50 protein-coding genes (2 of these 50 only partly in view) are annotated in these 57,671 nt (G+C 62.5%); 49 read left to right on the top strand and 1 reads right to left on the bottom strand.

Features of this window, described 5'->3' with window-relative positions; translation table 11 throughout:
• The 9 genes from H8S23_RS00780 to H8S23_RS00740 form a co-directional block, all read left to right on the top strand.
• On the top strand, positions 1-258 hold the 3' end of the coding sequence (locus tag H8S23_RS00780) for a BMP family ABC transporter substrate-binding protein (RefSeq protein ID WP_186886414.1). 819 nt of this gene lie to the left of the window's left edge; only the last 258 of its 1,077 coding nucleotides appear in the window; the start codon falls outside the window, past its left edge; its stop codon occupies positions 256-258.
• Between the two features lie 166 nt (positions 259-424).
• Positions 425-1,954 carry an ABC transporter ATP-binding protein gene (locus tag H8S23_RS00775; RefSeq protein WP_186886413.1) on the top strand — a complete coding sequence of 510 codons (1,530 nt, stop codon included), beginning with the start codon at positions 425-427 and terminating at the stop codon, positions 1,952-1,954.
• Positions 1,951-3,054 carry an ABC transporter permease gene (locus tag H8S23_RS00770; protein ID WP_186886412.1) on the top strand — a complete coding sequence of 368 codons (1,104 nt, stop codon included), beginning with the start codon at positions 1,951-1,953 and terminating at the stop codon, positions 3,052-3,054. Before H8S23_RS00775 ends, H8S23_RS00770 begins: the two co-directional genes overlap by 4 nt.
• 121 nt (positions 3,055-3,175) lie before the next feature.
• Positions 3,176-4,096: an ABC transporter permease gene (locus H8S23_RS00765; protein WP_186886411.1), complete on the top strand. Its 921-nt coding sequence runs from the start codon at positions 3,176-3,178 to the stop codon at positions 4,094-4,096.
• A gap of 187 nt (positions 4,097-4,283) precedes the next feature.
• Positions 4,284-5,306: an ADP-ribosylglycohydrolase family protein gene (locus H8S23_RS00760; protein ID WP_186886410.1), complete on the top strand. Its 1,023-nt coding sequence runs from the start codon at positions 4,284-4,286 to the stop codon at positions 5,304-5,306.
• Between the two features lie 14 nt (positions 5,307-5,320).
• The gene (locus H8S23_RS00755) at positions 5,321-6,346 is read left to right on the top strand and encodes an ADP-ribosylglycohydrolase family protein (protein WP_186886409.1); all 1,026 of its coding nucleotides are present in this window, start codon (positions 5,321-5,323) and stop codon (positions 6,344-6,346) included.
• 34 nt (positions 6,347-6,380) lie between these two features.
• The gene (locus tag H8S23_RS00750; RefSeq protein WP_186886408.1) at positions 6,381-7,346 is read left to right on the top strand and encodes a carbohydrate kinase family protein; all 966 of its coding nucleotides are present in this window, start codon (positions 6,381-6,383) and stop codon (positions 7,344-7,346) included.
• Between the two features lie 6 nt (positions 7,347-7,352).
• On the top strand, positions 7,353-8,375 hold the full coding sequence (locus tag H8S23_RS00745; protein ID WP_186886407.1) for an ADP-ribosylglycohydrolase family protein: 1,023 nt from the start codon (positions 7,353-7,355) through the stop codon (positions 8,373-8,375).
• Between the two features lie 63 nt (positions 8,376-8,438).
• Positions 8,439-8,840, top strand: a complete 402-nt coding sequence (locus tag H8S23_RS00740) for a GyrI-like domain-containing protein (protein ID WP_186886406.1) — start codon at positions 8,439-8,441, stop codon at positions 8,838-8,840.
• A 140-nt stretch (positions 8,841-8,980) separates the two neighbouring features.
• On the opposite strand, the gene H8S23_RS00735 is transcribed toward H8S23_RS00740, so the two are convergent.
• Positions 8,981-9,967, bottom strand: a complete 987-nt coding sequence (locus H8S23_RS00735) for a pseudouridine synthase (protein ID WP_186886405.1) — start codon at positions 9,965-9,967, stop codon at positions 8,981-8,983.
• Positions 9,968-10,141: 174 nt separating this feature from the next.
• On the opposite strand from H8S23_RS00735, the gene H8S23_RS00730 reads away from it, so the two are divergent.
• The 40 genes from H8S23_RS00730 to H8S23_RS00535 form a co-directional block, all read left to right on the top strand.
• Positions 10,142-10,822, top strand: coding sequence for a JAB domain-containing protein (locus H8S23_RS00730; protein ID WP_341479894.1), 681 nt, complete (start codon positions 10,142-10,144; stop codon positions 10,820-10,822).
• 428 nt (positions 10,823-11,250) lie between these two features.
• On the top strand, positions 11,251-12,060 hold the full coding sequence (locus H8S23_RS00725; protein ID WP_186886403.1) for a class I SAM-dependent methyltransferase: 810 nt from the start codon (positions 11,251-11,253) through the stop codon (positions 12,058-12,060).
• Positions 12,057-12,560: a flavodoxin family protein gene (locus H8S23_RS00720; RefSeq protein ID WP_186886402.1), complete on the top strand. Its 504-nt coding sequence runs from the start codon at positions 12,057-12,059 to the stop codon at positions 12,558-12,560. Before H8S23_RS00725 ends, H8S23_RS00720 begins: the two co-directional genes overlap by 4 nt.
• Before the next feature lie 8 nt (positions 12,561-12,568).
• Complete coding sequence (locus H8S23_RS00715; RefSeq protein ID WP_186886401.1) at positions 12,569-13,678, top strand: FecCD family ABC transporter permease; 1,110 nt, start codon at positions 12,569-12,571, stop codon at positions 13,676-13,678.
• Positions 13,675-14,427, top strand: coding sequence for an ABC transporter ATP-binding protein (locus H8S23_RS00710; RefSeq protein WP_186886400.1), 753 nt, complete (start codon positions 13,675-13,677; stop codon positions 14,425-14,427). Before H8S23_RS00715 ends, H8S23_RS00710 begins: the two co-directional genes overlap by 4 nt.
• A gap of 184 nt (positions 14,428-14,611) precedes the next feature.
• Entirely contained in the window at positions 14,612-15,751 is a 1,140-nt protein-coding gene (locus tag H8S23_RS00705) for an iron ABC transporter substrate-binding protein (protein ID WP_186886399.1), read from the top strand.
• Positions 15,752-15,818: 67 nt separating this feature from the next.
• Positions 15,819-16,349: an FmdE family protein gene (locus tag H8S23_RS00700; RefSeq protein WP_186886398.1), complete on the top strand. Its 531-nt coding sequence runs from the start codon at positions 15,819-15,821 to the stop codon at positions 16,347-16,349.
• Between the two features lie 528 nt (positions 16,350-16,877).
• Complete coding sequence (uvrB, locus tag H8S23_RS00695) at positions 16,878-18,848, top strand: excinuclease ABC subunit UvrB (RefSeq protein WP_186886397.1); 1,971 nt, start codon at positions 16,878-16,880, stop codon at positions 18,846-18,848.
• Between the two features lie 2 nt (positions 18,849-18,850).
• The gene (gene uvrA / locus H8S23_RS00690; protein ID WP_186886396.1) at positions 18,851-21,679 is read left to right on the top strand and encodes an excinuclease ABC subunit UvrA; all 2,829 of its coding nucleotides are present in this window, start codon (positions 18,851-18,853) and stop codon (positions 21,677-21,679) included.
• An 82-nt stretch (positions 21,680-21,761) separates the two neighbouring features.
• The gene (miaB, locus tag H8S23_RS00685) at positions 21,762-23,147 is read left to right on the top strand and encodes a tRNA (N6-isopentenyl adenosine(37)-C2)-methylthiotransferase MiaB (RefSeq protein WP_186886395.1); all 1,386 of its coding nucleotides are present in this window, start codon (positions 21,762-21,764) and stop codon (positions 23,145-23,147) included.
• A 244-nt stretch (positions 23,148-23,391) separates the two neighbouring features.
• A complete protein-coding gene (locus H8S23_RS00680) occupies positions 23,392-23,796 on the top strand; it encodes a YlbF/YmcA family competence regulator (RefSeq protein ID WP_186886394.1) in 405 nt (134 codons plus the stop codon).
• Positions 23,797-24,026: 230 nt separating this feature from the next.
• Positions 24,027-26,627: a DNA mismatch repair protein MutS gene (mutS, locus tag H8S23_RS00675; protein WP_186886393.1), complete on the top strand. Its 2,601-nt coding sequence runs from the start codon at positions 24,027-24,029 to the stop codon at positions 26,625-26,627.
• Between the two features lie 218 nt (positions 26,628-26,845).
• Entirely contained in the window at positions 26,846-28,843 is a 1,998-nt protein-coding gene (mutL, locus tag H8S23_RS00670) for a DNA mismatch repair endonuclease MutL (protein ID WP_186886392.1), read from the top strand.
• Positions 28,827-29,783: a tRNA (adenosine(37)-N6)-dimethylallyltransferase MiaA gene (gene miaA / locus H8S23_RS00665; protein WP_243165795.1), complete on the top strand. Its 957-nt coding sequence runs from the start codon at positions 28,827-28,829 to the stop codon at positions 29,781-29,783. Before mutL ends, miaA begins: the two co-directional genes overlap by 17 nt.
• Positions 29,784-29,840: 57 nt before the next feature.
• Complete coding sequence (gene hfq, locus H8S23_RS00660) at positions 29,841-30,077, top strand: RNA chaperone Hfq (RefSeq protein WP_186886391.1); 237 nt, start codon at positions 29,841-29,843, stop codon at positions 30,075-30,077.
• On the top strand, positions 30,070-31,329 hold the full coding sequence (locus H8S23_RS00655; RefSeq protein WP_186886390.1) for a biotin/lipoyl attachment domain-containing protein: 1,260 nt from the start codon (positions 30,070-30,072) through the stop codon (positions 31,327-31,329). Before hfq ends, H8S23_RS00655 begins: the two co-directional genes overlap by 8 nt.
• 202 nt (positions 31,330-31,531) lie before the next feature.
• The gene (locus H8S23_RS00650; protein WP_186886389.1) at positions 31,532-32,005 is read left to right on the top strand and encodes a cell division protein SepF; all 474 of its coding nucleotides are present in this window, start codon (positions 31,532-31,534) and stop codon (positions 32,003-32,005) included.
• Positions 32,006-32,767, top strand: coding sequence for a YlmH/Sll1252 family protein (locus H8S23_RS00645; protein ID WP_186886388.1), 762 nt, complete (start codon positions 32,006-32,008; stop codon positions 32,765-32,767). It abuts the gene before it with no gap.
• Between the two features lie 17 nt (positions 32,768-32,784).
• Complete coding sequence (locus tag H8S23_RS00640; RefSeq protein WP_186886387.1) at positions 32,785-33,405, top strand: DivIVA domain-containing protein; 621 nt, start codon at positions 32,785-32,787, stop codon at positions 33,403-33,405.
• Positions 33,406-33,457: 52 nt separating this feature from the next.
• Positions 33,458-36,247, top strand: coding sequence for an isoleucine--tRNA ligase (gene ileS / locus H8S23_RS00635; RefSeq protein WP_186886386.1), 2,790 nt, complete (start codon positions 33,458-33,460; stop codon positions 36,245-36,247).
• Between the two features lie 128 nt (positions 36,248-36,375).
• Positions 36,376-36,894 carry a signal peptidase II gene (gene lspA, locus H8S23_RS00630; RefSeq protein ID WP_186886385.1) on the top strand — a complete coding sequence of 173 codons (519 nt, stop codon included), beginning with the start codon at positions 36,376-36,378 and terminating at the stop codon, positions 36,892-36,894.
• Positions 36,884-37,816: an RluA family pseudouridine synthase gene (locus H8S23_RS00625; protein ID WP_186886384.1), complete on the top strand. Its 933-nt coding sequence runs from the start codon at positions 36,884-36,886 to the stop codon at positions 37,814-37,816. The genes lspA and H8S23_RS00625 overlap by 11 nt, the downstream gene beginning before the upstream one ends.
• Entirely contained in the window at positions 37,813-38,634 is an 822-nt protein-coding gene (locus H8S23_RS00620) for an HAD-IIB family hydrolase (RefSeq protein WP_186886383.1), read from the top strand. The genes H8S23_RS00625 and H8S23_RS00620 overlap by 4 nt, the downstream gene beginning before the upstream one ends.
• Positions 38,624-38,974: a ComEA family DNA-binding protein gene (locus tag H8S23_RS00615; protein WP_186886382.1), complete on the top strand. Its 351-nt coding sequence runs from the start codon at positions 38,624-38,626 to the stop codon at positions 38,972-38,974. The genes H8S23_RS00620 and H8S23_RS00615 overlap by 11 nt, the downstream gene beginning before the upstream one ends.
• Before the next feature lie 20 nt (positions 38,975-38,994).
• Positions 38,995-41,217: a polyphosphate kinase 1 gene (ppk1, locus tag H8S23_RS00610; RefSeq protein ID WP_186886381.1), complete on the top strand. Its 2,223-nt coding sequence runs from the start codon at positions 38,995-38,997 to the stop codon at positions 41,215-41,217.
• A 286-nt stretch (positions 41,218-41,503) separates the two neighbouring features.
• Entirely contained in the window at positions 41,504-42,655 is a 1,152-nt protein-coding gene (locus tag H8S23_RS00605) for a M20 metallopeptidase family protein (protein ID WP_186886380.1), read from the top strand.
• 403 nt (positions 42,656-43,058) lie between these two features.
• Positions 43,059-43,895 (top strand): sulfide/dihydroorotate dehydrogenase-like FAD/NAD-binding protein, encoded by an 837-nt coding sequence (locus H8S23_RS00600; RefSeq protein WP_186886379.1) that lies wholly within the window; start codon positions 43,059-43,061, stop codon positions 43,893-43,895.
• On the top strand, positions 43,896-45,281 hold the full coding sequence (gene gltA, locus H8S23_RS00595) for an NADPH-dependent glutamate synthase (RefSeq protein WP_186886378.1): 1,386 nt from the start codon (positions 43,896-43,898) through the stop codon (positions 45,279-45,281). It begins immediately after the preceding gene.
• A gap of 166 nt (positions 45,282-45,447) precedes the next feature.
• Complete coding sequence (locus tag H8S23_RS14070; RefSeq protein ID WP_186886377.1) at positions 45,448-46,278, top strand: M23 family metallopeptidase; 831 nt, start codon at positions 45,448-45,450, stop codon at positions 46,276-46,278.
• Positions 46,275-46,856, top strand: coding sequence for a site-2 protease family protein (locus H8S23_RS00585; protein ID WP_186886376.1), 582 nt, complete (start codon positions 46,275-46,277; stop codon positions 46,854-46,856). The genes H8S23_RS14070 and H8S23_RS00585 overlap by 4 nt, the downstream gene beginning before the upstream one ends.
• Before the next feature lie 473 nt (positions 46,857-47,329).
• Positions 47,330-49,531 carry a DUF3160 domain-containing protein gene (locus H8S23_RS00580; RefSeq protein WP_186886375.1) on the top strand — a complete coding sequence of 734 codons (2,202 nt, stop codon included), beginning with the start codon at positions 47,330-47,332 and terminating at the stop codon, positions 49,529-49,531.
• Entirely contained in the window at positions 49,525-50,094 is a 570-nt protein-coding gene (locus H8S23_RS00575) for a hypothetical protein (RefSeq protein ID WP_186886374.1), read from the top strand. Before H8S23_RS00580 ends, H8S23_RS00575 begins: the two co-directional genes overlap by 7 nt.
• 998 nt (positions 50,095-51,092) lie before the next feature.
• Entirely contained in the window at positions 51,093-51,947 is an 855-nt protein-coding gene (locus H8S23_RS00570; RefSeq protein ID WP_186886373.1) for a tyrosine-type recombinase/integrase, read from the top strand.
• 556 nt (positions 51,948-52,503) lie between these two features.
• The gene (locus H8S23_RS00565; protein ID WP_186886372.1) at positions 52,504-53,127 is read left to right on the top strand and encodes a signal peptidase I; all 624 of its coding nucleotides are present in this window, start codon (positions 52,504-52,506) and stop codon (positions 53,125-53,127) included.
• A 286-nt stretch (positions 53,128-53,413) separates the two neighbouring features.
• Positions 53,414-54,028: a hypothetical protein gene (locus H8S23_RS00560; RefSeq protein ID WP_186886371.1), complete on the top strand. Its 615-nt coding sequence runs from the start codon at positions 53,414-53,416 to the stop codon at positions 54,026-54,028.
• 126 nt (positions 54,029-54,154) lie between these two features.
• Positions 54,155-55,729, top strand: coding sequence for a carboxypeptidase-like regulatory domain-containing protein (locus tag H8S23_RS00555; protein ID WP_186886370.1), 1,575 nt, complete (start codon positions 54,155-54,157; stop codon positions 55,727-55,729).
• Between the two features lie 28 nt (positions 55,730-55,757).
• A complete protein-coding gene (locus tag H8S23_RS00550; RefSeq protein WP_186886369.1) occupies positions 55,758-56,264 on the top strand; it encodes a signal peptidase I in 507 nt (168 codons plus the stop codon).
• On the top strand, positions 56,261-56,791 hold the full coding sequence (locus H8S23_RS00545; RefSeq protein WP_186886368.1) for a hypothetical protein: 531 nt from the start codon (positions 56,261-56,263) through the stop codon (positions 56,789-56,791). Before H8S23_RS00550 ends, H8S23_RS00545 begins: the two co-directional genes overlap by 4 nt.
• 32 nt (positions 56,792-56,823) lie before the next feature.
• Positions 56,824-57,567, top strand: a complete 744-nt coding sequence (locus H8S23_RS00540; RefSeq protein ID WP_186886367.1) for a hypothetical protein — start codon at positions 56,824-56,826, stop codon at positions 57,565-57,567.
• Positions 57,568-57,593: 26 nt separating this feature from the next.
• Positions 57,594-57,671: the 5' end (the start) of a hypothetical protein gene (locus tag H8S23_RS00535; RefSeq protein WP_186886366.1), read on the top strand. Its footprint extends 6,807 nt past the window's final position; 78 of the gene's 6,885 nt are visible here — the first part of the coding sequence; the start codon lies at positions 57,594-57,596; the stop codon falls past the right edge of the window.

Raw genomic sequence — 57,671 nt, 5'->3', positions numbered from 1 at the left:
CAGGAGACCGTGTTCTGGAGCGCGCTGAAGCCCATCAACGACGCCATCAACGAGTGCGTGCGCGCCGCGCAGGCCGGCGAGTGGGAGGGCAATATGTTCTATTACGATCTTGCCCACGGCGCCAAGGTTTATGACCAGCGCGACTTCGACCTGCTCGATAAGGATCTGCAGCAGAAAGTGCTTGACCTGACCGAAGAGATCGCGGCGGGGAACGTCGACGTCTATGAGGGCTACGACGACTATCGCTATCAGGCGTAAGGGCGCAGGGGGCGAAGCCGGATTCTGTGCAAATGGGGCGAAAGTATAAATTTCGCCCCATTTTTAAAGAGAAAACGGCGTCCCGGCCCGCTGCCGCCTGGGCGGCCGCAGGCCGGGACACGCTGAGCCCCCGGTTTTGCTTCGCAGGGAAAGGACGGAGCTGTGAATGGAGAATGAAAGACAGGACTATGTGCTCGAGACCCGCAATATCTGCAAGAATTACGCGCTTCTGAAAGCGAACGACCACATTTCGCTGAAAGTGCGCCGCAACACCATCCACGCCATCGTGGGTGAAAACGGCGCGGGAAAGAGCACGCTGATGGGGATCCTGACCAACGTCGTGAAGCCCGATATGGGGGACATCATCCTGGACGGGGAGAAGATGAACTTCAAAAACCCTATGGATGCGGCCCATCACGGCATCGGCATGATCTATCAGGAATTTATGCTGGCGCCTCGTTTCACGGTGTTTGAAAACATCATCGTGGGTTTTGAGGAGAAAAAGGGCGTCTTTGTGGACCGCAAAAAATGCCGCGAAAGGGTGGAAGCCATCTGCGAGCGCTACCACTTTGCGCTGCCGCTGGACGAACTGATCGACGAGCTGCCGGTGTCGGTGCTGCAGCAGATCGAGATCGTCAAGGTGCTTTACCGGGGCGCGGATCTGATCATCATGGATGAGCCCACCTCCACGCTGACCCCGCAGGGGATCGAGGGGCTGTTTGACGCCATGCGGGTGCTGAAAGAATCGGGCAAGACCATTCTTTTTATCACGCACAAGCTGGGAGAAGTCTTTCGGGTCAGCGACGAGATCTCGGTGCTGCGGGACGGCAAGCTGGTGGGCACCTATCAGCCGCAGGAAGTGGACCAGCAGAAGCTGGCAAACCTGATGGTGGGCCGCGAGGTGATCCTGCAGGCCCACAAGCTGCCCGTCAGCGCGGGCCAGCCGGTGCTGGAGGTAAAAGATCTGCGGGTGCGCGACGCGGATGGGATCGAGCGGGTGAAGGACGCGAATTTTGAGATCCGGGCAGGGGAGATCGTCGGCATCGCCGGCGTGGCCGGCTCGGGCCAGCAGCATCTGGTGGAGGCCCTGTTCGGCCTGGCAAAGCCGGAGGCGGGCAGCGTGATCCGCTATCTCGGCGATGAGGTGACCGGAAAATCGCCCCGCGCCCACCGGGCGGACCGGGTGGGCTATGTACCCCAGGACCGCATCGGCATGGGCTGCAACGTGGCGGCCAGCATCTGGGAAAACGCCATTATGGGCTATCACCGGGCCACCGGCTTTCACCCCAAATGGCTGATCCCGCGCAGGCAGGCGCAGGAATTCACCAGCCGGGTGGTGCGGGACTTTGACGTGAAAGTCCAAAACCTGGAAAACCATATCGGTTCGCTCTCGGGCGGAAACATCCAAAAGCTGATCGTGGGCCGCGAGTTTTCTCAAAACAACCGGCTCCTGCTCATCGAAGACCCCACCCGCGGCATCGATGTGGGGGCGATCGAGTACATCTGGGAAAAGCTGATCCGGTTTGCATCCGAGGGCGCCGCGGTGCTGCTGGTAAGCCATGACCTGAACGAGGTGATGCAGCTGTCCGACCGGATACTGGTCATGTACGACGGGCGGCTGCGGGACGGCGGCGGGCACGGGGAGCTCACCGAAGAACAGATCGGACTGCTGATGATGGGCGGTGAAGTGGGATGAAAAAACTGAGGTTTACACTGAGTGAGGACGGCAAGATCAGCCTGATGAAATACGGCCTGTCGCTGGTCGCGACGCTGGCGGTGGGGGCTGTTATGATCCTGCTGCAGGGCGAAAACCCCGCCGCCGCGTTTGTGGAGATCTTCCGCGGCGCGTTCGGCTCCCGGGCGGCGATCGGCAACACCCTGCACTGGGCGGTGCCCTGCATGCTGGTGGGGTCGGCGGCGCTGGTGGCTTTCAAATCCGGCGTCATGAACCTGGGGCTGGAGGGCCAGCTGTATCTGGGCGGCTTTGTGGCCGGTTGCGCGGGCTATATGGTCTCGCTGCCTCCGGTGCTGCACCCGCTGTTCTGCCTGCTGGCCGGCGGCCTGGCCGGCATGCTCTGGGCCATGCTGCCCGCTTTTCTCAAACTGCTGTTCAAGGTGGACGAGGTCATCACCACGCTGCTGCTGAACTATGTCGCGATCTTTTTCACCGAGCTGCTCACTTTGCTGGTGATCTCGGGCGCAAAGGCGCTGGGCACCAACAGCATCATGACCCCGCTCATCCACGACAGCGCCAAGCTCACCCCGCTCATCCCGGGCACGTCGGCCACCACGGGCATCTTTGTGGCCGTGGCGGTGGTGCTGTGCGTCTATCTGCTCTACAGGTACACGCTGACCGGCTACGAGCTCAAGCAGGTGGGCGAAAACCTGAAGTTTGCCCGGGTGGGCGGCGTCAACGCCAACAAGATGTTCATCATTATCTTCCTGGTGTCCGGCTTTATCGCGGGCCTGTGCGGCTCCGCCGAGACCATCGGGGTCAACAACCGCTTTATCTCCCGCTTCAGCTCCAACCTGGGCTGGGACGGCGTCATGATCACCCGCGTGGCCTCCAACAGCCCTCTGGGCGTGCTGGTGGTCTCCCTGATCTGGGCGGCCTTTAAGGCGGGCGCGCTGCACATGGAGCGCACCACCACGCTCAACCGCTATATCATCAATCTGCTGCAGGCGCTGTTCGTGCTGTTTATCTCGATCGATTACGGCATGCTCTACCGCAAATATCTTGGCTGGCGGGCGCGTAAAAAAATGGTGGAAGAGGAGGCGCGGAAGCTTGAAAACTGATTTTCATCTCTTTGAAACACGCACAGGACGGCGCTGCGTCCCCAGCCCGGGCGGCCGGGCGGGCAGGCGGGGGCCGCTTGCCCGCGGGGCCCGGGTCCCTGCGAAAGGAGGAGTATAAAAAATGGAATACATTCAGGCCATGTACTCCACCATCACCCTCAGCGCGACTTTCCGCCTGAGCGCCCCCCTGCTGCTGGGGCTGGCCGGTTACTGCTTTTCCAACAAGGCGGGCATCATGAACATCGCGCTGGAAAGCTTTATGATGATCTCGGCTTTCTTCGCCCTGCTGGGCAGTTATCTGTTCCACAGCGCTTTTATCGGCGCGCTGTTCGGGGTGGTCGCAGGCACGGTGCTGTCGTTTCTGTACGGGGTGCTGGTATTTCACGCCGGGGCGAACGGTCTGATCACCGGCGTGGGCTTCAACCTGAGCGGCTGGGGCCTGACCACCATGCTGCTGGTGGCGATCTTCCACACCCGCGGCGCGACCAATGTGGGCGCGGTCAGCTTTTCTCCCATCGACGTGCCCATCCTGCGGGACATCCCGTATCTTGGCAAAATTTTCAATCAGCAGACCATCCTGGTCTATCTGGGGCCGCTGCTGATGCTCATCGCCTGGGTCGTGATGTACAAGACCCCCTTTGGCGTGCGCATCCGCGCGGTGGGGCTCAACCGGCGGGCCGCCGAGACGGCGGGGGTGAGCGTGATGAAATATTCCTGGATCGCCATGCTGCTCTCCGGGGCCTGCATGGGCCTGTCCGGCACCTTTATCTCGCTCAATTCGCTGGCCATGTTCTCAGAAAACATGACGGGCGGGCGCGGCTTTATGGTGCTGGCCTCGGCGATGGTGGCGGGGGGCAATCCGCTCAAGGCGATGCTCTGCGGCTTTATCTTTGCTTACTGCGACGCGCTGACCCTGACCTGGTCCGGCTTCGATGTCTACAGCCAGGTCATCAGCATGCTGCCCTATCTGGCCGTGCTGCTGGTCCTGTTCCTCACCCACCTGAAGAACATCAAAAGCTTTGGGCGTTTTGAGGCGTCGTGAGCGGGGCCCCGCGGGGCTTGAAAAAACGGCAGCCCGGCGCTGCGGGGACGGAGTTTTCCGCGCGCCGGATGCAGGGCGGTATTTTGCCGCAAAAGCGGCAAGGGCGCGGCGTTTCCGGGAGGAGGGCCCGCGCCTGCGCTGCGGCGGGGCAAAAATATCAATATGTCACTATTTAGGAGGTTAAGGCATGACTGTACGGCAATCTAAAATCCTCGGCGGGCTGCTTGCGGCCGCCGTGGGGGACGCGATGGGCGCGGCGACCGAGATCCGCACCACGGGCATGATCAAAGAGCGGTTCGGCGGTTACGTCACCGACATTGTGCAGCCGCCGGAGGACACCTGGGCCCACTGGGCCAAAGCGGGCATGGTGACCGACGATTTTTCCGTCTCGTATTTTTCCGCCGAGGACATTCTAAAAAACGGCGGCGTGGTGACCGAAGAGGTCGCGGCGCAGGCGGTGATCCGGTGGAGCGAACACCCGCTGTATTCCCAGTGCGCGGGCCCGACCACCCGCGCCGCCATCGCCAAGATCAGGGGGATCCCGCTGCCGCCCGACAAGCACGACCGGCTGCTGTGCCACAACAGCCGCGCCTCCAACGGCGCGCCGATGAAGGTGGGCTGCGTGGGCCTGTTCGACGCCGGCGACGTGGACAAAGCCGTCGACGACGCTTTGGTGATGTGCCGGGTGACCCACGACAACACCATCGCCCTGTCGGGCGCCGCCGCCATCGCCGCCGCCACGGCGCGGGCGATGGACAGCCGCGTGAGCTATTTTGAGGTCATCCAGGCCGGCCTTTACGGCGCAGCCGAGGGGTTTAAGCGGGCTGAAAAGTTTGCCCGCCCGGTCGCCGGGGCCAGCGTGGAAAAACGCATCTGCCGCGCGGTGGAGATCGGCCTGCGGTATCAGGGCGATTTTGAAAAAGCCATGACGGTGATCTCAGAGGAGATCGGCGGCGGGCTGCCGGCCAACGAGGCCGTGCCGGCGGCGTTCGGCTACATCGCCGCCACCGCGGGCGACGTCATGCAGACGATCCACATGGCGGTCAACGCCGGGGACGACACCGACACCGTGGCCTGTATGGCGGGTTATATCGTGGGCGCGCTGTGCGGGGTGGAACGCATCCCCGCCCGGTACCTGCAGATGATCGAAAAGATGAATGATTTTGAGCTGCAGAAACTCGCGCTCGGCATCGACGCGCTGCTGAAGTAGGGAGGAATGAGAAGATGACGACAAAGTATGACCGGATCATGGGCGCCTTCCTGGGCTGTGCGATCGGGGATGCCATGGGCGCCCCCACCGAGACGCGGCCCATCGCGCTGATCAAGGAGCATGTGGGGGGCGGGGACTATGTGCGGGATTATTGCCTGCCGCTGCCCGACACCCTCAGCGCGGGCCAGCCCAAAGGCCAGTTTACCGACGATTTTTCAGTCAGCTATCTCAGCGCCCGCGCCTTTGCCCGTGCCGGGGGGATCACCCGCCAGGCGGCCACCGACGCGCTCATTGAGTGGTCGTCCTACGACCGCTATTACATCAACCATTCCGGCCCCACCAGCAAGCGCGCCATTGCCCTGTGCAAGGGGGAGCCGGTGGACGATGCACAGGATTATGCCTGCTGCCGCAACGCCTGGGCCACCAACGGGGCGGGCATGAAAGCATGGGTCGCAGGCGTTTTCAACAGCGGCAATCTCGACAAGGCCATCGACGACGCTATCCTCATGTGTCAGGTCTCCCACGACAACCCGGTGGCGCTGTCCGCGGCCTGCGCGGTGGCGGCCGGCGTGGCGGCCGGCATGGCGCAGAATTCCACTGTGGCGGATGTGGTGAAAGCGGGCCTGTACGGAGCGCGGGAGGGCTATGCCCGCTCCTGGCGGTTCGCGCGCTCCTCTGCGGGCGCCAGCGTCGAGCAGCGCATCCGCATGGCCGTGACCATCGGCACCTGCTATGCGCACGACTTTGACCGGCTGCTGCAGGAGATGACCGACATTGTGGGCACAGGCCTCAACGCCAACGAGGCCATCCCCGCCGCGTTCGGCTTCTTTGTGGCGGCGCAGGGCAGGGTGATGGACGGCGTCTATATGGGCGTGAACTGCGGCAACGACACCGACACGGTGGCCGCCATCACCGGCGCGCTCTGCGGGGCTTTTTCCGGGGCGGGCGAGATCCCGCCGCAGCACCTGCCGTTTCTGAGCGAGGTCAATGATATGGATATCCGTCAGGCGGTGGAAGAGGTCGACCGGGTCACCGGCTGAACCCGAGCAAACTTCGAAAAGAGGAACGAACGTCATGGAGCAACGCGAAGATTACGTCGTGTTCATCGGAGGGCCCTGCATCGACGAGTATTACACCGTGGAGCATTGGCCGCGCGAGGGGGACAAATTTGTCGGCCGGTTTGCGGGCAATGTGCCTGGCGGTATGATCGCCAACGCCGCCTGCGTGTTTGCGGGCTACGGGCCAAAGACCTATTGCTTTTACGGGATGGGCAGGGGCGGGACCACCGATTTCCTGCTGGACGATCTGAAAGCCCACGGGGTGGACGTCTCCCGCATGATCCTGCTGGAAGACCATCACGACGGCAAGTGCGTGATCTTTCAAAGCCGCGCCGACCGCACCATCCTTGTGGTGGAGGGGGAAGAGCGGCGCCTGCGGCTGGAGGATGAGCAGCGGCGTTTTTTAAACGGGGCGGGGTTCGTCTACACCACGCTGCAGTGCATGGAGCGCTTTGAAGATGCGCCGGGGCTGTTCTGCGAGATGAAAGCCCACGGCGTGAAGATCGTGCTGGACAACGAGCCCTCCACCTATGTGGAGGGGTGGGAAAAGTACATGAGGCACGTCCACACCGCGTTTTTCAACGAACACAGCCTGGCGCTGTTCCAGGCGGGCGGCAGCGAAGATGAACTGCTGCGGCGGCTGTTCGGCATGGGGGTGCAGATCGTGGTGGAGACCCTGGGCAAGGAGGGCTGTGCCGTCGTCACGCGGCAGGGGCGGTTTGCAGTGCCCGCCTACGACGTGCCGGTCGTGGACACGACCGGCGCCGGGGACACCTTCAACAGCAGCTTTGTCTTTGGCCTCAGCCAGGGATGGGGGCTGCGGGAGAGCGCCGGCTTTGCCACTGCGGCGGCCAACATGGCTGTAATGGCCCAGGGGCCGCGCAGCGGCATCACCAGTGAAGAGAACGTGCGGGATTTTATGAGGCAGAACGCCGACCTGCTGGGCAGGGAAGCGCTGTGTACCGATCAACAAAGGAGGTAGATCACAATGATCGCATATGACAAAATACTGGGCTGCCTGGTAGGGGCGGCCGCCGGGGACGCCATGGGGGCTGCCACCGAGATCCGCACCCGGGCGCAGATCCACGAGCTGTTCGGCGGGGACGTGAGGACGTTTGAAAAGCCCCCCAAGGACACTTTTGCGCGCGGGAGCGAGCCGGGACAGGTGACCGATGATTTTTCCGTGGCGTATGTGACCGCCCGCGCCATTGCCGACAACGGCGGCGCGGTGACCGGGGAGGTCGCAAAGCAGGCCCTGTTGGAGTGGTCCGGCGTGGAAAAATGGTTCGCCCGCTTTGCCGGCCCCACCACCCGCGCCCATGTGGCCGCGCTGAAAGGGGAGGCCGTGCCCGCTGCCGACGGCTTTGTGCCAGTGAATGAGAACGGCCAGTCCACCAACGGCGCGGCCATGAAATCCGCCCCCATCGCCCTGTTCAGCGGCGGGGATTTGGACAAAGCCATCGCGGACGCACTCACGGTGTGCCGGCTCACCCATTCCAACCAGATCGCGCTGTCGGGCGCAGCGGCCGTGGCCGCCGCCACCGCCGCCGCCCTGCGGGAGGGAGCAACCCTTTTCGACGTCGTGCAGGCCGGCCTCTACGGCGCGCGGGAGGGAGAGCGCCTGGGCGGCGCTGTGCACACCAACGCCGGGGCCAGCGTGGAAAAACGGATGAAGATGGCGATCGCCATCGGGCTGTTCGCCCATGACATGGACGAGGCGATCGACCAGATCGGCGCTTATATCGGCTCCGGGCTGATGGCCGCGGAAGCCGTACCGGCCGTGTTCGGCCTGATGGTCGCCGCCAAGGGGGATACGCTGGAAGCGATCTGCGGCGGCGTGAACATCGGCGACGATACCGACACAGTGGCTACCATGATCGGCGGCATTCTGGGCGCGCTGAACGGCGCGGGTTCCATGCCCGCGGAGTATCTGCCGTATCTGGAGCGCCAAAACGGCATCGAGCTGGAACAGCTGGCCCGGGACGTCAAGGCGCTGGCGGACCGCGGGTAAAGCGCGGGCCGCGGCAGGCCGGCGCGGGCAGCGCACATATCGGCAAGCGGGGAGGTCGTCGGATTGGAATACGAGATCGTGTGCAGGGACGCCTTTGCCGTGGCGGGCGTCCGCGGGGTCACGCCCGAAGCCGGAGGCGTCTGGCCGCAGCTCAAAGCAGACGGCGGCCTAAAAGCGCTCCGGCACCTGGCTGGGCCGGACAGCCCGCTGCTTGGGCTCTGCTTTGGCTTTGACGCGAAGGGAAAGAACGACAATATGGTGGGCTTTCCCCTGCGGAGCGCCGCGCCGGACGGCTGCGAGGTCTTTCGCTATCCGGCCTGCCGCTGCTTTTTGCTGAGAGGAAGAGCTCCTGGACCGGCCTGGGGGAACGGCCGGCGACAGGTTCTGGCCGCCAAGATCGGGCCGGGCGGCGCCTGTGTCCGGCGGGGAAAAGTTTTTGAGAAGGCCCGGGACGTCGTGCGCTGAAAGCGCCCCGCCGCCCTCACAAGCCACGCCGTCGTCCTCATAGACCGTCCCGCCGCCCCGCAGGCCACCCCGCCGCCCTCATAGACCGCCCCGCCGCCCCGCAGGCCACCCCGCCGCCCCCGCAGGCTGCCGCGCGGCGGCTAGGGCTGTCCGCCGGTAAGGGCGGCCCCTGTTTTCAGCTGCCGGAAAAGCTGCAGAACGCGGCAGTCCTCCAGCTCAAAGCGCTTGCCCGCCAGCCCGTGCAGCGTATTTTCCGCCGGGATGGTTTCGGCAAAGCCGAGCCGGAAAGCGCAGAGCGCCTGATCCTGCAGGGAGGGAAAACCGGCGTTCAGCTGTGGATCGCCGTATTTTTTATCGCCCAGCAGCGGGCAGCCGAGAAAGGCCAGATGCGCCCGGATCTGATGGGTTCGCCCGGTGAACAGGGTGATCTCGCACAGCGAAAGGCCCTGGCTTTCTTCCAGCACCTTTACGCCCGTGACGATCTCCTTGCGGCCCTCGGCCAGGCGGCGAAAGACGCGCACCCGGTTTTTGGCCTCGTCTTTTACCAGATAAGCGGTGTGCGTCCCCTCCGGCGGACGGCCGGAGGCGATGCAAAGATATTGCTTGTGCAGCAGCCCCTCCCGCACCAGCGCGGTGCCGTCCCGCAGGGCCGCATAGGTCTTGGCGGCCAGCACCAGACCCTCGGTGCCCCGGTCCAGGCGGTTGCAGAGCGCCGGACGGAACGGGCTGCCCCCGGCGGGCGCATAGTCCCCTTTTTCTTTGAGATACTCCACAAACCGGTCCACCAGATTGGCGTCGCCGGTGCGGTCCGGGTGGCAGAGAAGATGCACGGGCTTGTAGAGCAGCGAGATGTTCTCATCCTCGTAAACGATCCTGAGCGGCGAACGCTTTTGGGACGCCGCTTTTTTTTCTGCGGCGCAGGGGAAGAATTCGTCGTTCAGGTAGAGCTCGACCAGGTCCCCCTCGCACAGGCGGTATTCCGCCGCCGCCCGCTTGCCGTTTACCTTGATGCGGCGGTTGCGGAAACTCTTGTGCAGCAGCGAGGCAGGCAGCCCGGCGGTGACCTTTTCCACAAAGCGGGAAAGGCGGACCCCTTTTTCATTCGGCCCGGCGGTAAAACTTTTCACAACGGTCCCTCGCGATCTCTTTTAAATTGCAGAAGATTCAGATATAATAAATAAAATTGGACGGCCTGCCGCGCGGGGACGGCAGCCGCCGGTGAGCGGGCCGCCGCGCGGGCAATGGGCCGAAAAACACTGGCAACAGTATAATGCAGTTTGCAGGGGGTGTCAATTTTGAGCGTGCACGACGGCCACCGGGAGCGGCTGCGCCAGCGCTTTCTGGATCAGGGACTCTCCGGCTTTGCGCCGGTGAACGCGCTGGAACTGCTGCTGTTTTTTACGCACAGGCGGTGTGATACCAACGAGATCGCCCACCGCCTGCTGCAGCGCTTCGGCAGCTTTTCCGGGGTGCTGGACGCGCCCTACGACGCCCTTTGCGGCGTGGAGGGGATGGGCCCGCTCTCCGCCTGCCTGCTCAAGCTGGTGGCGGCCTGCGCCGGCTATTATGCCGCCGACCGCGCCCGCGGGGGCGAGGCCATCACCTCCAGCGCCAAGGCGGGCGCATATCTGGCCCCCCGGTTCCTGGGCAGCCGCAACGAGGAGGTCTATCTGCTGCTGCTGGACGACCGGCGCAGGGTGCTGCGCTGTGCAAAGCTGTTCGAGGGCACGGTGAACGCGGCCCCCATCACGGTCAAGAAAGTGGTGGAGGAGGCGGTCGCGGCAAACGCCACGGGCGTTATTCTGGCCCACAATCACCCCGGCGGCCTGCCGCTGCCCTCAAAAGACGACCGGGCGGCGACTGAAAAGACCGCGCAGGCGCTGGCCCTGATCGGCGTGCGTTTGCTGGACCACATCATCGTCTCGGACGGCGAGTTCACCTCGATGGCGGACAGCGGCCTGCTGCCTGCCGCCGGGCCCTGACGGCAAAACGCCCCCCCTTGCAGGAGGGGCGAAAGCGGCACGGAAAAATGCGAAAAGCGGCCGCCGGCCGGGGCCGCCGCGCGCACAGCCGGGCCCGCAAAAGCAGCCGGACCTGCCGCGGGGGGAAAAAGCCCTCTCCCATCTCCGGCCGCCCGCGGCGCGCGTTTTGCTGCGCGCCCTTTACAAGCGGCGTCCGATATGCTATCATTTGAAAAGCGCATAAGAAGTGCGCTTTTTGACTGAAGTCAAATTCCTACCATGCCCTAAAAATAGTGAAAACAGATAACCGCAGTTTATAAAAGCTGCTGGAATTGTAAGAATACAATTCCAGCGGCTTTTTTTGTCTGAAAACGGGCCTTTGCAGGCGGGGAAGACCACGGCCGGCTGGCCGGGGGCGGTTTCACAGCGAGGAGATGTGACAGCAGAGAATGGATCTGGAGTATGTGCAGAAAAAATGGCGTCATGAGAGGACGGGCGACCTGTCGGCGAGCATCAGCGCCTGGGACAGCGTGGCGCAGGATTATGTGCGGGAGGACGGCGCGGGGATGGAAGAAGACGGATTTTTGCGTTACCTGCGGCAAAAGGTGCCGCTGACGGGGACGGCGCGCATCCTTGACGTCGGCTGCGGCGCGGGCGCTTACGCTATCGCCCTGGCGCCGCAGGCAGAGCAGGTGGTGGGGGTGGATTTTTCGCCAAAAATGATCGAGGCCGCCCGGCGCAGCGCCGCCCGGGCGCAGCGGACAAACGTCTCTTTTTTGGAGAGGGACTGGCACAGCTGCCCACAGGAGGAGTTCAGGGGAAAATTTGATCTGGCGTTTGCCCACACGACCCCGGCCGTGGCGGATTACGACACGCTGGTGAAGATGATGGGGGCCTCGACAAGATACTGCGCGCTGTGCAGGCCTGCCCGCCGCACCGACCGGGTTTTCGACCGCCTGCGGGAGATCGCGGGCTGTGCGGGACGCGGGGACGACGCCGCTGTCGCCTACATTTTTGACACGGTATGGGGGCATGGCTGCGACCCGGAAGTCACCTTTTGCAGGACTGTCTGGCAGTCTCAAAAAACGGTCGCCGAGGCGCAGACATGGTATCTGGGGCGGCTGAAAGGCCTCCGCACCCTCACCCCTGCGGCAGAAGAGGAGATCGCGCGCTATCTGGAACAGATCAGCGTCGACGGCGTTGTGACCGAGAGGACCGAGACGACGCTCGTCAATTTTTTTTGGGAGATGGATGGATGAAAATCAGCGTCATTTATTTCAGCGAGACCGGCGGCACCGGGAGGGTGGCAGAGTTTATCGCGGGCGGCGCCCGTGCGGCAGGGGACACGGAGGTGCGTCTGTTCAATTTGAAGAGTGGAGTGGATGCGGACTTTGTCAACGACTGCGCCGCTGTGATATTTGGTACTCCCACCTATTGCGCTGGCATGTGCTGGCAGATGAAAAAATGGTTTGATACGGATCGGGGTGTGCGGCTGGGCGGCAAATTGGGAGCCGTATTTGCCACCGAGAATTCCCCCAATGGCGGCGGGGCGGAAGCGGCCATCCTGAGCGTGGTCACCCATCTGCTGGTCAAAGGCATGCTGGTCTACTCCAGTGGAACCGAGTTCGGCAGACCTTTTATTCATATCGGGCCCACAGTGGTGAGGAAAAATATCCCCGAAAAAGAAGAACTCTGCGATCTGTTCGGCCGCAGGATCGCGCTGAAAGCCCACGCCTTATTCGGGGCTTCTTCCCGCTGAGGTGCAGTATGAGAGCAAATACAAAAAAGCAGCGGCGGCTGAAAAACGGGGCCGGAGAAACGGGCGGGGGCGTCAGGGGATACCACACCGCCATCCGCCGCAAGTGGGCGGTCATCGCCGGCCTGTTTGCCGCAATGATATTATTTATGATCTTTTCCGTAAACGCCGGTTCTGCCGCGTTATCCCCGTGGGAGGTGTTCAGAACAGTGATCGGGGCGGGGGATGAGCGCGGCTTTGTGGTCGTCTGGCGCATCCGCATGCCCCGCGTGGCGGCGGCGGTGGTCGCCGGGGCGGGGCTTTCCATCGCGGGGTGCGTGATGCAGACCTGTCTGAAAAATCCGCTCGCTTCCCCCTCCACGCTCGGGGTGTCCGCAGCGGCGACGTTTGGCGCGAATGTGGCGATCGTCGGTTTGGGGGCGGGCGCTGTGCTGAACACCGCGTCGGACGCCGTGGCCATCCGCGATCCGTATCTGGTCACCATCTGCGCATTTGCCTGTTCTTTCGCGGCGATCCTGCTGATTTTGGCCCTCTCAAAGCTGAAAGGGTTTTCGCCGGAGTCCATCGTGCTGGCCGGCGTGGCGCTCAGCTCGCTGTTCAGCGCCGGCACCACGCTGATCCAATATTTTGGGGACGACGTGGCGATCGCGGCGGCCCTGTTTTGGACTTTCGGCGATCTTGGCCGGATCTCCTGGACAGAGGTGGCGATCCTGACGGCCGTCACGGCTGCGGCGATCCTTTACTTTTTATTGATGCGCTGGGACTACAACGCGCTGGCCAACGGGGAAGAAACGGCCAAAAGTTTGGGTGTAAAGACGTTCCGTGTGCGCTTTTGGGGCCTGATGGTTTCCGCTCTGCTCACCGCCGTGGCGGTGTCGTTTATGGGCATGATTGGCTTTATCGGCCTGATCGGGCCGCAGATCATGAAGCGGGCCGTGGGCTCTGACCACCGCTTTCTCATCCCGGCTTCCGCGCTGATGGGCGCTGTGATCCTGCTGCTGGCCGACACCTGCGCCAGAACGATCCTCTCGCCCGTCATCCTGCCGGTGGGGGCCATCACGTCGCTTCTCGGCGCGCCGATGTTCTTTTATATGCTGCTGAAAGGAAAACGAGGCCAATGAAGCTGGAGATCAAAGATCTGTGTTTTGCCTATGGGACACACGAGATCGTGCAGAACGTCTCCTTTGAAGCGGAGGAGGGACAGATCCTGGCCGTGCTGGGCATCAACGGCGTGGGAAAGTCCACGATGCTCCGCTGCATCAACAGGATCAACCGGCCCCGCTCCGGCAAGATCACGGTGGGCGGCAAAGACGTCGCCCGAATGGACGGGGCCACGCTGGCAAAGCACATCGGTTATGTGTCCCAGAACTGCGAATTTTCCGAAAGCACGGTGTTCGATGCGGTGCTGCTGGGGCGAAAGCCCTTTATTCAATGGGATGTGACGGGCCATGACCTGGAGATCGTGCAGGAGGTGCTGGGCCTTTTGTCGCTGGAGGGGTACGCCATGCGCAGCGTCAACGAGCTGTCCGGCGGCGAGCGGCAGAAAGTGGCCATCGCGCGGGCGCTGGCCCAGCAGACGCCGGTGCTTCTTTTTGACGAGCCGACCAGCAACCTGGACCTGAAGAACCAGCTGGAGGTGCTGCAGACCATCAGGACCATCGTGCGGGAAAAAGGTCTGACCGCCGTGGTGACCATTCATGACCTCAATCTGGCCCTGCGCTTTGCCGATCGCTTCCTGATCATGAAAGAGGGCCGCGTCTACGCCGACGGCGGGGCCGAAGCGGTGAATACCGCCGCCATCCGCGAGGTGTACGGCGTGCGGGCCGCGGTGATGGAATGCAGCGGCCGCAGGGTGGTGGTGCCCGAGTAAACGCAAAGGGGACGGCGGCGCGACTTTGCGCCGCAGCTCCCCGGCCCGCCGGGGCGGCCTGCATGCCGGGAGCGCAGCTGCCCCGGGGCGCAAGAGCGTCCTGTCCCGCGTCTCTTTGCACGGCGGGAAGAGAAAATAATTTAAATCGGTGCCGCGCAAAGCGGCGGAATGGGTGATATTTTTTATGAGAAAAACAATTGCATTGCTTCTGACGGCGGTGCTGGCGCTGAGCCTTTGCGCCTGCGGCGGCCCGTCGCCCGCACAGGCGGGCGGCAGTTCGGCCCCGGCCGCACAGAGCGGCGGTGCGGACAGTTCCGCATCGGATTATGAGGTCACCGACCTGCTCGGGCGCAGCGTGAGGATACCGGCCGAAACTTCCGGCTACGCCTGCATCGGGCCCGGCGCGCTGCGGCTTTACTGTTACATAGCCGACGACGCGCAGCTGGTCGGCGTGGAGGAGATCGAGCGGTCCGGCCAGGACGGGAGACCCTACGCCATGTCCATCCCCGACGCGGCGCAGCAGCCTCTCATCGGCCCCGGCGGCCCGGCAAACGCGCCCGACGCGGAGCTGCTCTTCGCCGCCGGGCCGGACGTTATTTTCACCTGCTATACGGCTGATGTGTCCGCCGTCGACGAATTGCAGGCCAAAACGGGTATCCCCGTGGTCGCCCTCAGCTATGGCGCAGGGCGCCTTTTCGACCAGTCGGTATATGATTCGCTGTCCCTGATCGGGCGCATCACGGGCAATGAGGCGCGCGCCGCGGTGGTGGTCGATTATTTTGAAGAGATCAAAAACGACCTGACCGCGCGGACGGCCGGCGTCGCGGAAAAGCCCTCGGTATATCTCGGCTGCCAGTCCAGCCGCGGCTCTCACGGGATCGAAAGCACGACGGGCGATTATGCGATCTTTGATACCCTCAATGCCGTCAACGTCGTCAAGGAAGCCGGCATCAGCGGGTATGCGATGCTTGACAAGGAAAAGCTGCTGGAGATGGACCCGGAAGTGATCGTCATCGACGCCGGCGGCCTGTCGCTGCTGCAGGAGGACTACGACGCCGATCCCGAGTTCTACAAGGCGCTCAGCGCGTTCAAAGACGGCAGGGTCTATCTGCAGATGCCGTTCAACTATTACACCACCAATCTGGAGATCGCCCTGGCGGACGCCTATTACATCGGCAGCGTGCTATACCCGGAGCAGTTCGCCGACGTGGACCCTGCTGAAAAATTTGACGAGCTCTCGGCGTTCTTCTTGGGGATCGATTGCTATGAACGCATCGCCGCACAGTATTACGGCGGATTTCAGCGGGTCGTCCTGGGCGGCTGAGATCCGGAAAGGCCGGCGGCCGGAACGCCTGCCGGCCATTGTGCAATAAGATAAGGAGAATGAAAAAATGGACAGCAACAAACTTTGGGAAAAATGCGTGGCTTTTCACGGGCACGAATGCGGCGGCCTGACCATCGGTTATCAGGCGGCCCTGTATGCGGCAGAACTGCTCGGCCTCACCTTTTCCAGCGACGAACAGGTCGTCTGCATCTCGGAAAATGACGCCTGCGGCGTGGACGCCATCCAGGTGCTCCTGGGCTGCAGTATCGGGAAAGGCAATCTGCTGTTTCACATGACGGGCAAACAGGCGTTCTCGTTCTATGACCGTAGATCGGGCCGCTCTGTTCGTCTGGTATTGAAAAATAAGCCTCGGGAAATGAGCCGGGAGGAGTCGTTCCAATACTATCAGAGCCGCAGGCCCGCCGAGCTGTTCGAGGTAAAAAAGACCCGCATCGACCTGCCGGAAGAGGCCCGGATCTTTGATTCCTATGTCTGTGAAAGCTGCGGCGAGACCGCGGGGGCAAACTGGATCAGGCTGAGGGGCGGCAAAAAGCTGTGCGTCGACTGCTGCCGTCAGTACGACCGGTTCCGCGTCTGAAAAAGAAAGAAGCGCTCCGTCAGCGACGGGCGCAGCGGGACGCGCCGCGCCCGGATGCTTTGGCCGCGGCCGTTTTGCGCCGCAGGGGCCGGAGGCTGAAAAAAACGGGAGCGCCGGGCCCGGCGCCGCGCGGGCCGGAAAAACAGCACTGAAAAAACACAGGAGCCGGGGCCACAGGGAGCGGGGGACGTCCCCGGCCCTGCGCCGCGATCAAAAAGGGGATAACCTTGCGGTTATCCCCTTTTTGACCATAGGCCGAGGCTTTGCAGGCGGAAACCGGCCCGGCGGCAATTATTTTACGCGGACAGAGCTTTAAAAACCAGCCCTATCGTGCTATAATATAACATTGGGGTCTTGTCTGCCCGCCGGGGCGATGCGTTCGCAGAATACGAATTTAAAGACGGGATCCGTACCATCCTAATGGTAGCATGACACAGGACGCTTTTAAAGCCTGATCCACACAAATTTTATAGATCTCTCCTGCAGACGGCCGCGGCCGCCCGCCGGGGGGAACAGGGAGGCGGGGCAATGGACGAAGAGTACAAGCCCTTTAAACTGGTCGCGCCCTATCAGCCGACGGGGGACCAGCCGCAGGCGATCGCCAAGCTGACCGAGGGCGTGCTCAAAGGGTATCGGGAGCAGGCCATGCTGGGGGTCACCGGGAGCGGTAAGACCTTTACCATGGCCAATATCATCCAAAATCTGAACAGGCCCACGTTGGTTTTGGCGCACAACAAAACGCTGGCAGCCCAGCTCTGCACCGAGTTTCGGGAATTTTTTCCGGAAAATGCAGTGGAATATTTTGTCAGCTATTACGATTATTACCAGCCGGAGGCGTATATTCCTTCCACCGATACCTACATTGAAAAGGACAGCGCCATCAACGAGGAGATCGACCGGCTGCGCCACTCGGCCACCGCCGCTTTGTCAGAGCGGCGGGACGTCATCATCGTCGCCAGCGTCTCCTGCATCTATTCCCTGGGTGACCCCATCGATTACCGCAGCATGGTCATCTCGCTGCGGCCGGGCATGAGGATGAAGCGGGACGAGCTGCTCTCCCGTCTGGTGGACCTGCAGTACGAGCGCAATGACATCAACTTTACCCGGAACAAATTCCGGGTGCGGGGGGATATCGTTGAGATCAACCTGGCCTATGCAAACGACGTGGCCATCCGGGTGGAGTTTTTCGGCGACGAGATCGACCGCATCAGCGAGGTGACGGCCCTCACCGGCGAGCGCCGGGCCGTGGTCAAGCACGTGGCCATCTTTCCGGCCAGCCATTACATCGTGCCAAAGGAGAAGATGCAGGAGGCCATCCGGGACATTCAGGATGAGATGGCTGCACAGGTAAAGGCCTTTACGGATCAGGGCAAGCTGATCGAAGCGCAGCGCATCGCCCAGCGCACCATGTATGACATCGAAATGCTGCAGGAGGTGGGCACCTGCAAGGGCATTGAGAACTACTCGCGCGTGCTGTCCCGCCGCGCCCCGCACAGCATCCCCTGCACGCTGCTGGACTATTTTCCCGACGATTTTCTGCTTTTTGTGGACGAGAGCCACGTCATGCTACCCCAGCTGCGGGCCATGTACGGCGGCGATCATGCCCGCAAGCAGAGCCTCATCGATTACGGTTTCCGGCTGCCGTCGGCCTATGACAACCGGCCGCTGACCTTTGACGAGGTACAGGACAAGCTGAACCAGATCATCTATGTCAGCGCCACCCCCGGCCCTTATGAGCGGGAGCGCTCGGTCCAGATCGCCGAACAGATCATCCGCCCCACCGGCCTGCTGGACCCGGAAGTCATCGTCAAGCCGGTGGAGGGGCAGATCGAAGACCTGCTGTCCGAGATCAACGAGCGGGTGGCAAAGAGCGAACGGGTGCTCATCACCACCCTGACCAAGAAGATGGCTGAAGACCTCACCGACTTTTTGTCCGAACACGGGGTCAAGGTGAAATATATGCACCACGAGGTGGACACCTTTGAGCGCATGGAGCTCATCAAGGACCTGCGCACCGGCGCCATCGACGTGATCGTGGGCATCAACCTGCTGCGCGAGGGGCTGGACCTGCCCGAGGTGACGCTGGTGGCTATCCTGGACGCGGACAAAGAGGGCTTTTTGCGCAGCGAGACCAGCCTGATCCAGACCATCGGCCGGGCCGCCCGCAACGCCGAGGGCAAGGTCATCATGTACGCCGACACCGTCACCCCCAGCATGGAGCGGGCGCTCACCGAGACCGACCGCCGCCGCCGCATCCAGATGGCCTACAACGAGGCGCACGGCATCGTGCCGACCACGATCAAAAAGGAGATCCGGGACAGCATCGGCATCTCGACCACCGACGACGAGGAGAACCGCGGCCACCGCATGAGCAAGGCGGAAAAGGAAAAGCTTATCGAACGGCTGACCCGCGAGATGAAAGAGGCGGCCAAGATATTGGAGTTTGAACAGGCCGCTTTCCTGCGCGACCGCATCGAAAAACTGAGAAAGGGCAAATAATTTTGAGCAGAGATAAGATCATCATCAAGGGCGCCAGAGAACACAATTTGAAAGATATCGACGTGGAACTGCCGCGCGAAAAGCTGATCGTCATGACCGGCCTGTCCGGCAGCGGCAAGTCCAGCCTGGCGTTCGACACCATTTACGCCGACGGCCAGCGCCGCTATGTGGAGAGCCTGTCCAGCTATGCGCGTCAGTTTTTGGGCCAGATGGACAAGCCGGACGTGGACTCCATCGAGGGGCTGTCGCCGGCCATCTCCATCGACCAGAAGACCACCTCGCGCAACCCGCGCTCCACTGTGGGCACGGTCACCGAGATCTACGATTACCTGCGCCTGCTGTACGCGCGCATCGGCATCCCGCACTGTCCCATCTGCGGGCGCGAGATCCATCAGCAGACGGTGGACCAGATGGTGGACGCCATCCTGAAGCTGCCGCAGGGCGCCCGCTTTCAGGTGCTGGCCCCGGTGGTGCGGGGGCGCAAGGGCACGCATGTAAAAGAGTTTGACGCCGCGGCCCGCAGCGGCTTTGCGCGCGTGCGGGTGGACGGCAACATGTACGAGCTGGACGAGGAGATCAAGCTGGAAAAAAACATCAAGCACACCATCGAGATCGTGGTGGACCGCCTGGTGATCAGCGAGGACGTGCGCAGCCGTCTGGCGGATTCCCTTGAGACAGCGCTGGGGCTTACCGGCAGCATCGTCACCGTGGATGTGATCGGCGGCGAGGAGATGACCTTTTCGCAGAACTATGCCTGCCCGGAGCACGGGGTCTCGGTGGAGGAACTGGCTCCGCGCATGTTCAGCTTCAACAACCCTTTCGGCGCCTGCGAGACCTGCACGGGCCTTGGCACCTTTATGCGGGTGGACCCGGAGCTGATCCTGCCCCACAAAAACCTCTCCATCCGGCAGGGGGCCATCAAGGCGAGCGGCTGGTACTATGCGGCCGGCTCGATCGGCGAGATGTACTACAAAGGCCTGGGCCAAAAGTACGGCTTTACGCTGGACACCCCCATCAAGGAGATGTCCAAAGAGGCGGTGCAGGCCCTGCTCTACGGCACCAAAGGGGAAAAACTGACCCTTTACCGGGAGACGGACAGCGGCACCGGGCGCTATACCACTGATTTTGAGGGGATCGTCAACAACCTGGAGCGGCGCTTCCGCGAGACCAGCAGCGAGTGGACGAAGGACGAGATCGCTGGGTTCATGACCGGTGTCGAGTGCCCGGACTGCCACGGAGACCGGCTGAAAAAGACCTCGCTGGCCGTCACGGTGGGGGGCATCAACATCAGCCGCTTCACCCAGATGTCGGTCAAGGAAGAGCTCGCCTTTTTGGACGGGATCGCGCTCACCGAGCGCGAGCACCTGATCGGGGACCGCATCCTCAAAGAGATCCGGGAACGGCTGGGCTTTTTGCAGAGCGTGGGCCTGGAGTATCTGACCCTTGCCCGCAACGCCCAGACCCTGTCCGGCGGCGAGAGCCAGCGCATCCGCCTGGCGACCCAGATCGGCTCTTATCTGGTGGGGGTGCTGTATATTCTGGACGAGCCCAGCATCGGCCTGCACCAACGGGATAACGACAAGCTGATCGCCACCCTCAAGCGGCTGCGGGACCTGGGCAACACGCTGATCGTGGTGGAGCACGACGAGGACACCATGCGCGCCGCCGACTATGTGGTGGACATCGGCCCCGGGGCGGGCGTGCACGGCGGGGAACTGGTGGCCTGCGGCACGGTGGAGGATATCATGGCCGAGCCGCGCTCCATTACCGGGCAGTATCTGTCCGGCAAAAAAAAGATCAGGGTGCCCGAAAAGCGCCGCAGCGGCACGGGCGGGCGTCTGCGCATCGTGGGGGCGAACCAGAACAACCTCAAGGACATTACGGTGGAGTTCCCGCTCGGGGTCATGACCTGCGTCACCGGCGTTTCGGGCAGCGGAAAATCCAGCCTGGTCAACGATATCCTTTATAAAAAGCTGGCCGCCGACCTCAACGGCGCCAAACTGCGCCCGGGCAGCTTTCAGGAGATCGAGGGCATGGAGCAGATCGACAAGGTCATCGGCATCGACCAGTCGCCTATCGGCCGCACCCCGCGCTCGAACCCGGCCACTTATACCGGCGTGTTCACCGATATCCGCAACCTTTACGCCCAGACCACCGATGCCAAGATGCGCGGCTACAACTCGGGGCGGTTCTCGTTCAACGTCAAGGGGGGGCGCTGCGAGGCGTGCGAGGGCGACGGCATCATCAAGATCGAGATGCACTTTTTGCCGGATATCTATGTGCCCTGCGAGGTCTGCAAGGGCCGGCGCTACAACAGGGAGACGCTGGAGGTCAAGTACAAGGACAAAAACATTTACGATGTGCTGGATATGACCGCCGAGGAGGCGGTGGTGTTTTTTGAGAACATCCCGCGCATCAAGCGCAAGATCCAAACGCTGGTGGACGTGGGCCTGGGATATATCAAGCTGGGCCAGAGCGCCACTACGCTGTCCGGCGGCGAGGCGCAGCGGGTCAAGCTGGCGCTGGAGCTGGCAAGGGTAAGCACCGGAAAGACGGTCTATATCCTGGACGAGCCCACCACCGGCCTGCACACCGCCGACGTGCACAAGCTCATCAAGGTGCTGCAGAAGCTGGTGGACGCGGGCAACACGGTGATCGTCATCGAGCACAACCTGGACATCATCAAGGTCAGCGACCACATCATCGACCTTGGGCCGGAGGGCGGCAATGCGGGCGGCGAGATCGTCGCCACCGGCACGCCGGAGCAGGTGGCTGCCAACCCGCACAGCTATACCGGGCAGTATTTGAAGCCCATGCTGGCAAAAAAGTAGCGGGCGCCCGCCGCGGCGGGCGGGACGGGTAAGTTGTGCAAAACCGCAAAAAGGTGTATAATCAAATGATGGAGGTGAAGCTTTGGAGTATCAGGATTTTACAGAGCTCGACCGCGTGATCGACGAGATCGGCAACTATTACGACCACGTTCCCGCGGCTTACGTCCACTCTTTCGGCTGCCAGCAGAACGTCAACGACGGCGAAAAGATCAAGGGCGTGCTGCAGCAGGCGGGCTACAGCCTGACCGACCGGGCAGAGGGGGCCGACCTTGTGGTCTTCAATACCTGCGCGGTGCGCGAGCATGCGCAGCAGCGGGTCTACGGCAACATCGGCGCGCTCAAGCCCCTCAAAGCGGCAAACCCAAAGCTGCTCATCGCCATCGGCGGCTGCATGGTGCAGCAGCGTGAGGTGGTGGACAAGCTCAAGCAGAGCTACCCTTATGTGGACGTGGTCTTTGGGGTAAACGCCATCGATCGGCTGCCCGGGCTGCTGGCCCAGCGCATCCGCGCCAAAAAGCGGGTGCTCATGGACCCGGCGGAGCGCTATGACATCATTGAAAATCTGCCCATCCACCGGGACAGCACGTTCAAGGCCTGGCTGCCCATCATGTACGGCTGTGACAATTTTTGCTCTTACTGCATCGTGCCCTTTGTGCGCGGGCGGGAGCGCAGCCGCACCCCGGAGGACATCCTGGCCGAATTCCGCACCCTGGTGCAGAGCGGGTACCGGGAGATCACCCTGCTGGGGCAGAACGTCAACAGCTACGGCAAGGGACTGGAGAAGAAGATCGATTTTTCCGACCTGCTGGCCCTGCTGGCAGAGCAGGAGGGGGATTTCCGGCTGCGGTTCATGACCAGCCACCCCAAGGACGCCAGCCGCAAGCTGATCGACACCATCGCCTCCCACGAAAAGATCTGCAAAAACCTGCATCTGCCGGTACAGAGCGGCTCCGACCGCATCCTGGTGCAGATGAACCGCAAATACGACGTCGCCCAGTACAAGGGGCTGATCGACTACGCCAAGCGCACCGTGCCTGAGATGACCTTTTCCAGCGACGTCATGGTGGGCTTTCCGGGGGAGACGGAAGAGGATTTTGAGCAGACCGTGCAGCTGGTGCGGGAAGTACGCTATATCCAGCTGTTTACCTTTATTTTTTCAAAACGCACCGGCACCAAAGCGGCGCTGCTGGAGGACGATACCCCCCATGCGGCCAAGGCGCAGCGCATCAACCGGCTCATCAAGCTGCAGGAGGAGATCGCCGTCGAGGAGGCCGCAGCGCTGGCAGGGCGCAGCTTCAAAGTGCTGGTGGAGGGGCCCGGGCGTCAGCCGGGCCAGCTGGCCGGCCGGCTGGACAATAACCTGGTGGTAGAATTTGAGGGCGATGCGGCCCTGGTGGGCAGCTTTGCACAGGTAAAGGTCACCGGCAGCAAGGGCATTTATCTGCAGGGCGGCCTTGAGGCGCGGTGAGCGCGCGCCGGCCCGGCGCTTTCGGCAGGGGCAGGGAAAAGCGTGCGCCGGTTTTTGGCGGCCTGGTCCCGCAGGACGGTAAAAACGTCTTTGGGCAAATGCAGCGGGGCGGCGCGATCGGCTGCACTGCCGGCCAAAGCCCGCCGCGTGCAGATCTTTTTGCTGCATTTTTGGCAAAAAAGCAGTTTGCGGGCTGTTTCGGTCCGCGGCTTTCAAATTTTATTTCATGTAAAGGAGATCGAATATGGATATCATTGATCAGGTCAGGGCGCTCGCGTTGGAGCTGCAGAAGGACCAGCGCTATCTGGTGCTGGAAAACGCCCGCCGCATGAACGACGCCGACGAGGAGCTGCAGCAGCAGATCGGCGAGTTCAACCTGGCGCGCATCGACCTCAACAACGAGGTGAGCAAGCAGGAAAAAAACGCAGAGCGCATCACGGAGCTCAATGAGAAAATACAGAGCATTTACACGGACGTCATGAACAATGAGAGCATGCAGGCATACAACGAGGCCAAAAATGAAATGGATAGCCTGATGCAGTATATCAACGCCATCCTGACCACCGCGGTGAACGGGGGCGACCCGATGACGGTGGAGGAGCCCAGCTCCTGCGGCGGCGATTGCAGCGGCTGCAGCGGCTGCCACTGATAAACAGCGGCGCGGCGGCAAAAAGAGCAGGGGGACCGTCCCGCCGGAGCGGTGCGGCCCTGCTGCGCGGCAGGCGCGGCGGATCTTGACCAGAACGACGCCGCAGGGGCGTTCCGCGGCAGTTTCACGGGGCGCTCCTGCGGTTCCTTTTTTTCATTTTAAAATTTCCGACAGGGCGGCGGGACGCGCGATGGGTCCGGCTGCCTGCATTCTGACAGGTGGTGCGCGGTTTGGCAGAGCTTTCTCCCATGATGAAGCAGTATTTTGAGATCAAAGAGCAGTACAAGGACACGATCCTGTTTTTCCGCCTTGGGGATTTTTACGAGATGTTCTTTGACGACGCCATCCTGGTGTCCAAAGAGCTGGAATTGACCCTTACCGGGCGGGACTGCGGACAGGACGAGCGGGCGCCCATGTGCGGCGTGCCCTATCACGCCTGCGAGACCTACCTTGCCCGGCTGATCGCCAAGGGCTACAAGGTCGCCATCTGCGAGCAGATGGAGGACCCGGCCAAGGCCAAGGGGCTGGTCAAGCGGGACATCATCCGCGTGGTGACGCCGGGCACGGTCATTGAAAGCAGCATGCTGGACGACGCGAAAAACAACTATATCGGCTCCATCTTTCTGCGCGGCGGGGAAGCGGGGGTCTGCTTTGCAGACGTGTCCACCGGCGTGTGCCACGTCACGCAGCTCACCGAGGGGGACCTGGACGGGGGCATCATCGGCGAGCTGTGCCGCTTTGCCCCCAGCGAGCTGCTGTTCAACAGCGAGATTTTGAAGCACAAACAGGTCACCGGCTATGTCAAAGACCATATGGCTTGCTCGGTAGAACTTCTGGACGAGACTGACTATGAGCCGAAAGCCGCCGAGGAGCGCATGCGCGGGCAGTTTGGGCCCGGTTATGAGCACACGGCCGGGGTGCGCAAAAACAGCCCGGCCTTTTACAGCCTGTCCGCGCTGCTGGCTTATCTGGCGGGCACGCAAAAGCGCGGCATCGAACGGCTGAAAACAGTGGACGTCTACTCGGGCAGCCAGTATATGCAGCTTTCGCCCGTCACCCGCGCGAACCTTGAACTCACCGAGACGATGCGCGGACGCGAGAAAAAGGGGACGCTGCTGTGGGTGCTGGACAAGACCCAGACCGCCATGGGCAAGCGGCTGGTGCGCGGCTGGATCGAACAGCCGCTGCTGGACCCGGAGGCCATCAACGAGCGGCTGGACGGGGTGGAGGAGCTCTATAAAAAGAACGTGCTGCGCGCTGATCTGCGGGACGCCCTGTCCCATGTTTTTGATGTGGAGCGGCTGATGACCCGGGTCATCTACGGTTCCGCCACACCGCGCGAGCTGCTCTCGCTGGCCTCCACCTGCGCCAGGCTGCCCGACCTGCTGGCCCTGTTGGCGGGCTGCGAGAGCAATGCGCTGCGCGGCGTGCAGGCGGGCATCGACCCTTTGCAGGACATCCGCGCCCTGATTGAGGCGGCGGTGGACGAGGAAGCTCCCTCCACCCTGAAAGACGGGGGCGTCATCCGCCCCGGCTACGATCCGGAAGTGGATGAACTGCGGGACATCATGCACGGGGGCAAGGGATATCTGACCGATCTTGAGGCAAAACTGCGGGAGGAGACCGGCATCCCAAAACTGAAGATCGGTTATAACCGGGTTTTTGGCTATTACATAGAGATCTCCCGCGCGGTCACCACCCCCGTCCCCGAGCACTTTGTGCGCAAACAGACCCTTGCCAATGCCGAGCGCTATATCACCGACGAGCTCAAACAGCTGGAAAATAAGATCCTAGGGGCCAGCGAAAGGCTGATCGTGCTGGAACGCGAGCTGTTCGACGGCCTGCTCTCCCAGGTCTCGGCCGAGCTGGTGCGCATCCAGGCCACGGCCGCCGCGCTGGCGAAGCTGGACGTGCTGGCGGGCTTTGCAGAGGCCGCGGTCAAAAACAGTTACGTTCGGCCCGCGGTGGACGGCGGCGACGAGCTGGTCATCACCGAGGGGCGCCACCCGGTGGTGGAGCAGATGGGCAAAGGGCTGTTCGTGCCCAACGACACGGTGCTGGACTGCGATGAGAACCGCATGCTCATCATCACCGGCCCCAACATGGCCGGCAAAAGTACCTATATGCGGCAGAACGCCCTGATCTGCCTGATGGCGCAGATCGGCAGTTTTGTGCCGGCCAAGGCGGCAAGGGTGGGGGTCGTGGACAGCATCTTTACCCGGGTGGGGGCCTCCGACGATCTGTCGGCGGGCAAATCCACCTTTATGGTGGAGATGACCGAGGTGGCGGAGATCCTCAAATCGGCCACGGCCAAAAGCCTGGTGGTGCTGGACGAGATCGGCCGGGGCACCTCCACCTTCGACGGCATGAGCATCGCCCGCGCGGTGGTGGAGCACATCGCTGCAAAATCGGGACGTCTTGCCTGCAAAACGCTGTTCGCGACCCATTACCACGAACTGACCGACCTGGAAAACGCCATCGACGGGGTAAAAAATTACAATATCGCGGTCAAGAAGCGCGGCGACGACATCACTTTTCTGCGCCGCATCGTGCGCGGCCCGGCCGACGACAGCTACGGCATCGAGGTGGCGAAACTGGCCGGCCTGCCCGACGAGATCATCGCCCGGGCCAAAGAGGTGCTCCGGGTGCTGGAGAACAGCACCACCACCCCCAACCCGGTGATGCAGCTGGGATTTGACAATTACGAGCGGTTTGAGGAGGAAAAGGCGCCGCCCGCCCTGATGGAGCGGCTGCGGGCCCTGGACGTGGAGACCCTCACGCCGCTGGAGGCGCTGAACACCCTGTATGAGATCAAGCAGCAGCTGTCGTGAGCGCAAGGGCGCGCACAGCGCCGCTGCCGGTGCGCGGGCTTCCTCTCCGGCGCGGGGAAGCTGCCGTGAGCGCAAAGGCGCGCAGGGCCCTCTGCGCAGGGGCGCAGCCCGGCACAGCGGGGGCTTCGCGGTCTTGGCCGCACGGGCCGGGCCGTCCGCCCGCCTGTGTCTTTGTTCTTTCTCTTTATCCTCATCCTCAGAAAAGGCAGGTGACCGCCATGGCGGTGATCCATGTACTTGACAAGCATACGGCGGAGCTGATCGCCGCCGGCGAGGTGGTCGAGCGCCCCGCCTCGGTGGTCAAAGAGCTGATTGAGAACTCCATCGACGCGGGCAGCACCGCCGTCACCGTTGCGATCGTCCGCGGCGGCGTAGGCAGCATCGAGGTCAGCGACAACGGCAGCGGCATTGAAGCGGAGTACATCTCCACCGCCTTTGTGCGCCACGCCACCAGCAAAATCGCGCGGGAAGAGGACCTGGCCGCCATCGGCACGCTGGGCTTTCGCGGCGAGGCGCTGGCCAGCATTGCCGCGGTGGCAAAGGTGGACCTGCTCACCCGCACCGAGGCCGACGAATACGCCTGCCTTTACCGGCAGGCGGGCGGGGAAGAGCTCTCCGCCGAGGCGGCCGCCCGCCCGGTGGGCACCACCATCACGGTGCGGGATCTGTTCTACAATGTCCCGGCGCGCATGAAATTCCTCAAAAAAGACACCAGCGAGGGCAACTATGTCAGCGATGTGGTGCTGCGCCAGGCCCTGGCGCATCCGGAGATCTCGTTCCGTTTTGTCCGCGACGGCAGGGAGCAGTTCCACACCCCCGGCGATGGGGATGCGATGAGCGCGATCTATGCCGTGCTCTCGCGGGAGTTCGCAAAAAATCTGATGCAGGTCTCCTACCGGCAGGGGGTCCTGGGGGTGGAGGGCTATGTCACCGCGCCCATCGCCTGCCGCGGCAGCCGCTCGATGCAGTTCTTTTATATCAACGGCCGCCAGGTGGAGGACCGCACCCTGATGGCGGCCCTTGAGACCGCCTATAAGGGGATGGCCATGCAGGGCCGGTTCCCGGGCTGTGTGCTGAACGTCACCATGCCGCTGGAGCGGGTGGACGTCAACGTGCACCCGGCAAAGACCGAGGTCCGTTTCGCCAATACCGGCGAGATCTTCGACCTGATGTACAAGGCCGTCAAAAGCACGGTATCGCGGCCGGACGCGCCGCAGAAGCGGCTGGACCTTTCCCGGGCGGAGGGCGCTGCTCCCGCCGCCCCTGCCTCCGCCGCCCCCGCGCCCGCGGAGGGAAAAAGCGCCGCCTCAGCGGGGCGCGGCCCCTCCTTGGCCGCCCAGCTGGAGATGCCCGGCGCCGCGCGGCCTCTGCGGCCCGCTCCCGCACAGGCGCCGGAGGGCGAAGAGACAGGGGAGCTGCTGCGCCAGACGGCGGCGGTGACCTATGAGACCCGCCGGACCGCGCGGCTGCTGGACATTGAAAAGACCCCGCAGGAGGATTTTGCCGCAGGCGCCGGTTCCAAAGCATCCCCGGAAAGCCGGAGCAGCGGCCTGCGGGACAGCGTCCCGGCGGCTGCCGTCCCGGCGCACACGGCAGCGGCGGTCCCCGCACCGGAAACGACAGAAAACGAGCTGGAAAGCGCCGCGGAACCGTTAGAATATGTGGGGGAGGCTTTTCGCACCTATATTCTCGCCCAGTACGGGGACGAGCTGGTGCTGATCGACAAGCACGCCGCCCACGAGCGGGTCTTATACGAGAGACTGGCGGCGGGATACGGCCGGGTGGACGGCCAGCTGCTCATGTCCCCGGTGAGCGTCACCCTCTCCGCGGCGGAAAAAAACGCCCTGCTCGCAGACGACGAACTGCTGACCCAGGCGGGCTTTGAGGTGGAGGACTTCGGCGGGGCAAGCGTGCTGGTGCGCGCGGTGCCCGCCAATGTGCCGGTGGAGAGCGTGGAGCGGCTCACCGAGGAGATCGCCGCAAAGCTGGCCTCGGGCAGCCGGGACACCCGCAGCGAAAAGACCGACTGGGTGCTGCATTCCATCGCCTGCAGGGCGGCCATCAAGGCGGGCGACCATGACCCCGCCCCCACGCTGCTGGCGCTGGCAAAGAAGATCCTGGACGGCGAGGTGCCGCCGTTCTGCCCTCACGGGCGCCCGGTGCTCATCAGGCTGTCCCGGAAGGAGCTGGAAAAACAGTTTGGCCGAAGAGAATAGACAAAAGCTGGCGGTGGTGCTGGGCCCGACTGCCGCAGGCAAGACGGCGCTGGCCATCCGGCTGGCCCAGCGCTGGGACGGGGAGATCATCTCCGCCGATTCGATGCAGATCTACCGCGGCCTTGACGTCGGCACCGCCAAAGCCACGCCGCAGGAGCGGGCGCTGGTGCCTCATCACCTGATCGATATCCGGGACCCGGAAGAGCTGTTCAGCGTAGCGGATTTCACCGCTTTGGCGGCGCAGGCCATCCGCGAGATCGCCGGCCGGGGCAGGCTGCCCATCCTGGCGGGGGGAACGGGGCTGTACCTCTCTTCGCTGATCGACGGGCTGACCTTTTCCGACGAGCCGCCCGACGACGGCACCCGCGCCCGCCTGGCCCGGCAAGCCGCTGAACTGGGCGGTGCGGCCATGCATGAGCGGCTTGCCGCCGTCGACCCCGAGAGCGCGGCGGCCATCCACCCCAACAACCTCAAGCGGGTGCTGCGCGCCCTGGAACTGTACGAAAAGACCGGCCGCACCATGTCCGGGCAGCGCGCGGCCTCCCGCCCTGCAAAGCCCCCCTACGATACACTGGTGCTGGGGTTGGATTTTGCGGACCGGGAGACCCTTTACCGCAGCATTGACCTGAGGGTCGACCGCATGCTGGAAGGGGGGCTCGTGGACGAGGCGCGCCGGGTATACGACCACCGGCACAGCTGGCGCACCGCCGCCCAGGCCATCGGCTACAAAGAGCTTTTCCCCTTTTTTGAGGGGGAGGCTGCTCTCGGGGAATGTGCGGACCGGCTGCGGCAGGCCACCCGCAATTATGCCAAGCGTCAGCTCACCTGGTTCCGGCGCATGCCGGACGTGTGCTGGATGGACGCGGCCCGGCCGTGTCTGCCGCCCGGGGCGCAAGCGTTTTTGGACGCAGCCCGCAGGAAACTTTCATCAAATTTTTAAAAGGGGCGGCCCCGCCGCCCGCGGCCGCGCCCCGCGCGGCGGGAAAGGAAGATTGCCATGAAGGCCACAAATCTGCAGGATCTGTTTCTCAACACAGTGCGGCGGGACCGCACGCCGGTGACCGTCTATCTGCTCAGCGGCTATCAGCTGCGCGGCACGGTGCGCGGGTTTGACAATTTCGTCCTCGTACTGGACTGCGACGGCAAACAGAATATGGTCTACAAGCACGCCGTGTCCACCATCATCCCCGCCCGCAGCGTCAACCTCGTGGTAGACGAGGGTCAGAATGGATAAGCGGCGCGCTGTCCGCTGGGCCGTCTTTCTTGTGCTGCTGGTCCCGGTCGTCTATCTTGCGCTGCAGCTGGTGCCGCTGCTGTTTCGCGGCTATGAGACGCAGACTGCCGTGGAGGCGACGCTGGCAGACGCAGTGCCGGCGCGCGGGGTGGCGGTGCGCACCGAATATCCGCTGGACCACAGCGGCGGCGTGTTGGGCTATCTGGTGGAGGACGGCAAGCGCGTGGCCCCCGGCGCTGCGGTGGGCGAGATCTTTGCCGGGGAGGCGCAGGCCCAGAGCAGCGCCAGGGCCGCCCGGCTGAGCACAGAGCTGGCCATGCTGGAGCAGTCGCAGTCGCAGGGGCTGGCCGGCGGCACCGACGTGGACCAGATCTTAAAACAGCAGCAGCAGGGGCTGTTCGACCTGCTGGAGGTCATCGACAGCGGCAGCTATGAGGGGCTGACACAGGCGAAGAACGCCGTCACCCTTGCCGTGAACCGCCTGCAGGCCGCCACCGGCGCTGCGGTGGATTTTTCAGCGCGCATCGCCTCCCTGACCCAGGAGAGGGACGCGGCCCTGGCCGCGGCGGGTGCGGTGGAATATCTGTACGCGCCCTCTCCCGGCGGCTATTTTTCTTCCATGACCGACGGGCTGGAACAGGTGCTGACGCCCGAGGCGCTGGACGCCATGAGCGCTGCCGAGCTGTCCGCCCTGGCGGAAGCCCCGGGCGGGGAGATGACGGCTTCCGCGGGCAAACTCATCGGCAGCTATGAGTGGTATTATTACTGCCTGGTGGAGGATGCGGCGGCCGACCGTTTTGTGGATGACGGGGGACCTGTGGAGGTGGAGATCGACTTTGACTACACCGGCGCAAAACAGATACCGGCCCGGGTGGTCAGCGTCGACCGCGACCCCGCCGGGGGCCCGGCCAAGATCAAGCTGATGTGCGATTACATCAACGCCGAGACCGTCAACCTGCGCGCGGGTACGGCGCAGATCTCTTTCCGGCGGTATGCGGGGGTGCGCATCGAGCAGTCGGCCGTGCATATCGTGACCGATGAGGACGGCGTTCAGCGGCGCGGGGTCTTTGTCAAATACGGCAATGTGGTCCAGTTCAAGCGCATCGACCCGACATTTGAAAATGACCAGTATGTCATTGTGCCGGCAAAGATCCAGATCGGCTCAGACGAACGGAGCCTGAAAAACGAAGTGCTGCTTTACGACGAGATCATCACCTCGGGCAAGGACCTGTACGACGGCAAGCTGCTGTGAGTGCAGGCCGGGAAAATTTTCCTTTCTGCGCCCCGACGCCTGCTTTTGAGGGCGCCGGGCGGGCCGGCAGAACTATTTTTCAGGCTTTTGTTGACATTGCCGCAAAAAAAAGTGATAATACTAGTAACAATGCTTGAAAAGCGCCGCGCGGGCAAGGAACGGTGCGGCGGCAGGACAAATATGATAAAGGCAGGGCAAAGTTATGGGACTGTTTAAGAAACTTGGAAACCTGATGGGCGTACCCGAAGAGGAATACGACGACGAGTACGGGGACGATATCGATTTCATCAATAACCAGTCTGCTTATGCGGGCGGGGAGCAGGAAGAGCGCTATGAGGCGTCCGAGGCCGCTCAGGCCGCGCAGCAAAAGCGCAACAAGGTGGTCAATATCAATGCGACCACCCAGCTGCAGGTCGTGCTGGTCAAGCCGGAGCGCTTTGACGACGCCAGCGCCATCGCGGATCACCTGAACGCCAAGCGCACAGTGGTGCTCAACCTTGAGTCCACCAACAAGGACATCTCCCGCCGTCTGGTCGACTTTTTGTCCGGCGTGGCCTACGCCAACAACGGCCAGATCAAGCGGGTGGCGAACAGCACTTTCATCATCACCCCCTATAATGTGGATATCATGGGCGATCTGCTGGACGAGCTGGAGAGCAATGGGGTGTTCTTTTAATTGAGCGGTTATCTGCCCCCGAGCACCCCGGCGGAACAGATCTTCTGCCGCCGGGTGACGGATATGATCCGGCGCTGCGAGGCGTCCGGCCGCCCTCAGTATCTGGGCTTTCTGGACGAGCGCCAGCAGGCGCTTGCCGGCGCGCAGCTGTCTAAAACAAAATGGCCGGAGCACCTTTTTTTCGGCGGCTATCCTCTCGCCGAGCGAAAGGTGCTTGCTGTGTATGCGGACGAGCCCCCAAACGGGGAGGCGTTTCCGCTGTGCTGCCTGCGGGTCTCCTGCCGCAGCGGGGGCCTGACGCACCGGGATCATCTCGGCGCGCTGCTGGCCCTTGGGCTCAAGCGGGAATGCGTGGGGGATATCCTGCCCGACAGCGAGGGCGCCTATCTTTTTGCGCTGTCCTCCAGCGCGGCGCTCATCGCCGCAGAGCTGCGCGAAGTGGGCCGGGAAGCGGTAAAAACGGCGATCTGTGCCCCGCCCGCAGACCTTGCGCCGCAGCAGGGGGAGACGGTCCGCGCCAGCGTGGCGTCCCCGCGGCTGGACGCCGTGCTGTCCGCGCTGCTGCACGTCAGCCGGGACGACGCCTCGGCGCTGGTGCGCTCTGAGCGGGTGCTCGTCAACCATGTGCCAAAGACCGGGCCCGCCGCCCAGCTCAGCGAGGGGGATATCCTCACCGTGCGCGGCGTGGGGCGCTTTAAACTGGAAGAGATCGGCGGCCAGACCAGAAAGGGCCGTGTTTTCGTGACCTGCATCAAATATTGACTGAGGTGATCACTCAAATGCTGTCGTCGGAAGAAATCAGATCGGTGACCTTTGAAAAAGCCATGCGCGGCTACCGCACCGAGGACGTGGACGCGTTTCTCGAGCAGGTGGCGGCAGGGGTGGACCAGCTGGCCGCTGAGAAAGCGGATCTGGAGAAAAAACTTTATATCCTTGCCCAAAAGGTGGAGGAATACCGCGCGGAGGAGGATACCCTCAAATCCGCGCTCATCAACGCGCAGCGCCTGGGCGAAAACGTGATCCACGAGGCCAAGGCCAAGGCGGACAGCGTCGTGCGGGAGTCCACCAGCAGAGCGCAGCGCATCCTGGAGGCGGCGGCGGAACGCGAGCGGGAAGAAAAGGACAAGCTGCGCCAGCTGGAAGCGGAGATCGCCTCTTTCAAGGGCGGTATCCTCAGCCTGTATCAGCAGCATATCGAGTCGCTGAGCGAGCTGGACCGCCGGGTGGGCGACGTCCACACCGCCGTTTTCGGCGAGGAGGCCGCGGCGCAGGAGGAGAGCAGCGCCCCCGAGGAGGGGGAAGAGATTACCGCTGAGCCGGTAGAGGCATCTGCGATCGAGAACGCGGGCTCTATTGTGGACAGCTACCAGGATGCGGTGCTCAACAGGGACGCGGACTGAACCTCCGGGCGACCGGTAGACCAACAGACGGAGATTGAGGAGAGGATTATCAGTGCAGGAAGATTACAACAAGACCCTGAATCTGCCCAAAACAGATTTCAGCATGCGCGCGGGGCTGCCCGCAAAAGAGCCGGTGATGCTGGCCCAATGGCTGGCGGACGACCTTTATCAGCAGATCGTCAAGAGCAACGAGGGCAAGCCCCTGTATGTGCTGCACGACGGCCCCCCGTACGCCAACGGCAAGATCCATATGGGCACCGCGATGAACAAGGTGCTCAAGGATATCATTGTGCGCTATAAAAATATGGCGGGCTTCTGCTCGCCCTATGTGCCGGGCTACGACACCCATGGCCTGCCCATCGAGCTGAAAGCCCTGGAGGCGGCGGGCGACAACAAGGCGAACGTGACCCAGCTGGAGCTGCGCGAAGCCTGCCGGGATTTTGCGCTCAAGCATGTGGACATCATGTCGGACGAGTTCCAGCGGCTGGGCGTCGTGGGCGATTTTAAAAACCCGTATCTGACCCTTGCGCCGGAGTTTGAGGCCACCCAGGTGCGCATCTTCGGCGAGATGGCGAAAAAGGGGTATATCTATAAGGGCCAAAAGGCCGTTTACTGGTGCCCCACTGACAAGACCGCCCTTGCCGAGGCCGAGATCGAGTACAGCGACGACGAGTGCGACTCCATCTACGTCGGGTTCCCTGTCGTCAAGGATAACGGCGCTCTGGCGCGGGCCGGCATCCCCATGGAAAAGACCCGCTTTGTGATCTGGACCACCACGACCTGGACGCTGCCCGCCAACCTGGCCATCTGCCTGGGGCCGGATTTTGACTACGTCTTCGTCAAGGTGGGCGATACTTATTATGTCATGGCCGAGGCGCTGGTGGAATCCACCATGAAAGCCTGCGGCATCAGCGAGTACGAGGTGCAGGACACGGTCCTCAAGGGCCGCGAGTTCGAGCTCATGGAGACAAAGCACCCGTTCCTTGACCGCAACTCCCTGCTTATCGTCGGCGACCACGTCACACTGGATTCCGGCACGGGCTGCGTCCACACCGCCCCGGGCCACGGCGTTGAGGACTTTGAAGTCTGCCAGAACCACTATCCCCAGATCCCCGTCATCTGCCCGGTGGACGAGGCGGGCTATCTGACCGAGGAGGCCGGCCCGTTTGCGGGCCTGAACGTGCTGGAAGACGCCAACAAGGTCATTCTGGCCCATATCCGGGAAAGCGGCCACCTGCTGGGCGTGCAGCACATGACCCACCAGTACCCCCATTGCTGGCGCTGCCACAAGCCCATCATCTTCCGCGCCACCGAGCAGTGGTTCTGCAGCGTGGAGGCGTTCAAGGAAGCGACCTATCACGCCATCGACAGCGTCAACTGGCTGCCTGCCTGGGGCAAAGAGCGCATCACCGGCATGGTGCGCGACCGCAACGACTGGTGCATCTCGCGCCAGCGCACCTGGGGCGTGCCCATCCCTGTGTTCTACTGCAAAAAGTGCGGCAAATATCATATCACCGAGTCCTCCATCAACACGGTGGCGGAACTCTTTGCCAAAGAGGGCAGCGACGCCTGGTACCGGTATTCCGCCGACGAGATCCTGCACGGCACCGAGACCTGCGCCTGCGGCGGCACCGAGTTTGAAAAGGACCGGGACATCATGGATGTCTGGTTCGATTCCGGCTCTTCCCACATGGCGGTGCTGGAGACGCGGCCCGAGCTGTGCTGGCCCTGCGACCTGTACATCGAGGGCGGCGACCAGTATCGCGGCTGGTTCCAGTCCTCGCTGCTGACCAGCGTGGCGGTGCGCGGCGTAGCCCCCTACAAAAATGTCATCAGCTGCGGCTGGGTGGTGGACGGCCAGGGCCGCGCCATGCACAAGTCGCTGGGCAACGGCATCGCCCCCGAGGAGATCATCAAAGACTATGGCGCGGATATCATCCGCCTGTGGGTCGCCTCCTCTGATTACCAGGTCGACCTGCGCATCAGCAAGGAGATCCTCAAACAGCTCTCTGAGGCTTACCGCAAGATCCGCAACACGGCCCGTTTCATCCTTGGCAACCTTAACGGCTTTACACCGGATGAGGACCAGGTGGAGGACGGCTGTCTGGAAGATCTGGACCGCTGGGCGCTGGCCTCGCTGGACCGCCTGGTGGCCGAGTGCAGGGCGGGATATGACGCCTATGACTTCAGCAAGGTCTATCACGCGGTGCACAAATTCTGCGTTGTGGATATGTCCAATTTCTATCTGGACGTCATCAAGGACCGGCTGTATATCAACAAGGCGGACAATGTCGGGCGCCGCGCGGCGCAGACGGCGATGTTCCGCATCCTCGTTTCGCTGACCAAGCTCATCGCCCCCATCCTGGCGTTCACTTCCCAGGAGATCTGGGAGGCGATCCCCGCCTTTGCGGGCAAGCAGAAATATGTGGCCTGCGAAGATATCGACCAGCCGGGCCTGTGGACGCTGAGCGCCGAAGAGTGGGCAAAGTGGGATGAGATCATCGCCATCCGCGACGACGTGCGCAAAGCGCTGGAGGACGCCCGCGCGGCCAAGGAGATCGGCGCCTCGCTGGAGGCAAAGGTCACCCTGAACTGCAGCGGTGAAGTCTATGCTTTTGCAAAGCCGCTGGAGGACCAGCTGGCAGAACTGTGCATCGTCTCCAAAGTCTGTGTCGAGCAGGGGGACGAGGGCCGCAGGGGAGACTTTGAGGGCCTTGCCGTGGCGGTGAGCCGGGCGGAAGGTGAAAAGTGCGCCCGCTGCTGGATGTATACGGAGGATGTGGGCAGCCATGCGGCCCATCCCACCCTCTGCGCGCGCTGCGCCGCGATCATCGAGTCCTGAAGATAAAGCGGTCTTTCCGCGCTGAAAATAGCGGTGCAGCCAGATGCACCGCTATTTTGCAATTCAGGGCGGCGGGACCGCCCTCTCAAATCACATCCCCGAAAGGGGAAGGAAAGGCAAAGGATCCTATGCTGTTTACCATCATTTCCATCGCCGCAATGGTCGGCCTGGACCAGTTCACCAAGTACTGGGCGACCGCTGCGCTCGCCCCCGACAGGACCGCCCCCTTTTTGCCGGGCATTATGGAGCTGCGCTATGTACTCAACGACGGCGCGGCTTTCAGCGTGTTTTCCGGCAAGGCGTGGGGACAGTGGTTCCTGATCGCCGTGACCTCGGCCGCGCTGCTGGCGGTCCTCTATATCCTGTTCTTTCAGCGCGCGCGGCTGGACCGGCTGGGCTATGCGGCCCTGCTGCTCATCGAGGCGGGCGGGATCGGCAATCTCATCGACCGCGTCCTGCACGGCTATGTAGTGGATTTTTTCGCCACCACCTTTGTGGAGTTTGCGGTATTCAACGTGGCGGATTGCTTTGTCAGCGTGGGCGTGGTGCTGCTTGCCGTCTATTATATCCGCAGCGAATCGGCCGCCAAAAAAGCGCGGCAGAAAGCGCAGGGGGAACAGGCCCCGGGGAGCGGGGATGGACAGTAAGAGAGAAGCGTTCACCGCGTGCCAACAGGACGAGGGGGCGCGACTGGACAGCTTTTTATCCGCAGCGCTGGAGGGCGTTACCCGCAGCATGGCCCAGCAGCTGATCGCGGCGGGCAACGTGCTGCTCAACGGCGCGCCGGCCCCAAAAAGCGCCCGGCTGCACGCCGGGGATGAAGTGGCCTGCGTCCTGCCGCCCCCGCGGGAAACGACGGTCCTGCCCCAGGACATCCCGCTGCAGATCGTCTATGAGGACGCCGATCTGCTGGTGGTCAATAAGCCCAAGGGGATGGTGGTCCACCCGGCGCCCGGAAATTATGAAAACACCCTGGTCAACGCGCTGCTTTTCCACTGCCGGAACAGTCTTTCCGGCGTGGGGGGAGAACTGCGGCCGGGCATCGTCCACCGCATCGACAAGGACACCAGCGGGCTGCTGGTGGTGGCCAAGAACGACGCCGCCCACCAGGGGCTGGCGGCCCAGCTGGCCGTGCACAGCATGACGCGGGTCTATCAGGCGGTGGTTTACGGGCGGCTCAGGCAGGACGAGGGGGTGATCGACGCCCCCATCGGGCGCAGCAGCAAGGACCGCAAAAAGATGGCGGTCACCGAAAAAAATTCCAAAAGAGCCGTCACGGCCTACCGTGTCCTGGGCCGGTACCGCGGCTTTACCCATATCGAACTGAAACTGCAGACCGGCCGCACCCATCAGATACGGGTGCACATGGCAAGCATCGGCCACCCGGTGGCGGGCGACCCGGTCTATGGGCCCAAAACCGTCATCGACGAGCTGGGGGGGCAGTGCCTTCACGCCGGGGTGCTGGGGTTCCGCCATCCCCGCACAAAGGCGTATCTTGAGTTCACTGCACCGCTGCCGGAGTATTTTACGAAATTTTTACATAAACTGCAAAGGGAAGAAAGCGTATGACCAAAAGCCTTCAGGACCTGCTCGTCGTCAGCGATCTGGACGGCACTCTGCTCACCTCTTCAGAGGGCCTGCCGGGCTGCAATGCGGCGATGATCCGCCTGTTCAGCGCCCTGGGCGGCCGCTTTACGATCGCCACAGGGCGCAGCCCCGCATCCGCCCGGCGGGCGCTGAACGGTCTGCCGCTGGGCGCGCCGGCCATTGTGTTCAACGGCGGGATGCTGTATGATTATGAAAAGGACGCCGCGGCCGCCGAGCACTTTTTGCCCCGGCAGACGGCGCTGGAGGCGATCCGCGCCCTGACGGCGCAGGCGCCCGAAGCGGGGGTAGAGGTGCTGGCGGACAACGGCCGCATGTATATGCCCGTCTGCGGTGCGGCGGTGCAGCGGCATGCGGAGCGCGAGGGGCTCGCCTATGTGGCGGCCCAGCTGGAGGATATCCCCGGCCAGTGGTACAAGGTGCTGTTCGGCGCGCCCCCGGCGGTTCTCAGCCGTCTGGAACAGTTTGCCGCCGGGCAGGAGTGGGAGGGCGCTTATTTCACAGCCACCAGCCCCACTTATCTTGAACTGATGCCGCAGGGGGCCGACAAGGGCTCCGCCCTGCGCGAGCTGTGCGCCCTCACCGGGGTCGCGCCTGAAAATGTCATCGCGGTGGGAGATCACTACAATGATATCGGGATGCTGGAGGCGGCAGGCCACGCGGTGGCGGTGGGAAACGCCGTGCCGCAGGTAAAGCTGCTGTGCGAGGGCGAGGTGCTGCCCTGCCGGGACGGCGGGGTGGCGCAACTGCTTTACGAGCTGATCCGGCGTTATGAGCGGTGAGGGGCGGCGCGGCGCGGCGAAAACGGCGCTGCTGTTTGCTGTGCTGACCGCGGTGCTGGCGGCCGCGGCGCTGGCCTATTATCCGCCGCTGCAGGGCGGGCCGCCGCGGTCTGCGGCGCAGGGCGGGGCTTGGGATGCTGTGCAGGACGGCAGGCTCGATCTCAACACCGCGGCCGCGGCCGACCTGCAGGCCCTGCCGGGCATCGGGGAAGTGAAAGCCGCGGCCATCGTGGCTTATCGCGAGGCACATGGAGGCTTTTCGTCGGTGGAGGAGCTGCTGCAGGTCCGGGGCATCGGTGAGAAGCTCTTTGCGGATTTAAAGGCTCATGTGTGTATCTGAAAAGAAATGGAGTAGTTTTTATGAGCGGCGCAGAAGGAAAAAATGCGATCTTCATCAACCGGGAACTCAGCTGGCTGGAATTTGACCGCAGGGTACTGGAGCTGGCAAAAGACAAGGGGGTGCCCCTGGCCGAACAGCTCAATTTTGCCTCCATCTACGCGAGCAACCTGGACGAATTTTTTATGATCCGGGTGGGTTCTCTCTACGACCAGACCCTCTTGAAAGAGGAAAAAAAGGAAAACAAGACCAACATGACCCCGACCGCCCAGCTGCGCGCGATCATGCCGGTCGCCGGCGAACTGCAGGAGCACTGCGACAAGATCATCGCAAAGCTGTTTTCGCACCTGGCGGATTACGGCTATCAAAAGGTGGATTTTTCCAAGCTCACCAAGGACGAAGAGCATTTCTGGAAAAAATATTTTCTCTCTGAGCTCTACCCGGTGCTTTCGCCCCAGATCATCGACCGCCGCCACCCCTTTCCGTTCCTGCGCAACCTGGAGATCTATATCGGCGCGCGGGTCAAGGAAAAAGACGACGGCACGGAAGCTTTTGGCCTCATCCCGGTCAGCAGCCAGTTCGAGCGGCTGATCTGCATGAAGATGGACGGGGTGACCCGTTTTGCCCTGGTGGAAGAGCTGGTGCGCCATTTTGCGCATCTCGCTTTTGGGCGCTATACCGTCACGGAGAGCTGCATCTTCCGGGTCACCCGCAACGCGGACATCAACCTGCAGGAAGCCATGCAGGACCAGGACCTGGACTATCGCGCGGTGATGAGCGAGCTGTTGAAAAAACGGCGCAAGCTGGCGGCGGTGCGGCTGCAGATCACCCCCCGCGCGTCGGACGAGATCGTGGATTTTCTCTGCCGCAAGCTGGTGCTGGACCGGCGACAGAGCTTTGCGCAGTCCGCGCCGCTGGACATGGGCTTTGCGCGCCCGCTGATGGGCCGCATGGCCAAAGAGGGGCTGACCCAGCTCTTTTACACGCCGGTGCGCCCCATGCTGCCTGTGCCGGAGTTCAGCCTTACCCGGGCGGTGCGCAAGCGGGATGTGCTGATCGCTTATCCGTTCCAGAGCATCCGCCCGTTTATCAATATGCTCAATGAGGCAGCGGCGGACCCCACCGTCATCTCGATCAAGATGACGCTTTACCGCATGGCCACCGATTCGAAGATCGTGGAAGCGCTGATCAACGCGGCTGAAAACGGCAAAGAGGTCGTCACCATCGTCGAGCTGCGGGCCCGTTTCGACGAGCAGAACAACATCGACTGGTCCAAACAGCTGGAGAGCGCGGGCTGCACCGTGATCTACGGCTTTGAGGACTATAAAGTGCACTCAAAGCTCACCCTCATCACCCGCAAGGTGGGCGGCCAGTACCAGTATATCTCGCAGATCGGCACCGGCAATTACAACGAAAAGACAGCCGAACTGTACACCGACCTGTGCTTTGTCAGCGCCGACCAGGCCCTGGGCGAGGAGGTGGCGGAGGTCTTCAACGATCTGGCGGTAGAGCGCACCACCACTGAGACCAGCCGCCTGCTGGTGGCGCCCTGCCGTTTCAAGTCGGTGATCCTGGAAGAGATCCAGCGCGAGATCGACGCAAAGCGCGCCGGACAGGAGGCCGCCATCACCCTGAAGTGCAACTCGATCAGCGACCGCGACCTGATCCTCAAACTGTCTGAGGCAAGCTGCGTGGGCGTGCCGGTGAAAATGATCATCCGCGGCATCTGCTGCTTCCGGGCCGGGGTGCCGGAATTGACCGAGAACATCGAGGTGCGCAGCATCGTCGGCCGCTATCTGGAACACAGCCGCATCTATTCTTTCGGCGGCACCCAGAATCGCCGCGTCTATATCGCGTCCGGCGACTTTTTGACCCGCAATACGGAACGGCGGGTGGAGATCGGCGTCAAGGTGGAGGACCCGGCCATCAAAAATACCCTGGTCAATATGCTGCGCTACCAGCTCACAGACAACGTCAACGCCCGGCAGATGCAGCCGGACGGCACCTATACAAAGGTCAAAAGGGCCGAGAACGAGACGGCCGTGGACAGCCAGATGGAAATGTACAACTATTTTGCCAACAGCTGGACCGACTACTACACCGCCTATACCGCGCCGCGCCGGCTGTCGGGTGCGGCGGAACAGCTGCGGGAGCGGCGCGCCGCCGAGGCGAAAGCAGAGCGGCCCTCGCTGCTGCAGCGGCTGCGCGGGGTGCTGGGCGGCAAAAAGAAGAGCGAAAAGGAATAAAACCTAAAACCTTTCGCGCCCCAGGGGGAAGAGCGGAAACAGCGCTCTGCCGTTCCGGGCCGCCGCACAGCGGCCCGGCAGAAAGACGCAAAAAGACAGGATCAAAAAGCCGGGCGCGCCGGGGACCACAGGCGCGCCCGGCTTTTTGGTTTTGGGGCGCGGCGTTTTTTGCAACAATGATTTTTTAGGAGCCCGGTGCCCGTTTTCGACGGTTTTTGTTTACTGCGGCCCTTTTTTGTGGTATGGTTAAAAGCAAAATAATCCTTTTGGAAAGAAGGCCGTCAATTTGGATATCCGCAAACTCGCACATGAAGTACAGCCCGAGGTCGTCGCTTTCCGCCGCGACCTGCATCAGCATCCCGAGGCCAGCCTGCAGGAGTTCCGCACCACGGACCGCATCGCGGAAGAGCTTGACAAGCTGGGCGTTTCCTATCGCCGCCTGGACCCCACCGGCATCGTGGCGGAGGTAAAGGGCGCCAGGCCCGGCAAGACTGTGGCGCTGCGCGGCGACATCGACGCGCTGAGCATCACGGAAAAGACCGGCCTGCCCTTTGCAAGCGAGAACGAGGGCTTTATGCACGCCTGCGGGCACGATACCCACGGCGCCATGCTGCTGGGCGCGGTCAAGGTGCTGAACGGCATCCGGGACCAGCTGGCCGGCACGGTGCGCTTTATCTTCCAGCCGGCGGAAGAGATCGGCCAGGGCGCAAAGCTGGCCATCCGGCAGGGCGCGCTGGAGGGCGTGGATGGCATTTTCGGCATCCATATCGCGGCCCAGGCGCCCGTGGGCTTGGTCACCGGCAAGGCCGGTCCCAGCGCCGCAGCCACCGACCAGTTCAGGATCGTGGTCAAAGGCAAGGCCTGCCATGGGGCCATGCCGGACACCGGCGTGGACGCCGTGGTGGCGGGCAGCGCCCTGGTCATGAATCTCCAGACCATGGTCAGTCGCGAATTTTCTCCGGTGGACCCGCTTGTCGTCACGGTCGGCTCGTTCCATTCCGGCACCCGTTTCAATATCGTGTCCGGCGAGGCCGTGCTGGAGGGCACCATCCGCAGCTTCAGCCGCGAGGTGCACGAAAAGCTGCCCGCAGTGGTCGAGCGCATCGCGCAGGAGACGGCCGCCACTTTCCGCGCCGAGGCGGAGGTGGAATACAACAGCATCACCGAGGTGCTCATCAACGATCCCGCGATGACGGACCTCGCCTTTAACGCCGCCCGCAAGGTCGCAGACAATGCGCTGGTCATGCGCACCGACCGGCTGCAGATGGGCGGGGAAGATTTTGCGGAGTACACTGCCCACGCCAAAGCCGCGTTCTGCATGCTGGGCGGCGGCGGCGACGCCCCCCAGCACAGCGACCATTTTGTGATCGACGAGAGCGCTTTTGAGATCGGGGTCGCCCTTTATGCCCAGGTGGCGGTGGACGCGCTGGCCGAGTAAGATACGAAGCGCCCCCGGCAGCGCAGGATGACCGGGGTTTCGGCAGGCCCGCCGGTGCAAAACGCACCGGCGGGTTTTTGCTGTGAATTTTGGGGCCTGCCCCCGCTTTGGGTTGCGGTGAGGCGGGGCATTGATATATAATGATAGACAGCAGCTTGCCGGGCACGGGAAAACGCTGCGGGCAAACGGCGGGAACAGGCGTTCTCTCCTTTCAGGAGGGGATGGCCGTTCCCCGGCGCGGGACCTTTTGCGCGCCAAAGCGAAGCCCGCGCGGGCATGGTCCGGCCGGCTGCTCAAGGCCGCAGAAAGAAAAAGCGGCAGCTTTCAAAAGACGCTGCGCGCTTTGCGCTGCCCGGCGCAAAACGCCGGGGCCGGCCTTTCTGCCAGAGGGGAGAATAGAGAGATGAACAGGATACTGGAGAAGCGGGAATTGAACAGCACGACGGTGCTGCTGAAGCTGGAGGCAGCGGAGATCGCGGCAAAGGCGCAGCCAGGCCAGTTTGTGATCGTGCGCACAGGGGAGCTGGGGGAGCGGATCCCGCTGACGATAGAGGATTATGACCGGGAGGCGGGGACGATCCAGATCGTATTCCAGAAAGTGGGAGCGGGGACGCTGCTGCTGGGGGCGCTGAAAGAGGGGGAGATGGTCACCGACGTGGCGGGTCCTCTCGGGGTGGCGACCCATCTGGATGGATATCGGAAAGTGGCCGTGGTGGGGGGCGGCGTGGGATGCGCGATCGCCTACCCGCAGGCAAAGCACCTGCACGGGCAGGGTGTGCCGGTGGACCTGATCGCGGGTTTCCGCAGCAAAGAGATCGTGATTTTGGAAGAAGAGATGCGCCGCGCCTGCGACCGGCTGCTGCTGGCGACGGACGACGGCAGCTACGGGCAGAAAGGCTTTGTGACGGATATTCTGAGGGAACAGATCGAGGTCGGGGCGGGATATGACCGGGTGATCGCCATCGGCCCGGTGCCGATGATGCGGGCGGTGTGCGGGGTGACAAAGGAGTACGGCATCCCGACCACGGTGAGCCTGAACCCGATCATGATCGACGGGACCGGGATGTGCGGTGGCTGCCGGGTGACGGTGGGAGGCAAGGTGCGGTTCGCGTGTGTGGACGGGCCGGATTTTGACGGACACGAGGTAGATTTTGACGAGCTGATGAAGCGCAACGGCAGCTACCGGGAGCAGGAAGCGGAGAAAAAAGGGCATGTATGCCGGCTGTTGGGGGTGGAATAAATGGCGGATATGGCAATGGAAAAGAACGCCATGCCGGTGCAGGCGCCGGAGGAGCGGCGGCACAATTTTGAAGAGGTGGCGCTGGGATATACGGCGGAGCAGGCGGCGGCGGAGGCCCAGCGGTGCCTGAACTGCAGGACACGGCCCTGTGTGGCGGGATGCCCGGTGAACGTGGACATCCCGGATTTCATCGCCAAGCTGCGCGCGGGGCAGGAGGAAGCGGCGTACGAGTCGATCGCGCGGCATTCGTCCCTGCCGGCGGTATGCGGGCGGGTATGTCCGCAGGAGAGCCAGTGCGAAAAGAACTGTGTGCGGGGGATCAAGGGAGAAGCGGTGGCGATCGGCCGTTTGGAGCGGTATGTGGCGGACCGGCACAACGCGCGGGCAGAGAAAAAAGTGGAGCGGCCGGAGCCCAGCGGGCGGAGGGTGGCAGTGATCGGCGCTGGCCCGGCAGGGCTGACCTGCGCGGGCGAGCTGGCCCGGCAGGGGCACGGGGTGACGGTGTTCGAATCGCTGCATCTGGCGGGCGGCGTGCTGAGCTACGGCATCCCGGAGTTCCGTCTGCCCAAGAGCATCGTGGCGGGGGAGATCGAGGGGCTGAAAGCGCTGGGCGTGGAGATCCGCACCAACGAGGTGATCGGCAAGCTGCACTCGGTGGACGAACTGTTTGCGGCGGGGTATGAGGCGGTTTTTGTGTCCACGGGCGCGGGGCTGCCGAATTTCATGGGGATCCCCGGGGAGATGCTGCTGGGGGTCTATTCGGCAAACGAATACCTGACCCGGATCAATCTGATGAAAGCGTACCGGCCGGAGGCGGAGACGCCGCTTGCGACGGTGCGCAGGGTGGCGGTGATCGGCGGGGGGAACGTGGCGATGGACGCGGCGCGGTGCGCGGTGCGGATGGGCGCGGAGGAAGTGTCGATCGTGTACCGGCGCAGCGAGGCGGAGATGCCTGCGCGGCGGGAAGAGGTGGAACACGCCAAAGAAGAGGGCATTGTGTTCCGCACCCTGACAAATCCGGTGGAGATCCTGGGGGACGAAGCGGGGCACGCGCGGGCGCTGCGGTGCGCGCGGATGGAGCTGGGCGAGCCGGACGCCTCGGGCCGCCGGCGCCCGGTGGCGGTGGCGGGTTCTGAGTTCGAGCTGGAGGCGGACACGGTGATCATGGCCATCGGCACCAGCCCGAACCCGCTGGTGAAAAACACGACGCCAGACCTGGAAACAGACCGTCGGGGCTGCTTTGTGGTGGACGAGTCGATGCACACCTCCAAGGAGGGGGTCTGGGCGGGCGGCGACGCGGTGACCGGCGCTGCCACCGTCATCTCCGCCATGGGCGCGGGCAAAAAAGCCGCCGCTGCCATCTGCGATTATCTCCAGGGGAAATGAGCGAAAGCAGCCCGGGCCTTGCGGTGTGATCTTCTGCACCGTTTCTTTCCGTTTTTTGAGAGAACCATATGTAAAGCTGATCAGCATTACACGTGGTTCTCTTTTTTTCTGCCCCCGCATATATTGCAGGGAATGAGGATCGCAGAGCGGGGAGGTGCCTGGCAGAATGGACGCGTGGGTAAAAGAGGGAGAGGAAGAGAAAAAAAGCGGGGAACAGGCGGCGGGGCAAAAACAGATCTTTCGCGCGGCGGGTGCAAAGACCGGCAGAGGGGGAGAGGACAAGGTCAGCCCCATCCTGACGGTGCAGCTGCTGTTCTGCCTCTGTGTGGTGGCATTTGTGCTGGTGATGCGGTTTGCCTCTCCTGATTTTTTTGCGCAGATGGGCAAGCGGTATGGGGAAATGCTCACCCAGGGCGTGTCTCTTACCAGCAGCGGGGAGCTGTTCCGCTTTGCCAGCGCAGGGGTCGAGAGTTTGCAGGAGAAACTGCGCCGCGCCGTGGAACAGCTGGGGGCAGAAAAGCCCGACAGTGCGCTGGGACAGGGCGGACAGTATGAAGTCACCCACGCGGAATACCTGAAAACAGTGACGCTGGCGGGCTATGTGCTCAGCGACAAGCCCGCCATGCCGGTGCAGGGGACGCTGACCTCCCCCTTTGGCTACCGCGTCCACCCCATTACAGGAAAGACCGATTTCCACACCGGCGTGGACCTGGCCGCGCCGCTGGGGACGCCGGCGGCCGCTGTCTGGCCGGGAGTGGTCGCGGAGACCGGCTTCGACGACATCAACGGCAACTACGTCAAGGTGATCCATTCGGGCAGCGTCTGTACCACCTACAATCATCTGTCGCAGATATCGGTAAAGACGGGCCAGAGCCTCAAGCGGGGAGAGACCGTGGGGCTGGTGGGCAGCACCGGTGTTTCCACCGGGCCGCATCTGCATTTTGAGCTGCTGATCGACGGGGTGCGGGTGGACCCGGCCGCGGCGCTGGGGCTTTGAAACGCTTTTTTTCGGTCAGGGCGCCGGTGCCGTTGCTCGCCGCCCTGACGCTGCTGCTGATGTGGGACGCGACCGGCTTTGCCAAGCTGTCGCTGCTCTGCGCCGCGCTGCATGAGGGCGGCCATATTCTGGCGTTCTGCGCCCTCACCGGGCATTTCCCACACGTCACCTGTTCGCTTTCCGGCCTTGCGATGAAGATGGACGGCGTGCGGCTTTCGCTGCAAAAAGAAAACCTGCTGCTGCTGGCCGGGCCGGCGGCAAATCTCGCTGCGGCGCTGGCCGCTTATCTGCTGATCCAGCACCGCGCCTCGTATCTGCGCTACTTTTTTGCGTGTGAAAATCTCTGCATGGCGCTTTTCAATCTGCTACCCATCGGCTTTTTGGACGGCGGACGGCTGCTCTCCAACTGCTTTGGGCTCATGGACGGGGTGCTGTTCCGTGCACTGACCCTTTGCTGCTGCTTTTTGCTGGCCATTTTCGGCGGCGTTCTGCTGCGATACCGCGGCGCCGGTTTTCTTCTGTCTCTGGGTTTTTGCCTGATGGTGCTGGCCCTGTGCGCCAAAAGCCTGCGCTCGTAAAAAAGCCGGTTTCGCCTGTATTTTCCGCGCAGCCCTGCCGACGGCGTCTTGAAAAAAGCGCGGGCGGGACGCGGACTTCCGGTCAAAAGCGCGAAAGCGGCGGCAGTGCGCTTTCTGCAAGACAAGGCTGAAAGCGCCGCTTTTTCAGCGCGCAAAGGCGATATCAAACTGAAAAAAGGGACCCCGTACACAGTACCGGGGTCCCTTTCGCATGGGCCCATGCCCTTGAGAGACACAGCCTTGCCTGCCTTGCCCAAAAGCGCCCGGGTCGGTCGCGCAGCAGGAAGAGGCTGCTGCGCCCCGCTCTTTTTGAGATGGCCGGGCCGGCTGTCCCGGCCGTGCTGCTGTTGCAGCTTGCGCGGCGGCGCCTGTCTGTGTATGATAAAGGGAACGGGAGGCGTTCCTTGAATAAAAGGGACAGGATGCGGGTGCGGCGCAGGGGCGCCCCGCATCGCAAAAGGAGGGTGACGTGAATGAAGAAGCGGATCTGTGCTTTTTTTCTGGCAGGGGCGATGGCGATGGGGCTGTTCGGCTGCGGAGAAGCGCCGCAGGGGGCAGCGCCGGCGTGGGGGCCGGGCGTCATAACAGGTGAGCGCGGCGCTTTTTTGACGTCTCAGCAGGACCTGTATGATCCGGCGCTGGTCCCCTCTGCGGCGGCCTACGCGGTGGCGGAGGATTTCAGCAATGTGATCAACTATGGCGACTGGGAGCGCGTGTTCACCGATGAGGCAAAACAGCTGCTCGCGCAAAACGGCTTTGTGGTGCTGGAGGACGGCATGGAGGAGTTTTTCAGCCTCTATGAAAACAACCGCTATTCCCTCACGCCGAATTTTGTCACCACCGACGCCATGATGCACACCTATCATCTGTTTTTCAGCCGGTTGCTGAAAAATGTCGAGCGGGAGCACTTTTGCGACGATCTGGCCGCCGTCAGCGCCGTCCTGCGGGACGAGAGCCTGACCCAGGCGGAAGCGCTCAAGGGCACCGGCTGGGAGAACGCAGCCCTGCGGAACGCGGCGTTTTTTTCCGTGGGGCTGGCGCTGCAGCAGCCCGACGCCGAGATACCGGCAAAGGTGCGGGACGCCGTTCAGCGGGAACTGGACCTGATCGGGAAAGCGGAGGGCATTGACGTGTCCCCGGTAATGAATCTGGGCGGCGGGACAGAGATAGAGGAGATGGAGGACTACTCTCAATACATCCCCCGCGGCTATTACACGACAGCGGAAGAGCTGGGACGCTATTTCAAAGCCATGATGTGGTACGGGCGGCTGACTTTCCGGCAGAGCGACGAGGACCAGAGCCGCAGCGCGCTGCTGATGACACTGGCGCTGGCCGGCAGCGGGGCATGGGAGAAATGGGAAAAGATCTATACCGTCACCAGCTTTTTTGTGGGCGACAGCGACGACGCCGGCGTCTATGAATATGCGCCCCTGATCGAGGAGGCCTATGGCGGCTGGCCCCAGGTGAAAGATCTGCCGCAAAACGGGGATGCCTGGGAGGCGTTCCGGCAGGCGGCGGAAAAGCTGGACCCGCCCGCCATCAACTCGATCCCCATCTTCGACGAGGATATCCAGCCCGATCAGGAGGAAGCGATCGCCGGTTTCCGCTTTTTGGGGCAGCGGTTCACGCTGGACGCCTCTGTTTTTCAGCAGCTGGTTTATCGGCAGGTGAGACAGAATCCCGCGGGGGAGAGACGCATGCTGCCATCTGCGCTGGACTTTCCGGCGGCGCTGGGGTCCGCTGAAGCGGAAAAGCTGCTGACGGCAGCCGGGGCCATGGAGTATGAGGGTTACGGCGCAAATCTGGCGAAGCTGCAGGACTATCTGTCCGACCCGCCGCAGCAGCTGTGGACTGCCAGTCTCTATGGCGGATGGCTGAACACCCTGCGCCCTCTGCTTGCCGAAAAGGGCGCGGGCTGGCCCCAATTCATGCGGAACGAGGCGTGGACGCGCAAAAATCTGAACAGCTTTCTCGGCAGCTGGACAGAGCTCAAACACGATACCGTGCTGTATGCAAAACAGGTCTACGGGGAGATGGGCGGCGGCCCTATGGAAGAGAAGGACGACCGGGGATATGTGGAGCCGGAGCCGGTGCTCTATTCCCGCCTGGCAGGTCTTGCCCGCGCCACCGCCGACGGCCTTGCGCAGTACGGCGTGCTGCGGGACGCGGATGCTGATAATCTGGAACGCATGACGGAGCTGGCGCGGCAGCTGACGGTCATCTCGGAAAAAGAGCTGCAGGATGAGCTGCTGAGCGATGAGGAATATGATCTGATCCTCAGTTTCGGCGGCCAGCTGGAACATTTCTGGTATGACGCGCTGGCGGATGAAGCCAGCGACGGCGTCATTACCAGCGCAGACCACCCGGCGGCAGTGATCACCGATGTGGCCACCGACCCGGACGGCGGGCGGGTGCTGGAGGTGGGCACCGGCCAGGTGAACAGCATCTTTGTCATCGTCAGTGTGGACGGCGTGCTGCGTCTGGCGCGCGGCGGCGTGTTCTCTTTCTATGAGTTTGCCCAGCCCCTGGACCAGCGCCTTACCGACGAGAAATGGCGCAAGATGCTGGGCATCGACCGATTTGATGAAAACGGCAATTTTGTGGATGAGAGCGTTGACGTACCCCCGCCCGAATGGACGGCCTCGTTTCTCACCGCGTCGGACCGCGGATGGTGAAAAGCAGAGGCACGGCGGGCCGTCTTAGATGGGGCGTGCTGGCGGCGGCGTTCTGCGGCGCGCTTATCCTGGGGCTGCTGTGGCTGGACGGGGCTTTTCTCGCCCGTTGGCAGCAGAGGACGGAAGTGTTTGACCCGGACGGAGACGGCCGTCAGGAAACGTTTCTATTGGAGCGGCGCTCGTTTGCGGTGCTGCGGGATGGGGAGACGCTGTGGGGCACGGACGGGGACTGGAAAGTAGAGGATTATCTGCACGGGGATCTCGACGGAGACGGTGCGGAGGAACTGCTGCTGCTGGTGTGGAAGCGGGGCAGCTACGGCCCGGTTCGGCCTTTCTGGGTAGAAAGCGACGGGGGCGGCTATTCGCAGCACATCTTTATTTACCGCTGGGCGGACGGCCTGCCGCAGCCGGTATGGATGTCCTCCGCCCTGCAGCCGCAGGTGCGCCAATGGTCGCTGGAAGCGGGCCGGTTGAACATCCTGACCCGTGAGGGCGAGACAACCTCTTGGGCCTGGCGCACCTGGGGCCTGGAGCGGGTGGACGGGGGCAGAACGGAGTTGTAAACAATAGCCGGAGGCTATTGTTTGTAGCCATGCGGCCTGTCCTCAGGCCGCGGCGAATAGAAATAAGTCATTGTTTAAAAATAGCTTTGCGGCTTATTGTTCGGCCATTGCCCCGGTTATCCTACAGGGACGAGGGGCGGACCATTAAAAAGCTTTTATTGCAGAGCAACAAAAAAATAGCCGTAAGGCTATTTTTTTTGGCTGATCGCCCGGTTGCCGCGCAACAACGCGCAGGTCGTTTTTTCGGCCGTGTTCCCGGCTGCCGCTTCCGCAGCAAAGGCAGAAGCTGTCACAATAAAAGATTTTTTGCACAATAGAAAAGTTGTATGATAATATAGTGTTAAAACGCCGCTGCAGTAGCATTGCCGCCCGGGGCTGGATAGGGGCGGCGCTTTTGCCGCGCTGCTGTGCACCGTAATAGAAACAGCCGCAGATCATTTTTGGGAGCTCCCTTTTTCAATTTCCGCGCAACGATGGGGAACGAGACGACGGCGTCCTGCGGCATGTTTGCAGCGGGTGATGCGGCGGGAAAATCGCTTTTTTACGCGTGCGCCCGGGGCGGCATTTTGCGGCGTTTTCGCTGATTTTTGTTTTGTCCTTTTTTCTCCGGCGCCTTTGCGCGCAGCCCGGCGGCGCTCTGCCGCGCGCCGGGTTTTTCAGCGGCCGATGCAGGGCGTCCGCAGACGGCGCCCGTCCCCGCCGGGCGGGCGCAGGGCCTGCGGAAACACACACACCTCTGCCGTCCGGCGCCGGAGCAAAAGAGCAGGTCTGCCCGGGCGAAAAGCGCCCACAGGGAAAACCGCCGCCGGGGCAACAGATCTTTTTTTACAGAACAAATTAAAAAACCCACGCAGGGCTTTCGTCCCTGCGCGGGTTTTTTGATGGAAAAAATCGGGGAGGAGAGTGAGAACGGGTAAACCGCCGCGTGCCGACCTTTCTCAAAAATAAAAATACGGGACGCCGCGCATACTAACTGCAAAAGAAAAGGAGGCTGCAAAATGAATGGACAACTGCTGGATATCGCGCTGCTGGAAAGCTTCCGCGACCATTTGGTCCGTGAGGAGCGCAGTTCGAAAACGGTGGAAAAATATGTGCGTGACGCCCGCGCCTTTTATTTTTTTCTGCCCCCGGACAAATGGCTGACAAAAGAGCGGGTGATGGACTATAAAGCCCATGTGACGGAAAATTATAAAACGGCAAGCGCCAACTCGATGCTGGTTGCCGTCAATCGCTTTTTGGCCTTTCTGGGCTGCGGCGACTGTCAGGTAAAACTGCTCAAGGTACAGCGCGCCAATTTCCGGCATGCGGAGAAAGAACTGTCGAAAGAGGAATACCGCCGCCTGCTGGCAGCGGCGCAGAACAAAAAAAACGAGCGCCTGTATCTGTTGATGCAGACGCTGTGCAGCACCGGGCTGCGGGTGAGCGAACATCGGTTCGTCACGGCGCAGGCCCTGCGTGAGGGCGCTGTCCGTGTGCGCAGCAAGGGCAAGGAGAGGGTGGTCTTTCTGCCTCCTGAACTTATCCGGCAGCTGCGGGACTATTGCGCGCGGCGGCGGATCAGTGCCGGGCCGGTTTTTGTCACCCGCACCGGCCGCGTTTTGGACCGCAGCAATATTTGGGCGGAGATGAAACGCCTTTGCCTGCAGGCCCGGGTAGCGGCGCAAAAAGTATTCCCGCATAACCTGCGACACCTGTTTGCCCTGACCTATTACCGGCTGAAAAAAGACATCGTGCGGCTGGCCGATGTGCTGGGACATTCCAGTGTGGAGACGACAAGGATCTATACTGCGACCACCGGCAGGGAAGAAAAAAGACTGGTCTCCCGACTGGGGCTTCTGGCACGCAGCACCTGACAATCACATAATTTGTATTATGTGGTGTATCTTCCCGGATGGGCGTTCGCTTTTTTATATATTATGCATGAAATGGGTACAAAAATCAAGTTTATAGTGAGATCATGATGTGAAATATGACCTGAAATGTAAACTTCAATAGAGCCAGGGGGTCCTGACTCTGTTTTTGCTGCCTCGCCTGCAGAGCAAAAAACGGCCCAAAATTTTTTGTTCCATATTTTTTTCCTCATTTTGGCATTTATGTATTGTTCCCGCCGCCACCGGGCTTAGGGGTACTACATAATACAAATTATGTGGTGCGGGCAGGCGACCGGGCCGCGGGGCCATGGTGTGCCCCGGGCACGCTTTGCGCAGATGCGTCCGGCAAAAGACGGACGCGCGGAAACATGCGGGGGACCCGCCGCAAAGCGAAGCCGCTGCAAAGGATGCGAGACCAGAGGGAACGACTTCTTGAAGTGCCGGCAGCCGGCGGCCCACAGCCTGAGGGAACGGCCCGGGGCGTGCAGGCCGGCTGCCGGACATTCGCTTTTATTCTGAATCAAAAGGGGGGAGCTGGATGACAAAAACGCCCACAAAGGCCAAAAACCTTTTTCGGGTCCTCAACCTGTTGCTGTGCGTCCTGCTTTTGCCGATCATCGTGATCAATGTGATCATCATTGCCAATACTTATCTGCATCCTCAGGAGATCCCGGGCGCGTTCGGCATCAAGCCGGTGGCGGTCCTTTCCGGGTCGATGGAGGATACCTTTATGACGGGGGACCTGATCTTTTTACATAAAGCAGACCCCCAGACCTTGAAAGAGGGGGATGTGATCTGCTACTTGGCCTCCGGGCAGGCGGTGACCCACCGGGTCGTGCGGCTGGAGCAGGATGAGAACGGCGAAATAAGATACGTCACGCGGGGCGACGCCAACAGTGTCGAGGACAGAGAAACGGTCCGCCCGGAGCAGGTACAGGGAATATGGCGGGGCGGCCGCATCGGTGGGGCCGGTAATTTTGTACTTTTTCTGTCCAGCACCACCGGCATGGTCGTTTTTATCGTCTGTCCCGTCCTGCTGTTGATCTTTTGGGACATGGCTGCGCGCTGGAGAGCTGATAAAAAGGAAAAAAGCCGGGCCGACGCGCTGGAAGCGGAGCTGAATGCCCTGAAAGCGGCCCGGGACCGCGCGGGAGAAGAGTAATATCCAGCGCCTCGGCGCCCACTTCTCTGCAGGCAGCAGGTCCCAAAGAGTGCGGATGACGCAAAAGCCGGCCTTTTCGCCTCTTGCCCGCCTCTCTGTTTTTGGCCGCCCCTCGGTGGGCGGCAATGATATCTGGATGGTCTCATTCGCGGTACAGGCACAGTATGCCGCGGATGTCCCATAGAGCCGGGGCCGCCCGGTAAACGCTGCGGGCAAGTGGGAAGCGCGTTCCGCAGCAGAAAACACGCTTCCCAACCCGATTCTTTTTATTAAGGAGGAACCCTTCATGATGAAAAAAGCTGCGGGCCGCCTGGGTGTTCTGGCCCTGGCGCTCACCCTGATCAGCACCTGCCTGATGGGCGGGACGCTGGCAAAGTACACCGCTGATGTCACCGGCGATGCGACGGCCACCGTCGCAAAATTCGCCTTTGATTTGAACGGCGCCACCGAGCAAACTGGCAGCCAGAAGATCGATCTTTCCGCCCTTTTCAGTAAGGCTTATAACAACGACAAAGTAAGCGCCTCATCCGCCGTCGTGGCGCCCGGCACCAGCGGCAAGGTTGCGATCACACTGCAGAATAATGGTGAGGTCGCCCTCAAGCCTACTTTCAAAATCGCGGAAACCAATACTGGAAATATTCCGCTGCAGTACGCGATCACGACCGATGCTAGCGATCCAGCAGACGGTGCATGGGCAGCGGCAACGGCTTTGAAGCCGACGGATACGGAAGTCGCGGTGGGCAGCGCGGCCCAGACGTTCTATCTCCATTGGAGATGGGACCCTGACAGTGCCGCCGCAGCTGACACCGCGCTTGGCGTCAAGGAAACTCTGGACACCGCAAAGCTGGATATCACCTGCAAGGTGGAACAGGTCGTCCCCACGGATACCCCCACGGCTTAAAATCTATTTTCCCGCCCCTGTGCCAGGCGGGGTCAGCAAGGGCTTTTCAGCCCTTTGCAGAGCGCGCGGCGGCTGGCCGCGCGCCCTGCAAACGGTTGAAGACCATCCGCGAAAGGAGGGACAACGATGAGAGAGGAAGAACAGGACGCGCGCGGCCCTTCGCCGGAAAAGACAAAAGGCAATGCGCGCATGCGTTGGTTTCTGCTGCTTGTGCTGGCGCTGTTGGCGGTTTTTTCGTCGGTCCTTGTCGGATTTCTCATTGGCCGCAACACGGACCCCCACCGCGGGCAGATCCTTGATACCATCGTCATCGGGCAGGATGGGGGCCGGGCCGTCCACCTTGCGGGGCAGGTGCGGTATGCGGACGGCACGGCCTGCGCGGACAGCGTGGTCGAGCTGCACAGCGAGCCGCGCATGACCCGGACGGATGCCCAGGGCCGCTTTTTTTACGATAACGTCGATTTGGGCGAGCACACCTTTTCCGTGCTGGACGCAGAGGGAGCCGTGCTTGCCTCCTGCGGCGTCACGGTCAGCCGGGGCGGTGCGCAGCCTGTGGAGGTGGCGCTGGCCGGCGAGGACCGGTATGCAGTACAGCTTTCCGCAGAGGTGCGCTTTGTTGAGCTGGCCATAGAACTGCGCGGGGACGGGGAGGAGCTGAAGCTCATCCCCAAAACCGCCGCGGCGCTGAAAGACGATGGGACGCTCTTTGCAGATGGAAACGGGATAGACGCTGCAAAGGGCGTGATCGTTCTGCCCTCCGGCACCGTGATCCTGACCGACGGCACGGTGGTCGCATCGGGATGGCTGGTCCTGCCGGACAACACGGCCGCCCCCATCCCCGCCGACGGGCTGGAAGCGGGCGGCGGGGAGCGGGTGGAAGCGGAGGGCGGCGTTCGCCTGCCGGACGGGACAGTGATCTCGGCGGGGGACATCCGCCTGCCGGACGGCGAGATCGTTTCGTCCCAGACGCCCTACCAGATCGGCGCGGGCGGCCCGGCCCCCGAGGGGGGCGCGCAGAGCCGCCCAGGCGGACAGAGAGAGCCTGATGGCAGCCCTGGCGGCGGCTCCGCCGGCGCGCCGGGCAGCGGTTTGGGGCCGGGGCCCTCCGGCGGTGGTTCCTCTTCCAGTACATCCTCTTCCGCCGGCTCGTCCTCTTCAGGCTCGTCGTCTTCGGGCTCGTCCTCCTCCAACACATCTTCTTCTGCTCCGGCCCAGACGCCGGTCCCGCCGTCTTCCTCCTCGGAACCGGAGGACGACGGCAAGGGAAAGCTGACAGCGGAACAGGATGCCCCCGGCGGCTGGAGCCCGTGGGAGAGCGCAAGTGAGATCGACCTGTTCCGCGACCGCACGGGCACGGCTGAAAACGGCGATCTTCAGCCCGGGGCGCGCGGGACTTACCAGTTTCGGCTCGTCAACAGCCGCGAGACTGATTTGACCTATACGATCACGGTCGCAGAATCCAGTTTCCATCTGCCCATGCGTTTTCGGCTTGTCCTGCCGGACGGCGCTGCGGGTGGGTGGCAGACCCTGCAAAAGGGGCAGGCCCTGCGCCTTGGCGGCGGCACGATCGGGCAGGAACCGGCAGTCCTGAAGATCGAATGGGAATGGTCGTACGAGGGCGGCGATGACAGCGCCGACACAGCCGCGGGCGCTGCACAGGACCGGACTTATAAAGTGAGCCTGAAGATCCATGCGGAATAAGCGGGCGGGCGTCAAAAGGCGGGGCGCTTTGAAAAAAATCAGCCGCGGCTTTGCCGTGGGCATCGCGCTGCTGGCGCTTTCAGCGGCTCTGTGGCTTCTCTATGAAAGGTTCGTCAGGAAAGAACCGCTTCCCGCCCTGTTCGGATATGCCGCGGTGACCGTCCTTTCGGGCAGCATGGAGCCGGCTTTTTCAGCCGGGGATCTGCTGGTCATCCGCCAGGAGGACCGCTATGAGCCGGGAGATATCGTCACCTTTTCCGACGGGGGCGTATTGATCACCCATCGGATCATTGGCCGCGAGGAGGATGGGTTTCGCACAAAGGGAGATGCGAACAGCGCCGCGGACGGGGCGCTTTTGCGGCCGCAGCAGATCAGGGGGCGGGTGGTGTGCAGGCTGCCTGCAGCGGGCAGGGTCGTTCTTTTCCTGCGCACCCCTGCGGGACTTTTGCTCGTGCTGACTGCGGGCCTTGGAGCCCTGCTGCTGACCGGGCCGCGGCAGAAGCGACAAAGGAAAGGAGAGGAGCGGGAAAAATGAAGAAACATCTGACACCAGCCAGGCTTTTGGGCTATGCGCTTTGTCTCAGCGCCGTGTTCGCCGCTGTGGGCGGCCTCTCTTATTCCCGCTTTTCCGCCCCGGTGTCCGGCAGCGGCACAGCGGCAGTCGCCGCCGCTGCGCTGGATCTCACCTCGCAGGAGGCGATCGATGTCAGCGGCATGAAGCCCGGGGATGTGAGAACGTTTTCGTTTCAGGTGGCCAACTACTCCGGCGGCCGCGTCAGTGAAGTGGCCCAGGAGTATGAGATCGCTGTGGAGACGACGGGAAATCTGCCCCTCACCTATGCGCTGGCTGCCGACGGAGGCGAAGAGGCAGGCCGTGTAAAGGCGGGTGAGGGCGTGCGCGTGTGGACGGGCGGTCTTTTCCCCGCGGCGCAGCAGACCGCTCACACCTATATTTTGACTGTGAGCTGGCCGAAAGAAAAGACGGCTGAAGATTACGCCCGGGAGATCGATCTGGTGACGCTGGTCATAAATGCAAAGCAGTCTCTTCCGGCGCAGGCCTGAGAGGATCGACGGCAGAGGGGAGGCACGGCCCGATGGAACGCCGCAGATATAAGTTTCACAGCAAAAAAAAGAAGAGGGATCACCGGCTGCCCGCCGTGCTGGTGATCATCGGCATCTTGCTGCTGTCCGGCAGCGCAGTCACCTTTTCCCGCTACGTGCTGCAGCGGGAAGAGGGACAGATCGCGACGGCCGCTGATTTTTATTTTGAGAGCGATTACCTGAAAGAGGGCGGGGCCGCATATACGGTGTACACCGGCTCAGTCAATATCCGGGTGGCCAATCATGACGGGCTGAACGCCACAGGCGCGGATATCAGCTATACCATTGGCGAAAAGGGAAGTGCCGAGCCGCGCACTTTAAAGGGCGGCGCGCAGAGCAGCGATGAGTATGACCTGTCCGGGACTGCGGGGGAGACAAAGACTATCTTTGCCGCCGCAGCTTCCCCCTATCAAAAGACTTTGTCCGCCTCTTTCACTTTTCAGGACCCCGGAGAAAACACGGTATACAGGATCACCGACCAGGGATATTATCTCGTGCTGGATCTCTATATCGGGGCGAAGGTCCAGGACATTACCATCATTTACGGCGCAGATCTTGTACCTGACAGCACAAACGAACTGATGGCAGGCTGGACGTCAGGCGAAAGCGGGACCTTGTCAGGGCTTTCTCCCCACGCCCATTACTCTCTTGTTTTCTTTGAAAGTACGCTTGCAGATCATCCTGCGGTCGGCGAAAAGCTCTTAGAGGGCGGCTCCATTGCGCTTGCCGATCCTTGATTTTTCCGCAGCCGGGAGGTGATACGATGCCGAAAGCATATCACAAAAAGTTAAAAAGAGGCGCCGCGTTTCTGACGGCGCTGTTCGTTGTTCTGTCTTTTTTC

This window comes from Anaerofilum hominis, assembly GCF_014287275.1.
GTDB lineage: Bacteria > Bacillota > Clostridia > Oscillospirales > Ruminococcaceae > Pygmaiobacter > Pygmaiobacter hominis.
The sequence above is the reverse complement of the archived record's forward strand: the minus strand, read 5'-3'. Positions and strand labels throughout refer to the sequence as shown.

Bases quoted from the DNA above. Each gene is read 5' to 3' on its own strand.
- H8S23_RS00775 (WP_186886413.1), top strand. From the start codon at position 425: ATGGAGAATGAAAGACAGGACTATGTGCTCGAGACCCGCAATATCTGC.
- H8S23_RS00770 (WP_186886412.1), top strand. From the start codon at position 1,951: ATGAAAAAACTGAGGTTTACACTGAGTGAGGACGGCAAGATCAGCCTG.
- H8S23_RS00765 (WP_186886411.1), top strand. From the start codon at position 3,176: ATGGAATACATTCAGGCCATGTACTCCACCATCACCCTCAGCGCGACT.
- H8S23_RS00760 (WP_186886410.1), top strand. From the start codon at position 4,284: ATGACTGTACGGCAATCTAAAATCCTCGGCGGGCTGCTTGCGGCCGCC.
- H8S23_RS00755 (WP_186886409.1), top strand. From the start codon at position 5,321: ATGACGACAAAGTATGACCGGATCATGGGCGCCTTCCTGGGCTGTGCG.
- H8S23_RS00750 (WP_186886408.1), top strand. From the start codon at position 6,381: ATGGAGCAACGCGAAGATTACGTCGTGTTCATCGGAGGGCCCTGCATC.
- H8S23_RS00745 (WP_186886407.1), top strand. From the start codon at position 7,353: ATGATCGCATATGACAAAATACTGGGCTGCCTGGTAGGGGCGGCCGCC.
- H8S23_RS00725 (WP_186886403.1), top strand. From the start codon at position 11,251: ATGGATCTGGAGTATGTGCAGAAAAAATGGCGTCATGAGAGGACGGGC.
- H8S23_RS00720 (WP_186886402.1), top strand. From the start codon at position 12,057: ATGAAAATCAGCGTCATTTATTTCAGCGAGACCGGCGGCACCGGGAGG.
- H8S23_RS00715 (WP_186886401.1), top strand. From the start codon at position 12,569: ATGAGAGCAAATACAAAAAAGCAGCGGCGGCTGAAAAACGGGGCCGGA.
- H8S23_RS00710 (WP_186886400.1), top strand. From the start codon at position 13,675: ATGAAGCTGGAGATCAAAGATCTGTGTTTTGCCTATGGGACACACGAG.
- H8S23_RS00705 (WP_186886399.1), top strand. From the start codon at position 14,612: ATGAGAAAAACAATTGCATTGCTTCTGACGGCGGTGCTGGCGCTGAGC.
- H8S23_RS00700 (WP_186886398.1), top strand. From the start codon at position 15,819: ATGGACAGCAACAAACTTTGGGAAAAATGCGTGGCTTTTCACGGGCAC.
- uvrB (WP_186886397.1), top strand. From the start codon at position 16,878: ATGGACGAAGAGTACAAGCCCTTTAAACTGGTCGCGCCCTATCAGCCG.
- H8S23_RS00680 (WP_186886394.1), top strand. From the start codon at position 23,392: ATGGATATCATTGATCAGGTCAGGGCGCTCGCGTTGGAGCTGCAGAAG.
- mutL (WP_186886392.1), top strand. From the start codon at position 26,846: ATGGCGGTGATCCATGTACTTGACAAGCATACGGCGGAGCTGATCGCC.
- hfq (WP_186886391.1), top strand. From the start codon at position 29,841: ATGAAGGCCACAAATCTGCAGGATCTGTTTCTCAACACAGTGCGGCGG.
- H8S23_RS00655 (WP_186886390.1), top strand. From the start codon at position 30,070: ATGGATAAGCGGCGCGCTGTCCGCTGGGCCGTCTTTCTTGTGCTGCTG.
- H8S23_RS00650 (WP_186886389.1), top strand. From the start codon at position 31,532: ATGGGACTGTTTAAGAAACTTGGAAACCTGATGGGCGTACCCGAAGAG.
- H8S23_RS00640 (WP_186886387.1), top strand. From the start codon at position 32,785: ATGCTGTCGTCGGAAGAAATCAGATCGGTGACCTTTGAAAAAGCCATG.
- lspA (WP_186886385.1), top strand. From the start codon at position 36,376: ATGCTGTTTACCATCATTTCCATCGCCGCAATGGTCGGCCTGGACCAG.
- H8S23_RS00625 (WP_186886384.1), top strand. From the start codon at position 36,884: ATGGACAGTAAGAGAGAAGCGTTCACCGCGTGCCAACAGGACGAGGGG.
- H8S23_RS00620 (WP_186886383.1), top strand. From the start codon at position 37,813: ATGACCAAAAGCCTTCAGGACCTGCTCGTCGTCAGCGATCTGGACGGC.
- H8S23_RS00615 (WP_186886382.1), top strand. From the start codon at position 38,624: ATGAGCGGTGAGGGGCGGCGCGGCGCGGCGAAAACGGCGCTGCTGTTT.
- ppk1 (WP_186886381.1), top strand. From the start codon at position 38,995: ATGAGCGGCGCAGAAGGAAAAAATGCGATCTTCATCAACCGGGAACTC.
- H8S23_RS00600 (WP_186886379.1), top strand. From the start codon at position 43,059: ATGAACAGGATACTGGAGAAGCGGGAATTGAACAGCACGACGGTGCTG.
- gltA (WP_186886378.1), top strand. From the start codon at position 43,896: ATGGCGGATATGGCAATGGAAAAGAACGCCATGCCGGTGCAGGCGCCG.
- H8S23_RS14070 (WP_186886377.1), top strand. From the start codon at position 45,448: ATGGACGCGTGGGTAAAAGAGGGAGAGGAAGAGAAAAAAAGCGGGGAA.
- H8S23_RS00580 (WP_186886375.1), top strand. From the start codon at position 47,330: ATGAAGAAGCGGATCTGTGCTTTTTTTCTGGCAGGGGCGATGGCGATG.
- H8S23_RS00575 (WP_186886374.1), top strand. From the start codon at position 49,525: ATGGTGAAAAGCAGAGGCACGGCGGGCCGTCTTAGATGGGGCGTGCTG.
- H8S23_RS00570 (WP_186886373.1), top strand. From the start codon at position 51,093: ATGAATGGACAACTGCTGGATATCGCGCTGCTGGAAAGCTTCCGCGAC.
- H8S23_RS00565 (WP_186886372.1), top strand. From the start codon at position 52,504: ATGACAAAAACGCCCACAAAGGCCAAAAACCTTTTTCGGGTCCTCAAC.
- H8S23_RS00560 (WP_186886371.1), top strand. From the start codon at position 53,414: ATGATGAAAAAAGCTGCGGGCCGCCTGGGTGTTCTGGCCCTGGCGCTC.
- H8S23_RS00555 (WP_186886370.1), top strand. From the start codon at position 54,155: ATGAGAGAGGAAGAACAGGACGCGCGCGGCCCTTCGCCGGAAAAGACA.
- H8S23_RS00545 (WP_186886368.1), top strand. From the start codon at position 56,261: ATGAAGAAACATCTGACACCAGCCAGGCTTTTGGGCTATGCGCTTTGT.
- H8S23_RS00540 (WP_186886367.1), top strand. From the start codon at position 56,824: ATGGAACGCCGCAGATATAAGTTTCACAGCAAAAAAAAGAAGAGGGAT.